The sequence below is a fragment of the Pseudomonas sp. PICF141 genome, assembly GCF_002286815.1.
In the GTDB taxonomy this organism is placed as follows: domain Bacteria; phylum Pseudomonadota; class Gammaproteobacteria; order Pseudomonadales; family Pseudomonadaceae; genus Aquipseudomonas.
In genome coordinates this window covers 1-55,049 of record NZ_MUNM01000050.1, presented here as the reverse complement: position 1 = coordinate 55,049, position 55,049 = coordinate 1, and the positions used below count along the sequence as shown (strand labels likewise).

The following is a 55,049-nucleotide window of genomic DNA, read 5'->3' as shown; positions in this document are numbered from 1 at the left end:
CAATTGGGTCGCCTCGCGCAACCTGTTTTCAGACAGATCCTGGCGGGCTTGAGTTTGTAGTGTAACGGCAGCGGCCACAAAAAAGGGCGGCCTAAGCCACCCTTTTTATGTTTGCATCGACGGATTAATCGAGTGTTAACGTTGCAAGAGGCCTGTACCTCTCACAACGCTCCATCACAGGCCTTAGTGCAAGCCTTGAATATAGCTGGAGACTGCCGCGATTTCTTCGTCGCTCAGCTTTTTAGCGATGCTCTGCATCGGTTTGGTATCGCCGTCGTTGGTGCGGCCGCCTTCTTCCTTGCGGAAATCAGTCAGTTGCTTGACGACGTACTGAGCATGCTGCCCACCCAGATGCGGGAAGCCCGCAGCCGCGTTGCCCTTGCCGTCCGGAGAATGGCAGCCGGTGCAGGCTGGCAGGCCCTTGTCCAGGTTGCCGCCTCGGAACAACGCTTCACCGCGCGCCACGAGTTTCGGATCGGCGGCACCGATGCTGCCTTTCTGGCTGGCGAAGTAGGCGGAGATATCGGCCAGGTCCTGATCGCTCAGGTTGGTCAGCAGGCCGGTCATTTCCAGCACTGTGCGCTTGCCGGACTTGATGTCGTGCAGCTGTTTGTTCAGGTAACGCTCGCCCTGGCCTGCCAGTTTCGGAAAGTTAGGCGCCATGCTATTGCCATCCGGGCCGTGGCAAGCACCGCATACGGCGGCTTTCGCCTGGCCGGCGGCAGCATCACCAGCAGCATGGGCAATGCCGGAGATCCCCACGGTCAACAGCAGACTCACGATCAGTTTGTTCATCAGCTAATCCAACTACGGCTAAGGGTTGAAGAGTTATGGGCCGGGCTTACTCGCTCATCCAGTGGATGATGGCTCGGTAATCCTCGGCACTGCAGTCCATGCACAAACCACGCGGCGGCATCGCCTTGAAACCCTGGGTCACGTGTTGCACCAGCGTCTCCATACCTTTCGCCAACCTCGGCGTCCAAGCTTCCTGATCGCCCTTGCGGGGCGCCATGGGTAGTTGGCCGGAATGACAGGCACCACAAACACGGTTGTACACAGCTTCCGGATCCTGTGTAGCCTGAGCGCTGTAAAGCGGCATCAAGACACCGGCAGCTAGCAGCCATTTCGTCATAAAACGACCTTTTCAGGGTTGAGAGCGTGCTGCGTTCTAATGCGCAATCAAGGTTAATCGCTCTCGTGAACTTCATCCTACGCTGGGACAAAGCGCACACAAAATCTGCGGCATTATATACTGGCGTCACTGAAACGGAAACGACACTGCTTGCCGCGTCCATTCCCGGCGCCGCCCACATCGGAAATCCCATGCAACTCAAGAACCCCATCCTCGGTCTGTGCCAACAGTCCACCTTCATGCTCAGCGCCGCCAAAGTCGATCAATGCCCCGACGACGAAGGCTTTGAAGTGGCCTTCGCCGGGCGTTCCAACGCCGGCAAGTCCAGCGCATTGAACACCCTGACACACGCTAGCCTGGCGCGGACCTCGAAAACGCCGGGTCGCACGCAGCTGTTGAACTTCTTCAAGCTAGACGATGAACGCCGTCTGGTCGACCTGCCGGGTTACGGTTACGCGAAAGTGCCGATCCCGTTGAAGCAGCACTGGCAGCGTCACCTGGAAGCCTATCTGGGCGGTCGCGAAAGTTTGAAAGGGTTGATTCTGATGATGGACATCCGTCATCCAATGACCGATTTCGACCTGCTGATGCTCGATTGGGCTGTCGCCAGCGGCATGCCGATGCATATTTTGCTGACCAAGGCAGACAAGCTGACCTACGGCGCGGCGAAAAATGCGCTGCTCAAGGTTCAGGCGCAAATCCGTAAGGGCTGGGGCGATACGATCACAATCCAGCTGTTTTCGGCACCCAAACGCATGGGGCTGGAAGACGCCTACACTGTACTGGCGGGCTGGATGGAATTGGCGGACAAGGGCAGCGAGGCTGCCGAGTAAGGCTGTCGAGATGAAAAGCCAGGCAAAAAAAACCCCGGACTTCATATGGGGAGGGAGAAGTTCCGGGGTTCAAGTTCCGGACCGCTAGGGCGGGGTCCAGATATCTGCCAACACTTAACACAACATAGGAGCATCGAAGGGCTTCACCAGCCATTCAGTATCTCTGAGTGGCGGTTCACGGATTTAGTTCAGACTATTTTCAAAAACCATTGGAAATAATCGAGATCATTTTCCGCACTAAAGCCCTTGGTTATTTTGTGCTGCGGCATAAGGCCGCAGCAGTGACATCGTTGCAGGCAACTCAGTGCGCCTCATCCCAGTTATTGCCTACGCCCACCTCCACCAAAAGCGGCACATCCAGTTGGGCGGCGTTGCTCATGTGCAGGCGAATGTCCTCGCGCACCTGGTCGATCAGGTCCTCACGCACCTCAAGCACCAGTTCATCGTGCACCTGCAAGATGACTTTGGCGTCCAGGCCTGACGATATCAGCCACTGGTCCACCGCTACCATGGCTTTCTTGATGATGTCCGCCGCGGTGCCTTGCATCGGGGCGTTGATTGCCGTGCGTTCGGCTGCTTTGCGCAAGGCCTGGTTTTTCGAATTGATTTCCGGCAGGTACAGACGACGACCGAAGATGGTTTCGACGAAACCTTGCTCCGCGGCCTGGGTACGAGTGCGCTCCATGTATTGCAGCACGCCGGGATAACGGGCGAAGTAACGGTCGATGTAGGCTTGGGATTGTTTGCGGTCAACGCCGATCTGCTTGGCCAGGCCAAACGCGCTCATGCCGTAGATCAGGCCGAAGTTGATGGCTTTCGCGCTACGACGTTGATCGTTGGTGACGGCGTCCAGTTCGACGCCAAACACCTCTGCGGCCGTGGCGCGGTGTACATCGAGGTTGTTGCGGAAGGCATGCAGCAAGCCTTCGTCCTTGGCCAGATGCGCCATGATCCGCAGTTCGATTTGCGAATAGTCCGCGGCCAGCAGCTTGTAGCCTTTCGGGGCGACGAACGCCTGACGAATGCGGCGACCTTCGGCGGTGCGAATCGGAATGTTCTGCAAGTTCGGATCGATCGATGACAAACGTCCGGTGGCGGCAACGGCTTGCTGGTAAGACGTATGAATGCGCCCGGTGCGAGTGTTGATCTGCTCTGGCAAACGGTCGGTGTAGGTGCTTTTGAGCTTGCTCAGCGAGCGGTACTGCATCAGCACCTTGGGCAGCGGGTAGTCCTGTTCGGCCAGCTCGGCCAGCACCGCTTCGGCAGTCGAGGCCTGGCCTTTGGCGGTTTTGCTGAGCACAGGCAAACCGAGCTTTTCGTAGAGGATCACACCCAATTGTTTGGGCGAACCGAGGTTGAATTCTTCACCGGCGATGGCGAACGCTTCACGCTCAAGGGCGACCAGTTTCTCGCCCAGCTCGACGCTCTGGACGCCCAGCAGGTTAGCATCCACGAGCGCGCCCTGGCGTTCGATTCGAGCCAGAACCGGCATCAGCGGCATTTCAATCTCATTGAGCACTTTGCCCAGGCTTGGCGTTGCCGCCAGTTTTTCCTGCAATGCCAGGTGCAAACGGAAGGTGACGTCGGCATCTTCGGCAGCATAGGGGCCTGCCAATTCAAGAGAGATCTGGTCGAAAGTCAGCTGTTTGACGCCTTTGCCCGCGATCCCTTGAATGTCGCTCTTGCTTTGGCCCAGGTACTTGAGCGCCAGGCTGTCCATGTCGTGGCGGGTGGCCGTCGAGTCGAGAACGTAAGACTCGAGCATGGTGTCGTAGGCAATGCCCTGGACAATAATCCCGTTGCTTTGATCGCCACCGATGGCGCAGTTGGCGAGAATGTTGGTTTCGAACTTGGCGTGTTGGCCGACTTTCAGCTTATTCGGGTTTTCCAGCAGCGGCTTCAACGCCAACAGTACGGTGTCGCGATCCAGTTGCTCCGGCACGCCCATGTAGGAATGGGTCAGCGGAATGTAGGCCGCTTCGTTGGCTGCGACGGAAAACGACAGGCCCACCAATTGTGCATGCTGGGCATCGCTGCCGTTGGTTTCGGTGACGAAGGCAATCAACGGCGCCTTGTCGAGCTTGTCCAGCCAGGCCTCGAAGTGCTTCTGGTCAAGGATGGTTTCGTACTTCGCTTCGGCGGCACCCGGCTGTTCCTGGGCGACCTCGACAATGTCCTGGCCTGCGCGCTTGGCGTCGCGCTGGTTCTCTTCGAACCAGCTCTTGAATTCCAGCAGGGAATACAGCTCGGCGAGTTTGTCGTGATCCGGTGGCCCCATATGCAGGTCATCGAGGCCGAAGTCCAGCGGTACGTCGATCTTGATGGTGGCCAAGCGATAAGAAAGAAAGGCCATTTCCTTATGTTCTTCAAGCTTGGCCGGCAGCGTCTTGGCGCCACGAATCGGCAGGGTCGGGACGATGTCGAGCTGCGCATAGAGCTCGGTCAGACCACCGTTCACGCCGACCAGCAGGCCGGAAGCGGTTTTCGGGCCAATACCCGGAACGCCTGGAATGTTGTCGGACGAATCGCCCATCAGCGCCAGATAATCGATGATCTGCTCGGGAGCGACGCCGAATTTCTCCTTCACGCCCTCAACGTCCAGTGTGCTACCGGTCATCGTATTGACCAAGGTAATGTGGCCGTCGACCAACTGCGCCATGTCCTTGTCGCCCGTGGAGATAATCACCGGACGGTCAGCCGCTGCACTGCTGCGGGCCAGGGTGCCGATCACATCGTCCGCTTCGACGTTGTCCACGCACAGCAATGGAAAGCCCAAGGCCTTGACGCTGGCGTGCAAGGGCTCGATCTGGACCCGCATGTCATCAGGCATGCTTGGGCGATTGGCTTTGTACTCGGCGAACATCGCGTCGCGGAACGTCCCGCCCTTGGCGTCGAACACCACGGCGAACGGGCTGTCCGGGTACTGCTTGCGCAGACTCTTGAGCATGTTCAAGACGCCTTTGACCGCACCGGTCGGCAGGCCTTTGGACGTGGTCAGCGGTGGCAGCGCATGAAAGGCGCGGTATAGATAAGAAGAACCGTCCACCAGGACGAGGGGGGCTTGGCTCATGAGCAGGATCAACCTTTTCGGCGGGTCCGGCGCTAGAATAGCGGGACCGTTGACGACAAAGGGACAAGGTTATCATGCGCACACTAAATCGCTTGTTGCTGGCTGGCTTGTTTGCAATCACTCCATTGGCTGTCATGGCGGCGGACGATGCGCCTTCGGCAGACCCGGATGTAACCATTCGCACGGAAGGCGATAAAACCATTCAGGAGTATCGGCAAAACGGTTTTTTGTATGCCATCAAGGTGACCCCGAAAGTCGGCAAACCGTATTTCCTGGTGCGCGCTGATGGCTCCGACGGTAACTTCATCCGCTCGGATCAGCCGGATATGCTGATTCCGTCGTGGAAAATATTCGAGTGGTAAACCGCTCCTAACTTCAATCGGCGCCGGCAGTCGCGGCGCCCGTACTGGCAGTTTTAACCATGTCTGTGTTCACCCCCCTGGCTCGGCCCGAGCTGGAAACTTTTCTCGCCCCTTACGGGCTCGGCCGCCTGCTTGATTTCCAGGGGATTGCCGCCGGTAGCGAAAACACCAATTTCTTTATCAGCCTGGAGCAGGGCGAGTTTGTCTTGACCCTGGTCGAGCGCGGCCCGGTGCAGGAGATGCCGTTTTTCATCGAGTTGCTCGATGTACTGCACGACGCCAACCTGCCGGTGCCTTATGCCCTGCGCACCACCGACGGCGTCGCCTTGCGCGAACTCGCCGGTAAACCCGCGCTGTTGCAGCCCCGTCTGGCGGGCAAGCACATCAAGGATGCCAACGCCCAGCATTGCGCTCAGGTCGGTGAGCTGCTGGCGCATCTGCACCTGGCGACCCAGGCCAACATGATCAAACGCAAAACCGATCGCGGCCTGGACTGGATGCTGGAAGAGGGCACGCAGTTGCTTTCGCACCTGAATGCCGAGCAAAGCGATTTGCTGCAACGGGCACTGGATGAAATCACACTGCAGAAGACGAAAATTCTGGCGCTGCCGCGGGCTAACATCCACGCGGACCTGTTCCGTGATAACGCGATGTTCGAAGGCACTCACCTGACCGGGTTGATCGACTTCTACAATGCCTGTTCCGGGCCGATGCTCTATGACGTGGCGATTGCCCTGAACGATTGGTGTTCGGACGAGCAAGGGCAGCTTGATGGCGCTCGGGCGCGGGCATTGCTGGGCGCTTATGCTGCGCTAAGACCGTTTACCGCAGCCGAAGCCGAGCTATGGCCGACCATGCTGCGCGTGGCGTGCGTACGGTTCTGGTTGTCGCGGTTGATCGCCGCGGAGTCGTTTGCCGGGCAGGACGTGTTGATTCACGATCCGATGGAATTTCAGTTGCGCCTGGCACAACGGCAGAAGGTCCACACACCGCTGCCTTTCGCCCTCTAAAAGCATCGCGGGCAAGCCACGCTCCCACAGAATTTGTGTCGTTCATAATATTGGCGAACGATACAAACTCTGTGGGAGCGTGGCTTGCCCGCGATTGGGGGCGACACAATTTTCGGAACTACAGCGACTCCAAACACCCCGCCAAATCATTCCCCAGCTTTTCCAGCAACTGCTCATACCCGTGTGCGGTCGCTGGGGTGTAGCCGCCCAGTGCATCCAGCTCCGCCAGTTTCACCGGCAGCCCGGCCACCAGGGTTTCTGCCAGACGCGGGCGCAACGGTGGTTCGCTGAACACGCAGGTCTTGCCGACTTCCTGCAACCGCGTGCGCATCGCCGCGACGTGCTGGGCACCGGGTTGTACTTCGGCTGCGACACTGAATACACCAGTATGCTTGAGGCCGTAAGCTTCTTCGAAGTAGTCGAAGGCTTCGTGAAACACGAAATAAGGCTTGCCCGCGATACCCGCCAGACGAGCCTTCAGGCGCAGGTCCAAAGCATCCAGACGCTCATTGAATGCCTTGAGGTTGCTCTGGTAGCGCGTTGCGTTGGCCGGATCGGCGGCACTCAGATCGGCAGCCATTCTGGTAGCGATCACGCGGGCGTTGATCGGTGACAACCACAAATGCGCATCCAGGTTGCCGGGGCGATGATCGTGATCATGCTCGTCGGCTTCTTCAGCATGGGAGTCGTTATCTTCGGCGAAATGTCGCAGTTTCAGACCAGGCAAGTGCTGCACTGCAACGCTGGGCAGCGTACGACCTTTCAGTACGCGAGGCAGGAAACCTTCCATGTCGGGGCCGATCCAGTACAGCAGATCCACCGATTGCACTTTCCGTACGTCGGAAGGGCGCAAGGCGTAGTTATGGGGCGAGGCGCCGGGCGGCAGCAAGACTTCCGGAACCGCTATGCCGTCCTGTACTGCCGCGGCTATCAGCTGCAGAGGCTTGACGCTGGTGAGGACTTTAACGTCGGCTTGAGCTGAGGCGATCAGCAGAAAACTGGCGACAAATGCGACAAAGATAGAAAAAAGTCGGGACACGATGACCACTCGAAGAGGCGAGAACGGGTAACATAATAACGTCTCTCACAAAACTCGTCGCCGCTCATGCCTAAAACACCGATTGCCAGCCGTCCCCACGACCACTCTCATTGTGTGCATAGCGCATTGTCTGAGGCCGATGTCTTGTGCGCACGTCAGGGACTGCGTCTGACTGCTTTGCGCCGGCGAGTGCTGGAACTGGTATGGCAAAGCCACAAACCGTTGGGTGCCTATGACATTCTGGCGGTGCTCAGCGAGCAGGACGGCCGCCGCGCGGCGCCTCCTACCGTCTACCGCGCGCTGGATTTCCTACTGGAAAACGGCTTGGTCCATCGCATCTCCTCGTTGAACGCCTTTGTCGGCTGCAATCACCCGGAACACGCCCACCAGGGGCAGTTCCTGATTTGCCGCGAATGCCACGCCGCCATCGAACTCGAACAGAAATCCATCAGCGACGCGATTATCGAAAGCGCCAAAGATGTCGGATTTATCGTCGAAGCCCAGACCGTTGAAGTGATCGGTCTCTGCTCGGGTTGCCAGGGGGCTTGATGAGCAACGCGCTGATTCGACTCGAGCAGGTAGCGGTCACCTTCGCCGGGCAAAACGTGCTGGACAACATCGAGCTGAGTGTCGAACCGGGGCAGATCGTGACCTTGATCGGCCCCAATGGTGCCGGCAAAACCACACTGGTGCGCGCGGTGCTCGGCCTGTTGAAGCCGGACAGCGGCAGCGTCTGGCGCAAGCCAAAGCTGCGCGTCGGCTACATGCCGCAAAAACTCCATGTCGACTCGACCCTGCCGCTGTCGGTGCTGCGCTTCTTGCGTCTGGTGCCGGGCGTGGACCGGGCTCGAGCGTTGGCCGCCCTCAAGGAAGTCGGTGCCGAACAGGTCATCGACAGCCCGGTGCAAAGTGTTTCCGGTGGCGAAATGCAGCGGGTGCTGCTGGCGCGGGCATTGTTGCGCGAGCCGGAATTGCTGGTGCTCGATGAACCGGTGCAAGGCGTCGATGTGGCCGGTCAAGCCGAGCTCTACAGCCTCATCACACGCTTGCGTGACCGTCATGGTTGTGGCGTTTTGATGGTTTCTCACGATTTGCATCTGGTGATGAGCACTACCGACCAAGTGGTGTGCCTGAACCGCCACGTCTGCTGTTCCGGGCATCCCGAGCAGGTCAGCGGCGATCCGGCATTCGTCGAGCTGTTCGGAAAAAACGCCCAAAGCCTGGCGATTTATCATCACCATCACGACCACGCCCACGACCTGCATGGCTCGGTGGTCAGCGCGGTCCCGTCCACTCACGTTCATGGAGATAGCTGCAAGCATGGCTGATTTTCTGCTCTTTGCCCTGCTTGCAGGTCTGGCCCTGGCGCTGGTCGCGGGGCCGTTGGGTTCGTTCGTGGTCTGGCGGCGCATGGCCTATTTCGGCGACACCCTGTCCCACGCGGCGCTACTCGGCGTGGCGCTGGGTTTTCTGCTGGATGTCAGCCCGACCGTTGCCGTCACGGTAGGTTGTTTGTTGCTGGCAGTATTGCTGGTGACGTTGCAGCAACGGCAGCCTCTGGCATCTGACACGCTTTTGGGAATTCTCGCACCCAGCACGCTTTCTCTTGGCCTGGTGGTACTAAGCTTCATGCATGAAGTGCGGATCGACCTGATGGCCTATCTGTTCGGCGACTTGTTGGCGATCAGTGCGACCGATCTGGCGTGGATTCTCGGCGGTAGCGCGGCGGTGCTGGTCTTGCTGGTCACGCTGTGGCGGCCTTTGCTGGCGATTACGGTGCACGAAGAACTGGCCAAAGTCGAAGGTTTGCCAGTAACGGGGTTGCGCCTGGCGCTGATGTTGCTGATCGCGGTGGTGATTGCGGTGGCGATGAAAATCGTCGGCGTGTTGTTGATTACTTCGTTACTGATTATTCCGGCGGCTGCGGCACAACGTCACGCCCGCTCGCCGGAGCAGATGGCACTGGGCGCGAGCCTGCTGGGCATGCTCGCGGTGTGTGGCGGGCTGGCGTTGTCCTGGTTCAAGGACACCCCGGCCGGCCCGTCGATTGTGGTGACGGCCGCCGCGCTGTTTCTGCTGAGTTTTGTCCTGCCCCGTCGAGGGGTGTAGACTTGCTCGTTTTTTGCGCAAATAGAGAGTCGCAGGAATGAAGCCGTTCGCCTCCCGTTATCTGCTCCTTGTCGCGTTTTCGCTGTTACTGGGTGCTTGCCAAAGCACGCCACCGGCGGCCACCGAGGCCCCCGATGCGCGAGCCTCGGCGATCGCACAGCTGGAACAAAGCCTGGCCAGCAGCGAACTGGCCACCGCCGAAGGACAATTGGCGGCTTTGCAGGCCGAGTCGCCCAACGATCAATCCCTCGAGCAATACCAGCGGCAACTGGCCGAAGCTTATTTGCTACGTAGCCAGATCGTGCTGCAAAAAGGTGATGTGAATGCAGCGGCCACGGCGCTGAGCCGTGCCCGGGTATTGATGCCCAAGGCCCCGGCGCTGACCGGTGGCGTCAACAGCGCCATTGTTCATGCGCGCAAGGCTGAACTGGATAAAGCCGAAGCCGCTCTCAAGGCTGCCGAAGCCAAACCTCAGGCCAAAGTCATCGACCCGACGGCTGAAAGTACTACGGTGGCGTTGAACCTCACCGATATGAGCAAGCTTCGTCGGCAACTGGATGCCATCGCCGCCGATGTGGTGAATTATCAGTGCGAGGTGAGCATTCAGGCGCCACGCACTCAGGATTACCCATGGCTGGCCACATTGCTGACCAAACGGGTGAAGAAACTGGATTCGGAGTTTGATCTGAAGTTGCAGAAGCAGATCTTGCGCCACATTCCCGCGCAGATGGTGTTGAGTCCGCGCAAGCCTTAAAAGCTTCGCAGGCAAGCCTCGCTTCTACAGGTTGGTATCGTTTCCGTAATCAACGAACGGCACTAAACCTGTAGGAGCAAGGCTTGCCCGCGAAGGCGTCCTACTATTCGATACAAATCCTTAAGCCGGAACCGCCTTGGCCTTAGGCTCCCTCTCCCAAATCCGATGCTGCCCGATCGCGGCAAAAAACGCCTCGAACAGCTTGGCATCGTTACCCGCGATGACCCCCGCATCCACTTCCAGCTTCAACACATCCAACAACTGCCTGGCCTCGCCCTGCAGCGCAATCGCTTTCAAGTGCTTATAGGCTTCCAGCAGGTAATGCAGCGCTACACCATCCGTGCTCAGTGCCTTGATCGACGCCGCGCCACCCGGCACGAACACGGCGTCAAACGCTACAGAAGGCAGCCCTTCCATCGACGCATCCACCGGCAGCGCTTTGCCATTGGCGGTTGTCACGGGAGCCGAGGTCGGACCGAGCAATTTGGCGTGTGCGCCGTTGGCCATCAGAGCCCTCTTCATCCCATCAATCGCCGCGCCATCCACCCCGTTGGCCGCCAGAATGGCCACTTTTCGGGTTTTGATATCCCCTGACAGCAGATTGGCCTGGCTCAGGGCGGGGGACTGGTCGAGTGACATCTTGCGCACCTCGACCGTTCCGGCGTTCGGTACTGGCAAGCCCAGGTTCTGCGCCACACGTTTGGCCAGTTCCAGATCGATATTGGCCAGGATCTCATTCACCTGCCGCGCGCGAATAAATTCGCGTTCGACTTTGCCCAGCTCGAAGCTGTAGGCCGCGATGATGTGTTCCTGCTCGTGCTTGCTCATGCTGTGAAAAAACAACCGCGCCTGAGAGAAGTGGTCGGCGAACGACTCGCTGCGCTGACGGATTTTCGCCGCCTCGACGCGTTCTGGATAAGTCTCGAAGCCGCCGTTCTGCGCGGCCGGTGGGGTTTCTTTGGGCCAGCCGCTGTCGATGGAGTTTGGCTCGTAGGAAGCGCGTCCCTTGTCGATGGTGGTGCGATGTTGGGCATCCCGTTGACCGTTATGGAACGGTGCCACCGGGCGGTTGATCGGGATCTCATGAAAATTCGGCCCACCCAGTCGGCTGATCTGCGTATCGGTGTAGGAAAACAACCGGCCTTGCAGCAACGGGTCATTGGAGAAATCGATCCCCGGCACGATATGCCCCGGGCAGAAGGCAACCTGCTCGGTCTCGGCGAAGAAGTTGTCCGGGTTACGGTTGAGCACCATCTTGCCCAGCGCTGTGATCGGCACGATTTCTTCGGGAATGATCTTGGTGGGGTCGAGCAGGTCGAAATCGAAGTCATGTTCGTTTTCCTCCTCGATAACCTGTACGCCCAGTTCCCATTCCGGGTAGTCCCCTATTTCGATGGACTCCCAGAGGTCGCGACGGTGGAAATCAGTGTCTTTACCGGCGAGCTTCTGCGCCTCGTCCCACACCAGCGAGCAAGTGCCGGCAGCGGGGTGCCAGTGGAATTTGACGAAGCGCATCTTGCCTTCGGCATTGATCATGCGAAACGTGTGCACGCCGAAGCCCTGCATGGTGCGCAGGCTTTTGGGAATCGCCCGGTCGGACATGGTCCACAACACCATGTGCGCGGATTCCGGCACCAGAGAAACAAAGTCCCAGAACGTATCGTGGGCCGAACCTCCGGTAGGAATATCGTTGTGGGGTTCGGGTTTTACAGCATGTACGAAGTCAGGAAACTTGACCGCATCCTGAATGAAAAACACCGGTATATTGTTGCCCACCAGATCGAAGTTGCCCTCCTCGGTAAAAAACTTCACTGCGAAACCTCGTACGTCCCGCACGGTATCGCCTGACCCACGCGGACCCTGCACCGTGGAAAATCGCACAAACACCGGCGTTTTCTGGTTGGGGTCTTGCAGGAACCCGGCCTTGGTCAGCGAGGAATGGGCTTCGTATGGCTGGAAGTAACCGTGGGCACCGGTTCCGCGGGCATGGACGATGCGCTCGGGAATGCGCTCATGGTCAAAATGCGTGATCTTTTCACGCATGATGAAGTCTTCCAGCAATGAAGGCCCGCGAGCGCCGGCCTTTAACGTGTTCTGATTGTCTGCGACCTTCACACCCTGGTTGGTGCGCAAGGCCTGTTCGGTGGCATCGGAGCGAAATTTTTCCAGGCTGTCGAGCTTGGCATTGGTGTTACTGCGGTCCAGGGTAGCGGTCCCGGCGAGTGCGCTTTTGGGGGCGGCAGGCTTTTTAGTACTCATCAGACGTAAACTCCTCGTTGCGATTCCCGTCGTGGCCAAGGCTTATGAGCCATTGCGCAGACACGGCATCCAGGCATTCTCGAGTTGCTTAATCAGTGACCGATGGCATGTTGGCGCCGTTCCTTTTTTCTGACCTTTGATCGCGTTATTGCCAAATCTTCGGTTGAATGCGAAATAAATGCTAAGAGCCTCTATACGGACAGGCTAAAATGCGCGCCCGGCTAACCGCTGATCCTTTTCTAACGCGCCCCACAAGGTTCGCTACGTGATCGAGTTTCAAAACGTCCACAAAACCTACCGCGTCGCCGGTAAGGAAATTCCCGCCCTGCATCCGACCAGTCTGACGATTGAGAATGGTCAGGTCTTTGGCCTGATCGGCCATTCCGGCGCGGGAAAAAGTACCCTGCTGCGTCTGATCAATCGCCTGGAAAACTCCAGTGGCGGCAAGATCATCGTCGATGGCGAAGAAGTCACTGCGCTGGATGCCAATAGCCTGCGGCGTTTCCGTCAGCAGGTCGGGATGATTTTCCAGCACTTCAACCTGCTGGCCTCCAAAACCGTGGCCGACAATGTCGCGCTGCCGCTGACTCTCGCCGGGGAACTGTCCCGTAGCGAAATTGACCGGCGTGTGGCGGAGCTGCTGGCGCGGGTTGGCCTGGCTGACCATGCGAAAAAGTACCCGGCGCAATTGTCCGGTGGTCAGAAGCAGCGTGTCGGCATCGCCCGCGCTCTGGCGACCAAACCGAAAATCCTGTTGTGCGATGAAGCCACCAGTGCCCTGGACCCGCAAACCACGGCGTCGGTCCTGCAACTGCTGGCCGAGATCAACCGCGAACTGAAACTGACCATCGTCCTGATCACCCACGAAATGGATGTGATCCGTCGGGTCTGCGATCAGGTGGCGGTAATGGACGCCGGCAAAATCGTCGAGCAAGGTTCGGTGGCCGAGGTGTTCCTGCATCCCAAGCACCCGACCACCAAGCGCTTCGTGCAGGAAGACGAGCAGATTGACGAAAGCGAACAGCGCGATGACTTCGCTCACGTACCAGGGCGCATCGTGCGTCTGACCTTCCAGGGCGAAGCGACCTACGCGCCGTTGCTGGGGACCGTCGCCCGGGAAACGGGCGTGGACTACAGCATCCTGGCCGGTCGTATCGATCGCATCAAGGACGTCCCTTACGGGCAATTGACCCTGGCCGTCACCGGCGGCGACATGGAAGCGGCGTTTGCCCGTTTCACCGCAGCTGATGTCCACATGGAGGTGCTGCGCTGATGGACGTCCTGATGAGTTTCTTTTCCAATATCGACTGGTACGAAATCTGGCTGGCTACCTGCGACACCCTCCTGATGCTTGGCGGTTCGCTGCTATTCACCGTGCTGTTGGGCTTGCCGCTGGGCGTGCTGTTGTTCCTGTGCAGCCCGCGCCAGTTGCTGGAAGCCAAAGGCGTCTACGCGATGTTGTCGCTGCTGGTGAACATTTTGCGTTCGCTGCCTTTCATCATTCTGTTGATCGTGATGATTCCGTTCACTGTATTGATCACGGGCACCTCTCTGGGCGTCGCCGGTGCGATTCCACCGCTGGTGGTGGGTGCCACGCCATTCTTCGCGCGACTGGTGGAAACCGCCCTGCGCGAAGTGGATCGCGGCATCATCGAGGCGACCCAGGCCATGGGCGCAACGACCCGTCAGATCATCATCAATGCCTTGCTGCCGGAAGCCCGGCCGGGCATCTTCGCGGCGATTACGGTGACAGCGATTACACTGGTGTCCTACACGGCAATGGCCGGTGTGGTCGGCGCTGGCGGCCTGGGCGACCTGGCGATCCGTTTTGGTTACCAGCGTTTCCAGACCGATGTGATGGTTGTGACGGTCGTGTTGCTGCTGATGCTGGTTCAAGTGTTGCAAACCGTTGGCGACAAATTGGTTGTCCACTTTTCTCGTAAATAAGCTTTTCTAAATAAAAGCATGAGCCGGCCATTCGCTGGCAGGCGCCAAAACGGGCGCCTCACAAGGAGTTAGCTGAATGAAAAAACTACTCGTCGCGTTCGCTGCCGTTGCAGCCTTTTCCGCACACGCTGCCGACACCTTGACCGTCGCGGCTACCCCGGTGCCTCACGCGGAAATCCTCGAGTTCGTTAAACCGGCCCTGGCCAAGGAAGGCGTGGACCTGAAGGTCAAAGTCTTCACCGACTACATCCAGCCGAACGTGCAGGTGGCCGAGAAGCGTCTGGACGCCAACTTCTTCCAGCACCAGCCGTACCTGGATGAGTTCAACAAGGCTAAGGGCACTAACCTTGTCAGCGTTGCCGGTGTGCACCTGGAACCGCTGGGCGCTTACTCCAGCAAATACAAAGCGCTGACCGAGCTGCCGGGCGGCGCCAACGTGGTGATCCCGAACGACGCCACCAACGGCGGGCGTGCGCTGTTGCTGCTGGCGAAGGCTGGCCTGATCAAGTTGAAGGATTCGAACAACATCCTGTCGACCGTGAAGGACATCACCGAGAACACCAAGGACCTGAAATTCCGTGAACTGGAAGCCGCGACCATCCCGCGCGTGCTGACCCAGGTCGACCTGGCGCTGATCAACACCAACTATGCGCTGGAAGCCAAGCTTGATCCGTCCAAGGACGCGCTGGTCATCGAAGGCAGCGACTCGCCGTACGTGAACATCCTCGTTGCCCGTGCGGACGACAAGGACAGCGCGGCGATGCAGAAACTGGTTGCTGCCCTGCGCAGCCCGGAAGTGAAAGCCTTCATTCTCGAGAAGTACAAAGGCGCGGTAGTGCCGGCGTTCTGATGTTGAAGGGGACGCAGAGCGTCCCTGGCTGCATTCCCACGCGGAGCGTGGGAACGATCAAAAACGGGGACGCATTGATTGCGTCCCCGTTTTTTTATGCCTGAAACACCAAGCCTGGCTCCTGGAGAGGGTGGTGTTGGTTATTCGCGCTTGAGCATCACCGGCAACTGCGTCACCAGTTTCTGGTTGTTCAACGGTGCACGAATGAACCCGCGTTGAGTCCCGTCCGGCCCGATCACCGCCAGGTTGCCGCTGTGGTCGACGGTGTAGTTCGGCTTACTGGTGTCCGCCGGAATGAACGGAATGCTCACCGCATTGGCCAGCTTCTGAAGGTCTTCGACCGAGGATGCGGTCAGCCCGATGAACTGTGGATCGAAGTAGCCCAGGTATTGCTTGAGTTGCTTGGGCGTATCGCGATTCGGGTCGACGCTGACCAAAACGACCTGCAACTTGTCCACAGCATCTGCCGGCAGTTCGCTCTTGATCTGCCGCAGTTGGGCGAGCGTAGTCGGGCAGATGTCCGGGCAGAAGGTGTAGCCGAAGAACAGCACACTCCACTTGCCTTTCAGCTCGTTGACCGCCACCGGCTGACCGTCCTGATCGGTCATCTTCACGTCCGGCAGGTTACGGCTTTGGGGCAACAGGATGATCCCTGCATCGATCAGTGCCGTCGGGTCGCCCTGGTTTTTTCCGGTCAGTACTTTGTTGATGGTCAGGCCCAGGATCAGCGCGATCAAGGCGACGAGAATGAAGACGGTTTTCTGGGTTCGAGTCATAGGTTCAACAGTAGGTAATGGTCTATGAGCAGCGCGATAAACAGCAGGAACAAGTAGTAAATAGAGTACTTGAACGTGTTGATCGCCGCGTGCGGCTGAGTGCCACGGTACAGCACCACGGCCCATTGCAGAAACCTCGCGCCCAACAGGAGGGCGCAAATCAGGTAGAGCACGCCGCTCATGTGGATCACGTAGGGCATCAGGCTGACGGCTAGCAGCGCAAAGGTATAAAGCAGGATGTGGACTTTGGTGTAGTGCTCGCCATGGGTCACCGGCAGCATCGGAATGTCAGCCTTGGCGTATTCCTCTTTGCGGTGAATCGCCAGCGCCCAGAAATGCGGCGGAGTCCAGGCGAAGATAATCAACACCAGCAACAACGGTTCGGCAGTGACATGACCGGTGGCGGCGGTCCAGCCGAGCAGCGGCGGGGCGGCACCAGCGAGGCCGCCAATAACGATGTTTTGCGGCGTCGCGCGTTTCAGGAAGCCGGTGTACACCACGGCATAACCGAGTAAGGAGGCGAGGGTCAGCCATGCCGTCAACGGGTTGGTGAAAGTCAGCAGCAGAGCTTGGCCGAGCACTGCCAGCACCAGCGCGAACGTCAGCGCAGCGGTTGGAGAAACCCGGCCTTCGGCCAAGGGCCGCTTGTGGGTCCGGGCCATGACGGCGTCGATGCGCCGGTCCACTACATGGTTGACCGCCGCCGCACCGCCGGCACACAAGGCAATCCCCAGATTGCCGAACACCAGCACCGTCCAAGGCACCCCGGCACGGGTTGCGAGAAACATGCCGACCAGCGAAGTGATGAGCATCAGCACCACTACTTTCGGCTTGGTCAGCTCCAGGTAATCGCGCCAGATTGCCTGACGGTGACGTTCGCCGATCAGAGTCGCCATGGCATCTCTCCTTTTATTGTTATGGGCCCGGCCGAGTGTTTACGCAGGCTGAGACGCCAGCGTACTGGGGGCTGATGCTTGACCCGAACCAGGCTGGTTCGCGCGTGATAATTGACCAGCACCATCGTCAGCAACAGCGCTGCACCGCCGGCGTTGTGGGCGACGGCCACCGGCAGCGGCAAGTGGAACACCACATTGCTGATGCCCAGGGTGATTTGTGCGGCCAGGGCGATCAGCACCATGGCGGCCAGGCGTGTCATGCCGACGACCTTCAGTTGCCAGGCCAGGCCGAGCAGCACGAGAGTGACCAGCAATGCGCCGATGCGGTGCGTCAGGTGAATCGCGGTGCGGGCATCGCTGTCCAGTTGCCCGCCCAGGTAATTGGGGCCGATGTGTTGGGTCAGGTGAAAGCCGTTGGCGAAATCTGTCGGTGGTAGCCATTGCCCGTGGCAAGTCGGAAAATCGATGCAGGCCACTGCCGCGTAATTGGAGCTGACCCAGCCGCCAAGGGCAATTTGCAGAATCACCAGCAACAAGCCGGCGGTTGCCCAGTGCTGCAAACGTCGAGGCACGGTCAGCGCCGGCAACACGCCGGACAGGCGCAAGGTCAGCAGAAACAACAGGCTCAGGGTTGCAAAGCCGCCGAGCAAATGCACGGTGACGACTTGCGGCCAGAGCTTGAGCGTCACCGTCCACATGCCGAACGCCGCTTGGGCCAAGACCACCGCCAGCACAAACAACGGTAATTTCACTGGCTGCCCCGGGTGATGACGATGGGTCCAGGCGCGGCCCGCCAGCACCGCGATCAGCAGCCCCAATGTGCCGGCGAAGTAGCGATGAAGCATCTCGTTCCAGCCTTTGTCGGCTTCCACCGGCGCGTCGGGAAAATGCAGTTCGGCATGGGCCAGTTGGGCTTCGCTGTTCGGCACGCTGATAAAGCTGTAGCAGCCGGGCCAGTCCGGACAGCCAAGGCCTGCGTGAGTCAGGCGGGTGTAGGCGCCGAGCAACACCACAATCAGTGCCAGCAAGGTGGCAAACAGCGCGAGGCGAAATCCAGGTTTGGCCATGACGATGCCCTTATCCGATGTTCGACAGTTTCAGCAAATGGCGCAGGTCGTTGAGCAGGTCCTTGCCCTTCACCGTCGGGTCGTAGCGCAGCACCAGATTGCCGTGAGGGTCGATGATCCACAGGTGCGGTGTGTCATTGCTGCGAGCGCCGTTGATATAGGTCGGCGGGTCCAGGGAATACCGTTGCAGCTGCGGGTACTCACGTTGAAGTTTAGTCTCGTAATCGCTGTTCAGCGGCTGTGCGATAGCCAGCGCATGGCTGGCGCGGGAGGCATCGCGACCGAGGCCGATCTGGATCTGGCGCGCCAGATACACCAGTTGCTGGCAGTCCACCGAACAGTCCTTGGGCGCTGTTACCAGTAATTGCCAGCGGTTTTCTTGGGCCGTTACGCCGATGTCGGCGCGGGTCTGGCCGTTGCCGATCAGTTCGCCGTGATAACTGCGGCCCTCCGGCACCCAGAACTGCAATTTGTACATGCCGGTGGCGAGGATCATCGGACCCACCACGCCCAACAGGATCAGTAACAACTGCAAGCGCCCGCGCCGCCGATTAACCGGTGCTTTCGCCTCAGACATGCCGGGTGGATTCATGGCCGCTCCCATTATTGTTCTCCTTTGCGTTGTGCCAGCCGAGATAGAGGTAAAGGCCGAGCAGGGCTATCGACAGGGCGAACCACTGCACGGCATAAGCCAAGTGTTTTTCCGGCCCCATGGCCACCACCGGCCAATCGGCCTGGTAGGTCGCGGGACCGCTTTGCGCGCGTAATTCGTAGGCGTAGCCGTCACGGTCAAGCGCCGCCCAGAGCCTGGCCGGTTCAATGGCGGTGACCAGTTGTGGCCAGGCCGTGGTGTCTGGGTCGGCGTGCAACTGGAACGTTGCGCCGGGGGGGACGTAGACCCAGGCATCGAGGCTCAATGCCTGAGTCGGAGTCGTAAATTGCGGCGGTATGCGTCGATCCGGCCACGGCAACCAGCCGCGATTGACCAGCAGCCAGAGCCCGGTTGCCCGGTCCTGAAACGGCTGCAGCAGCTCGACCCCGACCTTGCCATCGCGCTGACGGTTGTCCAGCAACAGGCTGTGTTCGGCATCGAACTGGCCGTGCAGGCGAACCCGACGGAAGGCAGGATCTTCGGTGTGTTGCAGGTCAGTGCTGGCCATCGGTTCGGCTGCCCGGCGCTCGGTGTAATTTTGCAGCAACGCACTTTTCTCCGCGCCCCGGCTCAACTGCCAGAACCCCAGTGACACCAGCAAAGGCAGCAGCATCGCGACCACCAGGGTCGGCACGAGGCCCGGCCGGAAGCGTTTCATGGCGTCGCCAGAAAGTCGGTCATCGCGATAGCTATACTCAAATGCATCGCCTGTCCCCCGGAGTGTCACCATGCTCAAAGCAGCCATCGTCCTGATGCTGATTGCCACGGTTGTCAGCCTGTTCAGCGGCCTGTTTTTTCTGGTCAAGGACGACAGCCACTCCAATCGCCTGGTCATCGCCTTGAGTATTCGTGTTGCGCTGGCCGCCACCACTATTGGCTTGATCGCCTGGGGTTTTTTCAGTGGCCAGTTGGTGTCTCACGTGCCTTGGTAAGGTGCACGAAGCGTGCAGCTTCAAGGCTTGTAGCTGCCTTAAAGCACATAGACGAAAACGAACAGACCGATCCACACCACATCCACGAAGTGCCAGTACCAGCTCGCCGCCTCGAAGGCGAATTGATGGTCGGCATCGAAGTGCCCGCGCATGATCCGCATCAGCATCACGAACAGAATGATCGTGCCGATGGTCACGTGGGCGCCGTGGAAACCGGTGAGCATGAAGAAGGTCGCGCCATAGATGCCCGAACCCAGAGTCAGGCCCAGCTCATGGTAGGCGTGCAGGTATTCTTCGGCCTGGAAGCCGAGGAACGCGCAGCCGAGCAGCACGGTCAGCGCGAGCCAGATTTTCAGTGCGCCGCGGTGGCCTTTTTTCAAGGCGTGGTGGGCAATGGTCACGGTGACGCTGGAACTCACCAGCAGCACGGTATTGAGCAGCGGCAGGCCCCAGGGGCTGATGACTTCCTTGGGGGGTGGAAAAAGTTTCGGGTCCGGGTTGTTCAGCAGCGGCCAGGTGAATTCAAACGTCGGCCACAGCATGTGAGCAAGGCCTTTGGTGCCTTCACCGCCCAGTGCCGGGCCCGTGATGTTGCGCACATAAAACAGCGCACCGAAAAAGGCGATGAAGAACATTACCTCCGAGAAAATGAACCAGCTCATGCCCCAGCGGAACGAGCGGTCCATCTGTGCGCTGTACAACCCTGCGCGACTTTCCTTGATTACCGTACCGAACCAGCCGAACAGCATGTAGGCCAGCAGCAGGCTGCCGACGAAAAAGATCAGCGGGCCGTTGGATTCCGGCCGCGCAGCCTTCAGGTCGTTGAACCAGGTGCCCAGGCCGAACACCGTAACGAACATACCGACCGTGGCGATAATCGGCCATTTGCTCTGGGCCGGAACGTAATAATGTTCATGAGTTGCCATTTATTGTTCTCCTTATCGGGCACGCTTTAACGTCTAGCCGCCGGTGCTTGCTGCAACAGCCTCGGGCGGATGACGTGCGGTGATATCGAACAGCGTGTAAGACAGCGTCAGGTGCTTCACTTCCTTGGGCATGTCGCGGTCAACAATGAACCGTACTGGCATCTCGATTCGCTGACCGGGCTGCAGCACTTGCTGGGTAAAGCAGAAACATTCGGTTTTGTGGAAGTACGCCGCTGCGTTGCTGGGCGCGATGCTCGGTACTGCCTGAGCGCTCATCGGGCGATCAGTGGGGTTATGGGCGATAAAAATCATCTCGTTCACCGCCCCGGGGTGCGCGACCAGTTCATCGCCCTTGGGGTAGAAGTCCCAGGCCATGTCGGCGGCGTTGGTCGACAGAAACTGCACGCGAACCTGCCGCGAAACGTCGACCGTTTGCTCGCCTTCATACTGCCCGGAAGTTTTGCCATTGATGCCGAACGCCTGGCACATCACGTCGTAGATCGGCACCAGGGCAAAACCGAAGACAAACATCGCTGCCACCACCAGCAACAGGCGGGTGACCAGTTTCTTCGTCGAAATCGAATCAGCCATGGCGCTCAACCTCTACCGGGATCTCTGTGGGAGCGGGCCTGTGGCGAGGGGGCTTGCCCCCGTTGGGCTGCGAAGCAGCCCCAACATCTCTGATGTTCCAGGATTTTGTGAGTGCTACGCACTCAAACGGGGGCAAGCCCCCTCGCCACGGGCAAGCTCCCACAGGGCCGAAGCGTTTCATTTCACTTCCGGCGGCGTGGTGAAGGTGTGATACGGCGCCGGCGACGGAATGCTCCACTCCAGGCCTTCGGCGCCATCCCACGGTTTGGCCGGTGCCGGCTCACCGCCACGGATGGTCTTGATCACGATGAACAGGAAGAAGATCTGCGTGGCCCCAAACATGAACGCACCGACCGACGACACCATGTTGAAGTCGGCGAATTGCAGGTTGTAGTCCGGAATCCGCCGCGGCATGCCCGCCAGGCCCACGAAGTGCATCGGGAAGAACGCCAGGTTCATGCCGATGAACGAGAGCCAGAAGTGCAGCTTGCCGAGGGTTTCGTCGTACATATGGCCGGTCCATTTTGGCAGCCAGTAGTAGGCCGAGGCGAAGATCCCGAAGATGGCCCCCGGCACCAGCACATAATGGAAGTGCGCGACCACGAAATAGGTGTCCTGGTACTGGAAGTCCGCCGGGGCGATGGCCAGCATCAACCCGGAGAACCCGCCGATGGAGAACAGGATGACGAACGCCACGGCGAACAGCATAGGCGTTTCAAAGGTCAGCGAGCCTTGCCACATAGTGCTGGCCCAGTTGAACACCTTGACCCCGGTGGGCACCGCGATCAGCAGCGTGGCGTACATGAAGAACAACTCGCCCACCAGCGGAATGCCGACCACGAACATGTGGTGCGCCCAGACGATGAACGACAGGAACGCAATACTCGCCGTGGCATAGACCATCGAGGTGTAGCCGAACAATGGCTTGCGCGAAAAGGCCGGAATGATCGAGCTGACGGCACCGAAGGCCGGCAGGATCATGATGTACACCTCGGGGTGACCGAAGAACCAGAACACATGCTGGAACAACACCGGGTCTCCGCCACCGGCGGCACTGAAGAAACTGGTGCCGAAGTGGATGTCCATCAGCATCATGGTCACGCAACCGGCCAGCACGGGCATCACTGCAATCAGCAGGAATGCGGTGATCAGCCAGGTCCAGACGAACAACGGCATTTTCATCAATGTCATGCCGGGGGCGCGCAGGTTGAGGATGGTCGCGATCACGTTGATCGCCCCCATGATCGAACTGATCCCCATCAAGTGGATGGCGAAGATGAAAAACGTCACGCTTTCCGGCGCGTAGGTCGTCGACAACGGGGCATAGAAGGTCCAGCCGAAGTTCGGCCCGCCGCCGGGGGTGAAGAGGGTCGATACCAGTAGCAGGAATGCTGCCGGCAACAACCAGAAACTGAAGTTGTTCATTCGCGGCAACGCCATGTCCGGCGCACCGACCATCAACGGGATCATCCAGTTGGCGAGGCCGACGAATGCCGGCATCACCGCACCGAATACCATCACCAGACCGTGCATGGTGGTCATCTGGTTGAAGAATTCCGGCTGGACGATTTGCAGCCCCGGCTGGAACAGTTCGGCACGGATTACCATGGCGAACGAGCCGCCCAGCAGGAACATGGAGAATGCAAACCACAGGTACAGCGTGCCGATATCCTTGTGGTTGGTGGTCAGCACCCAGCGCATCAGGCCTTTGGCGGGGCCGTGGGCGTGGGCGGTGCCGGTATGAACATGGTCATCGACTACAACTGTCATGTCCTGTCTCCTGCAAACGGATGGGCTGGGCGGAACGGGGCGTCATGCCCCGAGCGGTTCCTTACGCACGCAATAGACCGGATCATTTGCTTTCCGCCTGTTTCAGCTCCAGCACTTCTTTAGGGGTGACCATGTCGCCTTTGTTGTTGCCCCAGGCGTTACGTTCGTAGGTCACGACCGCTGCGATATCGACTTCCGACAGCTGCTTGCCGAACGCCGCCATGGAGGTGCCGGGCTTGCCGTGGAAGACAATGTTCAGGTGATCCTTGATCGGCCCGGTGGCGATTTTCGAGCCCTTGAGTGCCGGGAACATCGGCGGCAGGCCCTGGCCTTCAGCCTGGTGACAGGCTACACAGCTGGAGTGATAGACCTTGTCACCGCGCTCCTTGAGTTCGTCCAGGGTCCATTCCTTGCTGGTCAACTCTTTGAGTTGCGCAGCTTCCGCCTTGCGCTCGCCCAGCCAGGTTTCGTAATCGGCCTTTTCCTTGACCTCGACCACGATCGGCATGAAGCCGTGATCCTTGCCGCACAGTTCGGCGCATTGGCCACGGTAGATGCCGGGCTTTTCGACACGGGTCCAGGATTCATTGACGAAGCCCGGGATAGCATCGCGCTTGACCGCGAAAGCCGGCACCCACCAGGAGTGGATGACGTCGGCCGAAGTCACCAGAAAGCGCACCTTGGCGCCGATCGGCAGCACCAGTGGCTTGTCGACTTCCAGCAGGTAATGCTCGCCCTTGGTTTCCTTGTTCTGGATCTGCTCGGCGGGAGTGGTCAGGTTGCTGAAGAATTCGACGTCCTGACCCAGGTATTTGTAGTGCCACTTCCACTGATAACCGGTGACCTGGATATCGATATCCGGCTCCGTGTTGTCATACATCTGGATCAGCGTGGCGGTCGCGGGAACCGCCATGGCCACCAGAATGAGCAGGGGCACGATGGTCCATATAACTTCAACGGTAGTGTTTTCATGAAATTTGGCGGCCACCTGCCCGGTCGAGCGACGATGGACCATCATCGACCAGAACATGACGCCGAAGACGATGATGCCGATCACCACACAGATCCAGAAAATGATCATGTGCAGGTCGAATACTGCGTGACTGATTTCAGTCGCTCCAGGCGCCATATTCACAGTCCAGGCCGCTTGCGCCTGACTGAAAATCGACCACAACAGGAGGCCCATCCAGACATGTGGATGTCGCATCATTGCGGGTTCCCCTTATAGTTCTTTTTATCCCGCCGGCTTTCACCTGCGGCAAGGGAGCGGCTTTTTCAGACTACGAACTTGAATCGCCAAGCCTTGCTGCATATGCAGTCGGGCGTCATCAGCTAACTCCATTCAGATCCGAGTATAGACAGCGACTGCGACCTCGCAATGCGATGACGTAATTCGTCTGAAACAGGTTGGACTTGCGCTCCATGTCACGAATGGAGAAGGATGCAGACGAGTGGTGGCAAATCGATATAACGTAGACGTCTCAAGGATGAAATAATTATGACAAATGCGTCTTAGGCTTTTTAATAAGCCAGCTAAGTTATGTCTTCCCTATTTCATTGCCTTGTTTCCTGGAGTTTTCATGAACACCGCCGCATTGCGCGAGCAGATCCAAAAAGCCCAACAACACGAGGCCGAGACTGGCCTGTTAACTCGACAACTGGAAACCCAATTGCCGCACCTTCACTCCGCCATCCAATTGCCGGAGGTCGATGCCAAGGGCGTGATGACCCGTTTTGTAGCCGCGTATATAGAACAAGTACCGGACCTGCTGGACGCAGCCAATGAAGTCGCCAGGGAAGCGGGCATCGAATCGCAGATCAAGCCGGTGCTGAAAATCGCTGAGCAGTTCTTCGTCCAGCCACCGGCAATCATGGCCGGTCACATCGGCCTGGACAGCCTGCTGGACGAAGCCTATCTGGCGCATCGGTTGGTCGAAGAGGTCAACGATCTGTATATCAAGCATTTTGGCCAGCCTTTGATCCCGTTGGACATGACGGTTGCCAATCTGATTGCCCACCAACTGATCGGCGAAGAATTTGCCAATCAACTGGATGAGGCGGTGCATCACGCTGTGGACGAGATGCTAAACGATGAAAGTTTTGCGCTGGAGTCGGTAGAAGCCTACCGCGAGAAACTCAACAGCCCGGACACCGGCGCCGCGTGGAAGCGCTGGCCATGCCTGTCGCGCCAATTGGGCGTGGGCCTGGAACTGGATCAGCCAGCGGCGTAACTGACTGTGTAACCCTTGTACGAACGAGACTTGCCCTCTGTAGGAGCGAGGCTTGCCCGCGAAGGCGTCCTCGAGTACGCCAAAAGCTTCGCGGGCAAGCCTCGCTCCTACAGAGGTTTGCTTCAACCCGCCGTTGAGCCAATACCAGCGGTGGTACGCAAACGCCCTTCCAATCTGCGCTTCAACCCCCGCGCTTCAATCAGCAGCTTCGAGCCCTTGGCCGCATTGGCCCGGCCCCATTCCTCCAACAACTCAAGACACGAATGATCGATGTAACTCAGGTTATTGAGCGGCACATGCACCGTCGCGCCAGCCGGAATGCTTCCCAGCACTTGGGTCAGCGCCGGTACCTTGAGGAAGGTCGCTGCCCCCACCAGCCGCAGCTCCATCTCGCCGTCCGTCGGCAGATCGATCAGGCTGATTTTCAAGCGCGAAGCCTTCCAGGCCAATTTGGCCAGCGTCAGGCCGAAGCCAATCAGTACACCAGTCAGCAGGTCGGTGAAGATGATTGCCAGTGCGGTCGCCGCGTAGGTGAACATCGGCATCCGGCCATAACGACCCAGACCGCGAAAAGCCTTGAGGTCCACCAGTTTGAAGCCGGTGTAAACCAGGACGCCTGCCAGGCTTGCCACCGGAATGCTTTGCAGCACGCTCGACAGCAGCAGCACGAACGCCAGCAACCACAGGCCATGAAACACCGTCGACAGTCGGGTAGTGGCGCCGGCCTGAACGTTGGCCGAGCTGCGCACGATCACCCCGGTCATCGGCAGCGCACCGAGCAACCCGCAGAGCATGTTGCCCACACCTTGCGCCGACAATTCACGGTCGAAATCCGAGCGTTGGCCATTGTGCATACGGTCCACGGCAGCGGCCGAGAGCAGGGTTTCGGCGCTGGCGATAAAGGCCACGGCGAAGGCCGCGATCAGCACGGCCGGGTCTGCGAGATTGAGCAAGTCTGCCGGGCGTAGCCAGTCGATGGCTTGCGCCAGGTTAGCGGGGACTTCCACGCGTTTGACCTGCAATGCGAGCATCAGGCTGGCAATCGTTGCCAGACCGACCCCCAGTAATGCTCCCGGAACGAAACGCAGAGCGTGCGGGCGAAACTTTTCCCACAGCCACATCACGGCAATGGTCGACAACCCGAGCAAACCCGCTTGCCAGCCAAACGACGGCAAAGCCTGAATCACCGCAGCAGGGAAGGCTGCCAGATTATCCAGCCCCGAAGGCTTGGGCACGGCATCGAGCATCACATGCACCTGTGACAGCACGATCAACACCCCGATCCCGGCGAGCATGCCATACACCACCGCGGGGGCGGTGACCCGAAACCAGCAACCGAGCTTCAAACGCCCGGCCACCAGTTGCAGAAAACCCGCCAACAGCAGGATCGGCCCAAGCATCGCGATACCGTGCTGGCGCACCAGTTCGAACACCAATACCGCCAGACCCGCTGCCGGGCCGCTGACTTGCAGCGGCGAACCGGCCAGCCAGCCCACTACCAGCCCACCGATGATGCCCGTGATCAGGCCTTTGGCCGGCGGTAGCCCCGAGGCGATGGCGATGCCCATGCACAAGGGCAGGGCGACCAGAAATACAACCACCGAAGCCAGCAGCTCCCGTGGCAGAACAGCTTTTAATTGAGCGGCACGCATTGTGGCTCTCCCGGAGTTTTTTTCAGGCGTGGCAAAGCCGTGCCGCCAGATCGGCAGCCTCGGCTAAACCATACTTAGGAGGATTTAGAAGCGCGCTTTGGGCGTCGCCATCGGAATGGGATGGCTGCCATCGAGCGGCAGGAAACAACCCTGATCCGCATCGTAAGCCTGGATTTCGCTGGTTTCGATGTTGTAGACCCAGCCATGGATAAACAATTGACCGTTTGCCATGCGCGAAGCTACTGATGGGTGCGTGCGTAAATGTTGCAACTGAGCAATCACATTCTCTTCGGTGAGGATGTGCATGCTCTCGTTTTCATCCCTGCAATGGCAGTTGTCCTGGACCATGGTTTTCGCCACTTCGGCATGACGCAGCCAGGCTTTGACCGTCGGCATCTTTTCCAGGCTCTGCGGGTTGAGCACCGCGCGCATGGCACCGCAGTCGGAATGCCCACAGATGATGATGTGCTGAACGCCGAGGGCCAGCACCGCATATTCGATGGCCGTGGAAACACCGCCATTCATTTGCCCATAAGGTGGCACGACATTGCCGACGTTGCGGGTCACGAACAGGTCGCCGGGGGCGCTTTGGGTAATCAGTTCTGGAACGATGCGCGAGTCGGCGCAAGCGATGAACATCGCCCGGGGCCGTTGGGCCGTGGCGAGTTTTTTGAAGAGTTCTTCCTGCTGCGGAAAGATCTCGTGATGAAAGTGCAAAAAGCCGTCAACGATATGCTGCAGCGCTGCATCGGCGGTTTCCGCCTCGGGTTGGGCTGAAGCCGACACAGCCATCGGCTGTTTATCCTTGTCACTCATGATTCATCCTCTTTGGCGGATTCAGGGGAATTTTCCCGTTTTGTCCGGTGTGAAGCCAGTGGCTGTTTAAAAAACATCCAGGTCAAGAATCCCGACCCGTCAGTCACTCGATGAACAAGGTAGCCGTTGAAACTTAACTCAAACTGAATAAAGCGCTCTAGAACGAGTGTTCCAGGTCATAAAAACGTGACCGACGTGGAACGCGGTGTCGTGTTCACTACTCAACCATAGGGCCAATTATCTTTAAATCAACGACATTTGGCGGCCCGGCGGACAAAAGGCTTCGCAATCCAGATTGAAACCTTCCCGCCGATTGAGTCCCAGGCGTTTGATGGTTTTGGCAAAGCGTTGCGCGAGCAGGTCGGCAAACGGGCCTTCGCCGCGCATCCTGACACCGAACCGGCTGTCGTAGAGCTCACCCCCACGGCTTTGCCGGATCAGGCTCAACACATGGGCTGCACGCTGAGGATAGTGGGCCGCCAGCCACTCTTCGAACAGCGGCGCCACTTCCAGCGGCAGGCGCAACATCATGTAGGCCGCGCTTTGCGCGCCGGCCGCATGGGCTTCGGTCAACAGATTTTCGAGTTCGCTGTCGTTGATCATCGGAATCATGGGGGAGCACAAAACGCCTACCGGAATTCCCGCTTCGCGCATCACCCGGATCGCCCGAAGCCGTGCCTTGGGCGCTGCGGCGCGCGGTTCGAGGATACGTTTGAGTTCATCATCCAGCGTGGTCAGGCTGATCATTACCGCCACCAGCCTTTGCTCGGCAAGTTCAGCCAGCAGGTCCAGATCGCGCAGAATCAGCGAGCCTTTAGTGATGATGGTCACCGGATGGCGGTAACGCAGCAGCACTTCGAGGGTTTTACGGGTGATTTTGTGTTCGCGCTCGATCGGCTGATAAGGATCGGTATTTGAGCCAAGGTTGATCGGCGCGCATTGATAGCCGCGTTTGGACAGTTGTTCTTCCAGCACATCGGCGGCGTTGGTCTTGGCGATCAGTCTGGTTTCGAAATCCAGTCCCGGCGACATGTCCCAATAGGCGTGGCTGGGCCGGGCGTAGCAATAAATACAGCCATGCTCGCAGCCGCGGTACGGATTGATCGAGCGGTCGAAGGGCAAGTCGGGCGAGTTGTTGCGGGTGATGATGGTTTTAGCCTTCTCGATACGCACTTCAGTGCCTTGGGTGATTGGCGCTTCCTGATACCAGCCATCATCCTCGGCCACCGAGCGGTTCGGTGCAAAACGGTTGTGCGGATTGGTCGCGGTGCCGCGGCCGCGAGGTGGCAATGGCATGTGCATGAGAGAATCCTGTTGGCTGTATGCATGTACAGTATCGCGCCAACGCTCGCTCGACCAGTGCCGTTCGGCATTTTTTTGTTGGCTGTGATTCTAACTTTAGTTATGAAACTGGGAGACACATATAAGGAGTGGTTGTTACATGGGAAGTATCGGTAATATTTATCCGCTGCAAACATAAACCCAGGATATTTACTAAAAGGAATTAACTATGTCGTTTTTTAATAATCGCGGTATCTTTCTACAGAAACTTGGTCCTACTATCGTTGACCCGGATGAAGTACTCGTCTCTATGCAGTTCGCATTGAAGGAAGAGGGTTGGGATGCTAAAAATTCCAAGCTCACTCATGCATTGCTGGATTCCAAAATAATCATCGCATCCTCATATGATGGAGGTATGTCCTTTAGTCTTGAAGATGTCAATAAAGATGTTGATGGTGACGGTGATATCGATGCCGACGATAAGGAAAAGTTGCTGGCCCTGGCCAAAGCTTATGCCAGTATCGCCAATCCATAATTGCTGAGCTTCGATATTAAAATGTAAAAAGTCTGCTGCGCTTGGGGACCCCAGACGCAGCAGACTGATAAAGTGACGTTGTTATGTGGACACTACTTCTTGACTCGCATCTGCAGTAGCAAAGCCTTCCCTTGCGGCGCGCAATGGAAGGCTTTTTTGCTATTTAATGCTGCTCGTCAGGCTTTTTCTTCAGCTTCGGGTTCGGGAAGAACTGCACCGCCTGAACCTTTGCATCGGGCACTTTCAATGCCGAAGTATTGACCCGCGTGCCCAACTCCTTGGGCACCGACAGCCCTTGTTCATTCAGCGTGTCGGAATAACCGCAAGCCACACACTCGCGATGCGGAACGGCGTCTTCGCTCCACATCATCAACTTGTCCGGCTCGCTGCAGGCCGGGCAGACCGCGCCGGCGATAAAGCGTTTTTTGGTGATCACAGATTCCTCACTCATGCTGCCGCGTCCTCACTCAGGCCGCTATGGCGCAAGAGTGCGTCAATCGATGGCGCACGGCCACGGAAGTCGACGAACAGCACCATCGGCTCCTGGGAGCCGCCTCGCGCCAGAATCGCTTCACGGAAGGCGCGACCGGTCTCGGCATTGAGCACACCCTCTTCTTCAAACTTCGAGAAAGCATCAGCCGACAATACTTCTGCCCACTTATAGCTGTAGTAGCCCGCCGCATAACCACCGGCAAAGATGTGGGCGAAGCTGTTGGGGAAGCGGTTGTAGGCCGGCGGACGCATGACCGAGACTTCGTCGCGCACGCTTTCGAGCACTTGCAGCACACTACGGCCATCGCCATGGGTGGCATGGAGTTCGAAGTCGAACAACGAGAACTCCAGCTGGCGAACCATCATCAGGCCGGACTGGAAGTTTTTCGCCGCGAGCATTTTCTCCAGCAGATCCTGAGGCAACGGCTCGCCGGTTTCGTAGTGGCCGGAAATCAACGCCAGACCTTCCGGCTCCCAGCACCAGTTTTCCATGAACTGACTTGGCAGTTCGACCGCATCCCAGGCCACGCCATTGATGCCAGACACACCTGCATGCTCGACGCGGGTCAGCAAGTGATGCAGGCCATGACCGAATTCGTGGAACAGGGTGGTCACTTCATCGTGGGTCAGCAGGGCCGGCTTACCGCTGTCGGCCGGGGTGAAATTGCATACCAGATTCGCCACCGGGGTTTGCAGCACGCCATTGATCGTACGGCGATGATCGCGGGCGCCGTCCATCCAGGCCCCGCCGCGCTTGTTGGCGCGGGCATACAGGTCGAAGAAGAAACGACCGACATGCTGGCCCTTTTCCTTGATTTCGAACAGGCGGACATCCGGGTGCCAAGTGTCGAAGCCCTTCAGCTCAGCGATCTCGATGCCGTACAGGCGCTGAACGATGCTGAACAACCCACCCAGAACCTTGTCGATCGGGAAGTAAGCGCGAAGGGTTTCCTGGGCGACGCTGTAGCGTTGTTCGCGAAGTTTTTCACCGTAGAAACCGCTGTCCCAGCTTTGCAGGTCCGGGCAACCTTGTTCGGCGGCGTAGGCCTGGAGCTGTTGCAGATCCTTTGCGGCGAACGGCTTGCTGCGTTTGGCCAGGTCGCGCAGAAAACTCAGCACCTGATCGCTGGACTCGGCCATTTTGGTAGCCAGGCTCAGCTCTGAGAAGCTGGCGAAGCCCAGCAGTTTTGCCAGTTCCTGACGCAGGTCGAGAATTTCTTCCATGACCGGGCCGTTGTCGTTCTGACCGGCATTCGGGCCTTGGTCCGACGCACGGGTGCAGTAGGCGGCATAGACTTCTTCACGCAGGGCGCGGTCCTGGGCGTAGGTCATCACCGCGTAGTAACTCGGGAATTCCAGGGTGATCAGCCAGCCGTTCAGGTCCTTGGCTTGCGCGGCGGCGGCCATTTGCGCCTTGGCCGAATCGGTCAGGCCGGCGAGGGCGGCTTCGTCGGTGACGTGCTTGGTCCATGCCTGCGTAGCGTCGAGCAACTGATTGGAAAAGCGACTGCCCAGCTCCGACAGCTTGCTCTGCACATCGGCATAGCGCTTTTGTTCGGCTTCAGGCAGGTCGATACCCGACAGACGGAAGTCGCGCAAAGCGTGTTCCAGGATCGTTTTCTGCGCCACATCGAAACGGGCGGCTTCAGGGCTGTTGGCCAGCGCTTCATAGGCTTGAAACAGTTCACGGTTCTGGCCCAGCTCGGTGGCGTAGGCGCTCAGGGCCGGCAGGCAAGCCTCGTAGGCTTGGCGCAACTCGGCGCTGTTGCACACGGCATTGAGGTGGCTGACCGGGCTCCAGGCGGCGCCCAGACGATCGTTGAGCTCATCCATCGCCAGCACCAGGCCGGCCCAGGTCGGTTGTTTACCCTGGGTCTTGAGGATGTCGACAATGGCGGCGCGGTTGTCAGCCAGGATCTTTTCAATGGCCGGTTGCACGTGTTCGGCACGGATCGCCGAAAACGGCGGCAGGTCGTAGGACTGCAGAAGAGGGTTGTTCACGCTCACGGTTGGCACCTTGGCTGGAAAACATGCGGGAAGAAACATGGCCCCATCTTAATTACAATCGACGCTCACCGCAGCTATCAGCAAAAGAGAGAGAGCCTATCGTGACCCTTCGCAAGTATCAGAACCACACGCCGCTGCTGGGCAAAGGCGCCTTTGTCGACGGCTCGGCGGTGGTGATCGGCGACGTCGAAATCGGCGAAGACAGCTCCGTCTGGCCACTGACAGTGATCCGCGGCGACATGCATCGCATCCGGATCGGTGCGCGCACCAGCGTGCAGGACGGCTGCGTATTGCACATTACCCACGCCGGGCCATTCAATCCCGATGGCTTCGCGCTGCTGATCGGTGATGATGTGACCATCGCGCATAAAGTCATGCTTCATGGTTGTGCCGTGGGCAACCGGATTCTGATCGGCATGGGCAGCATTGTCATGGACGGTGCGGTGGTCGAGGACGATGTGATCATCGGCGCTGGCAGCCTGGTGCCGCCGGGCAAGCGCCTGGCAAGCGGTTTCCTCTACGTTGGCAGCCCGGTGAAACAGATCCGGCCGCTGACTGACAAGGAAAAAGCCTTTTTCACCTACAGCGCAGCGAACTACGTGAAGCTCAAGGACCTGCATCTGGCCGAAGGCTACGACCAGCTCTAGACCGCTTGATAAAGGAAAGTGCCTCTCTACTGCTCAGGAATTTTCATGCATTACCAAACCGTACTGTTCGACCTCGATGGCACGTTGACCGACCCGCGCGAAGGCATCACCCGCTCCATTCAGTTCGCCCTGAGCAAACTGGGGATCGATGAACCGGACTTGACCAGGCTCGAGCACTTCATCGGCCCGCCATTGTTGCAGGCGTTCATGAAGTTCTACGACTTTGACGAGCCCAAGGCCTGGGAAGCGGTGAATTTCTATCGCGAGCGCTTCAAAGTCACCGGTCTGTATGAAAACCGCGTGTTCGATGGCGTCACGCCGTTGCTGGAAACCCTCGGTGGGCAAGGACGACAGCTGTACATCGCAACGTCCAAGCCATGGGTTTTCGCCCGGGAAATCGCCCGGCATTTCGACTTCGCCAGGCATTTCAAAGTGATTTACGGCAGCGAGCTGGATGGTACGCGAACCGACAAGGTCGAGCTGATTGCGCACTTGATGAGCGAAGAAGGCCTGGACCCGGCCAATACCCTGATGATTGGCGACCGTAAACACGATCTGATCGGTGCACGTAGTAATGGGCTGGACGCGGCGGCGGTGGGTTATGGATTTGGCAGTCGGGAAGAACTGAGCGCTGAAGCCCCGGCTTACCACTTTGAGACGCTAGAGGAGATGCATCAGGCGTTTTTGCAGCGTTAGTTGCATTGCCTTCGCGGGCAAGCCTCGCTCCTACAGAATGTACGTCGCCTGCACCGTCGTCGCCCGACTGTAGGAGCGAGGCTTGCCCGCGAAGGCGTCCCCCCAGACACATCCAGAGCAACTGTTCTCACTCCAATCCCTACTTATCGTCCTAGCCTTAATACTCCGACTACGATCAAGGAGGGTCATCATTGTCAGAGCTCAAACATGCTCATCGATTGCGCACCGGGCGATACTCAGAGTCCGGACAAATTTATCTGCTGACTGCCGTGGTTTTGAATCGAGAACCATTGTTTAGCAACTTCAAGAATGGGCGTCTGGTGGTTGATGCTTTAAGGACGGCTGAGCGAGAAGAGTTTGCAACATCGTTAGCCTGGGTTGTGATGCCCGATCATTTTCATTGGCTGATTGAGTTACAAAATACTCAGCTACCTACATTGATGGCCCGTACCAAATCCCGGATTGCAGTGACGGTCAATCGCTCAATTCGACGTCAAGGTCCGGTTTGGCAGCATGGCTATCATGATCGCGCCATACGCAAGGAAGAAGACTTGCAGGCAGTTGCTCGATATATCGTTGCCAATCCGCTGCGAGCGGGATTGGTAGAAAAGGTCGGGGACTATCCTTTGTGGGATGCGATTTGGCTGTAGCCGACTTTTGGGGAACCTGGGCCGGCCTCTTCGCGGGCAAGCCTCGCTCCTACAGAATGTACGTCGCCTGCACCGTCGTCGCCCGACTGTAGGAGCGAGGCTTGCCCGCGAAGAGGCCCTTTCAGCCATCGCCACTTTTTGATCCTGCCAACACTTTCAACGCCGCCTTACGCTCCTCAAGCGGTAAAGCGCCCAATTTCTCCACCGCCGCATAAAACCTCAGCCAATCTCCATCGACCTGTTTGAACAACGCGGCAAACGCCGGCACCCATTGGTCATACAAACCAAACGGCAACAGCCGGGCATTGTTCATTGGGCTGTTGATCCAGGCGTCGAAGCGTTTGTTCCCGCCCCATTGAGCGTCGCGTAGCGTCCGGTAATCACGGCGCAATTGTTCGAACTCTGCTGCTTTTCGCTCACGCATTTGCTCGGCAGGAAGCGGCAAGGCGTAAAGCTGTTCCAGTCGCTTGCGGGCGTTCAAAACCAATTGGATGAACTGGTCGCGTTGCTTCACCAACGCTCGGTTATCCGGTGGCAGGCCCCGGGATGCGCGCCATTGGCGAGTGCCCTCCTGCTCGACGAAGGTCGCGAAGGACTCGTTGAACTCGGTGTCGTCCTTCACATAAAAACGTTGATGGGCGAGTTCGTGAAATATCAGCGTGGCTAACCGTTCGTCGCCCCAACCCATCATCGAGCTCATGATCGGGTCGTTGAACCAACCGAGCGTCGAATAGGCCTCGACGCCGCCAATCGACACGTCCATACCTTGCAGACGCTGCAACGCGGCCTCACCGCGGGCAGCACTCTGGCTGTAATAACCGCGATAGGCGACGCAGCCAGCGATGGGGAAGCAATGGTTCTGCGGCTTCAGCGAAAATTCCGGCGTGGCAAAGACGTTCCAGACTACAAACGGTCGGCCAATGTCGGCGTACAGGCGGTAGCTCTGATTGTCCGGCAAATGCAGGTGCTGGCTGGCAAATGTCCGGGCCTTTTGTGATTCGGCCAGATGCGCGCGCAATTGCTGATCGCGGCCTGGATCGGCGATCACACTGGAAACCGGCTCTCGGGCTCGCAGCAATTGCAACTGACCACTGGCCAGTTGGCCGTAATAGCTGATGCTGGCGCAGCCGTTAAATAACAAAAGACATAACCCCGGAAACAAAATGCGTAAAACGCGATCAAGTAACCCAAGGCTTTTACGCGGCCTGATCAAAATAAATCATCCCTGGAAAGTCTGCCCGCAAGACTATCCCGCCTATTGGAGCTCCGCTATGCGCAAGTTGATGCTGACGGGAGGCCTGCTGATGCTGGCCGGTTGTGCTGGATTGCCTACTCCTGATCCTTCACAGGCATGGATCGATCTGGATACACGACAGGAAGACACCGCGCTGCAAGCGATAGAAGTCGATGACAAGGCTTCCATCGACAAGCGCTATTTCGAGGTACAACCCGGTAGCCATAAGCTGACGGTTCGCTACTTGTTCGCAGTCCAGCCAACCAACATTGGCCCCAACGCGCAACCGCTGTGGCGCGACTGCCAGCTGAATGTGAAATTCAAGGACTTCAACGCCGGTCAGCGGTATCAGCTGCAAGCCGGGAATATCGGCTTTCGGCCATGGGCGAAGCTCTACGATCAGCAGCGAAAAGTGATTGGACAGGGCACACCGGCAGGCTGCCAACGTACCTGATCGAGGCTATGCTGAATAATCAGTCCTTGGGATATTCATCATGCGCAGGTTGTTGCTGTTGCTCGCAGCAGGCGTTTTCGTCGGTTGTACGAGCCCGTTACCGGCGGTCAATCCGCAAATGGCCTGGGTCGACTTCGCCACGCCGAGCCCCGGCGGGAAACTGCTGATGGCCGACCGGCTCGATAACCAGCGGCTGAGTGACGGGAGATACTTCCAGGTCACCCCGGGTAGCCATGAACTGAGAGTGCGTTTCGATTTTGAAGTGTTTGGTGGAGGCTCGGGCCTGATGAATGCTCCGCTGGAGCGGCTGTGCTACCTGACCATCAACTACGACCATTTCGAGGCCGGCCAGCGTTATCTGCTGGAAGCCCGTTCTATAGCGTTCACCCCCAGCGCCCGGCTCTACAATGCCAAGCGGGAAATTGTCGCCGAAGATCGGCTGGCCAACTGCGTCATATGAGGCGAATCAGCGATCATTTTTTTGATAAATGATTTTCTTGGTGCCGTATTCGCATGAACCCACGACCATGTTCTGATCGTGGACTTCGTCATTGGTGACGATTTCCAGGGTATAGGACGAGACGTTGTTGGCTTGAATCTTGGCTTCGATCTCGGCCTTGAGTTCCTCACAGGATTTCGGTGCCGCGAGGGCCGATGTGGCCAGCGTGCAACAGATAATCGCGAAGGCAAAACGTTTCATGGTTGAAGCTCCCTTGAGGCAGCGCGCACGGTAATGCGCTCAAGCTGCTGTCGTTTATTCGACCACAGTTTTGTCTGTCAGATTATGTTTCAGGGCAAAAAAAGACCGCAACCTGCGCAAGGGAGCCCGCGAAGGCCGCGATCTTTTACCCCGTATCAACCCATGATCAGCTGACCAAGGTCGCATCCAGGCTGATTTTTGCATTCAGTACTTTGGATACCGGGCAGCCTTCTTTGGCTTTGTTGCTCAGCTCCTCGAATTGCGCCTGATTCGCCCCGGGGATTTTCGCCTTGAGAATCAGTTTTACCGCCGTGATCGCAAAGCCGCCTTCTACCTGGTCCAGGGTGACCTCGGCATTGGTGTCGATGCTGTCAGCCTTGAGGCCCGCCTCGCCGAGAATCATTGAAAACGCCATGGAAAAACAGCCCGCGTGAGCCGCGCCGATCAGTTCTTCCGGATTGGTGCCTTTACCGCCCTCGAAACGAGCCTTGAAACCGTAGGGCGCATCCCTGAGAACGCCGGTTTCAGTGGAAATCGAGCCAATACCGGTTTTCAGATCACCTTCCCAATGAGCCGATGCTTTCTTCGTGATAGCCATATCTGCCTCCTCAAGATTCGGCGCGCAACGTCGCGCCTTCGTGGTTTTCGGTTGCCAGGGTTCTGAGGATAGACCGTCAGGCAAAGTTCATCTCATCTGATCAGTCTTCTAATGGCGCAGGAATTTTGTCCCTCCTATTGAAACTCGGGTATATGCCCTCATTGCATGGAACACGCTTATAGACTCGGCAGGTTTTCGTTCGTGACAAAACCTGCTTACCCCATTTGGAGAAGCAGGTTTATGAAACGACTATCCGATATCAAGTTCTCGGCCCTTGATCTGGTGCCCGTGCGGGAAAACGGCAGTGCGGCCCAGTCCCTGCACAATTCCCTGGACCTGGCGCAGCATGTGGAAAAATTCGGCTACAACCGCTTTTGGGTCGCCGAGCACCACAACATGGACGGGATCGCCAGTTCGGCGACCTCGGTCCTGCTGGGTTATCTGGCTGGCGGCACTTCGACCATTCGTGTCGGTTCAGGTGGCGTGATGCTGCCCAACCACGCGCCACTGGTGATCGCCGAACAGTTCGGCACCCTTGAAAGCCTGTATCCGGGGCGGATCGATCTGGGCCTGGGACGCGCGCCTGGCTCCGATCAAATGACCGCCCGTGCCCTGCGCCGTGAACGCTCCGGCAGCGCCGATGATTTTCCGCAGGATGTGACCGAACTGATGAGCTACCTCGGCCCACGTACGCCAGGCCAGCGGATAATTGCCATGCCGGGTACCGGCACGAATGTCCCGATCTGGTTGTTGGGTTCGAGCCTGTTCAGTGCGCAGTTGGCGGGTGAGCGCGGTTTGCCCTACGCGTTCGCCTCACATTTCGCACCGCGCTTCATGCATGAGGCGATTCGCGTCTACCGCAACCACTTCAAACCTTCAGCGGTATTGGATCAGCCTTACGTGATGCTCGGCGTGCCACTGGTGGCCGCGGACACCGATGAGCAAGCCGATTATCTGGCCACTTCGGTCTACCAGCGGATTCTCGCGTTGATGCGTGGCCAGAGCCTGGTGCAACGCCCGCCCGTGAAGACCATGGACGGTCTGTGGCTGCCTCATGAGAAAGAAGCAGTCGGTGATTTCCTGGGTCTTGCCATGGTCGGCAGCCCGCAGAAAATTCGCGCCAAACTGGAAGTGCTGATCGAACAGACACAGGCCGATGAGCTGATTTTTACCTGTGACCTGTACGAACATGCCGATCGCCTGCATTCCTACGAGTTGCTGGCCCAGGTCATGAAGGGCTGAGACGCAAACAGCGCCTACAAAAAAGCCGACGCCATTGCGTCGGCTTTTTCATTTTCGAAGGCGTCAGCCCTGTTTGTAGACGATTTGCCTGGCGCCTTTTTCGCAGGTGCCAACAACTTTTCCGTCAGCAGCAGCACCTTTGTCGACGATCTCCAGTGTGTAATCGGAAACCCCCTTGGCATCCAGTTTCGCCGAGATCTCGGCTTTCAGCTCGTCGCACGATTTGCCCTGGGCAAAGGCTGTTCCCGCAAGGCTCAACAAACCTATCGCCAGAATAAACTTCTTCATGGGTTGCACCCCCTGGTCGGATCAATAGAGGGAGCGCATCCAGCGATCGGCCGGAGGCACTCACCACGTAGCTTTGCCATTCCCTATGGCATTCGGCCGGCGCGCAAGTTCAGAAGGCGGACTTCAAACTCAGCTACTGGCAATCCGGAATCCGACCTTGAGCGTCACTTGAAAGTGTGCCGCTTTGCCGTCTTTTATGTGCCCCCGGGTTTCGGTCACTTCGAACCATTCCATGTATTTCAGACTTTTGTTGGCTTCGGCCAGTGCATTATTGATGGCATCTTCAATGCTGGTGGTGGATGAGCCGACCAGCTCGACTTTCTTGTAGGTGTGATGGTCAGTCATGGCGTTCTCCTAAGGATGTGAAATACAGCCTAGCAGTGATTTTTCTTATTTCTTCCGTCGACCAATCCGAGGCGAAATTCAGATTTACTGCACTTTCTGGAACCCCTGAAGTCCCAACCAACACACGCAACTCAACAATGCAGGAGATTCACCATGGCCAACACCTCGTTACGTAAAGCCTCATTGCAAAGCATGGAAGCCGAGATCGAGAGTCTGCTGAAATCGTTGGAAAGCCTGAAGGACGACGCCTCGGACGAATCGCGTAAAACCCTTAAAACGCTGAAAATCAACGCCGAGAACGCGCTGAAGCATTCGCGCCATCTGCTCTCCGATGCCTATGAAGAGGTCAAGGTCAAAACCCGTGAAACCGGGATCGCGACACGTGACTACGCCCAGCAACACCCTTGGACTACAGCCGGTGTCGCAGTCGGTGCGCTAGGTCTTTTGGCCGCCTATCTGCTGTGCAAGCGCGGTAACTAAGGTGCCTGACGCAGTTCGTTTTTAAGCCACTGCGCCAATTGCCGAGCGCGTCCGTCTGCGGCGCGCTTGGGTAGCCACAATGCCAGTTGCGCCGGGGTTTCACAGAAACCCCATGGCGCAACCAGGCGGCCGGCCTTCAAATCTTCTGCCACCAGCGGCTCGGGCGCGATGGCCACGCCCAGTCCGGCCACTGCGGCCTCCAGCAAATAATACAAATGCTCGAAACCCTGTCCGTACTTCAACGCCTTGGCGTCGAGGCCACTTTGCTGCGCCCAACTCGGCCAGGCTTGCGGCCGTGAGGTGGTGTGCAGCAAAGGCTCGGTCAGCAGGACGTTGGCCGGTGCGCTGCGCAGTCTTTCGTAACCGACGAATCGTGGGCTCATGACCGGACCAATGCGTTCACTGGCCAATTCATAAACTTGCATGTCCGCCGGCCATGGTGGCTCGGCAAACACCAGCAAAGCATCCAGGCCAGGCCGCCGTGGATCGAGATCGCCTTCGCCGGCCGACAGGTGCAAACGCAGATCCGGCAGGTCCGCATTGAGCCGCCCCAAACGCGGAATGAACCAGCGCGCCAGCAGGCTGCCCGAGCAGCCGAGCACGAACGGCGCATCGGCGGTGTTTTGGGTCAGTTCGGCGCAAACGCTGCGCAAACGCTCGAAGGCATCGCTGCTGACATCGCGTAAACGAACGCCCGCATCTGTGAGTTTAAGGCCACGTCCATCCTTGATGAACAGGCTCACGCCGAGGTGTTCTTCCAGCACCTTGAGTTGTCGGCTGACCGCGCCATGAGTCACGTGCAGCTGTTCGGCGGCGTGACTGACGCTGTTCAGTCGGGCAGTGGCTTCGAAGGCGCGAAGAGCGTTCAGCGGAGGAAGGTCGTGGCTCATGGTATCTGTGAGTTTTCCTGACAGGTTGTGGCGATCTTATCGGTTTTCAGTGCGGGATGTCAGAGGTAGAGTGAACCCCATCGTCACCTCTCAAATACCACTGGAGCGACCCATGACCCAGACTAATCTGCGCAATGGCCCCGACGCCAACGGCCTGTTCGGCGCGTTCGGTGGCCGTTACGTTGCCGAAACCCTGATGCCGTTGATCCTCGATCTGGCCCGCGAATACGAAGCGGCCAAGGAAGATCCGGCGTTCAAAGAAGAATTGGCTTACTTTCAGCGTGATTACGTCGGACGTCCAAGCCCACTGTATTTCGCCGAGCGTCTGACAGAGTTCTGCGGCGGTGCGAAGATTTACCTCAAGCGCGAAGAGCTGAACCACACCGGCGCGCACAAGATCAACAACTGCATCGGCCAGATCCTGCTGGCGCGGCGCATGGGCAAGAAGCGCATCATCGCCGAGACCGGCGCTGGCATGCACGGCGTGGCGACCGCCACCGTGGCTGCGCGTTTCGGCCTCGATTGTGTGATCTACATGGGCACCACCGACATCGAGCGTCAGCAAGCCAACGTGTTTCGCATGAAGCTGCTGGGCGCTGAAGTGATCCCGGTGGTCGCCGGCACCGGCACCCTTAAAGATGCGATGAACGAAGCCCTGCGTGACTGGGTGACCAACGTCGACAGCACCTTCTACCTGATCGGCACCGTCGCGGGCCCGCATCCATATCCCGCCATGGTTCGTGATTTCCAGGCTGTGATCGGCAAGGAAACCCGTGAGCAGTTGCAAGCCCAGGAAGGTCGTCTGCCCGACAGCCTGGTGGCGTGCATCGGTGGAGGTTCCAATGCCATGGGCCTGTTCCACCCGTTCCTCGATGACAAGAGCGTCGAGATCATCGGCGTTGAAGCCGCCGGTTATGGCATCGAAACCGGCAAGCATGCGGCCAGCCTGAACGGCGGCGTACCGGGCGTGCTACACGGCAATCGTACTTTCCTGTTGCAGGACGATGACGGCCAAATCATCGACGCTCATTCGATCTCCGCTGGCCTCGATTATCCGGGCATCGGCCCGGAACACGCCTGGTTGCATGACATCGGCCGCGTCCAGTACACCTCGGTGACCGACGACGAAGCCCTCGATGCGTTCCACAAATGCTGCCGCCTGGAAGGGATTATTCCTGCACTGGAAAGCGCCCATGCCCTGGCCGAAGTGTTCAAACGCGCACCGACCCTGCCGAAAGATCACCTGATGGTGGTCAACCTGTCCGGTCGTGGCGACAAAGACATGCAGACCGTGATGCATCACATGGAACAGTCTCAACAAGAGCAATCCAAGCAGGAGAAACACTGATGAGCCGCCTGCAAACGCGTTTTGCCGAACTCAAGGAACAGAACCGCGCCGCCCTGGTGACCTTCGTGACCGCCGGCGATCCGGGCTACGACACGTCTCTGGCGATCCTCAAAGGCTTGCCGGGAGCGGGTGCCGACGTGATCGAGTTGGGCATGCCTTTCACCGATCCGATGGCCGATGGCCCGGCGATTCAACTGGCCAACATTCGTGCCTTGGGCGCCAAACAGAACCTGGCCAAAACCCTGCAAATGGTGCGCGAGTTCCGCGAAGGCAATAGCGACACGCCGCTGGTGCTGATGGGTTACTTCAACCCGATTCACATGTACGGCGTGCCACGTTTCATCGCTGAAGCCAAAGAGGCGGGTGTCGATGGCCTGATCGTGGTCGACTTGCCGCCCGAGCATAACGCCGAGCTGTGCGAGCCGGCACAGGCAGCGGGCCTGGACTTCATTCGCCTGACCACGCCGACGACGGATGACGTGCGCTTGCCGACTGTATTGAACGGCAGCTCCGGCTTTGTTTATTACGTGTCAGTAGCAGGTGTGACCGGTGCGGGCGCAGCGACTCTGGAACATGTCGAAGAAGCCGTCACCCGTCTGCGTCGGCATACCGATCTGCCGATCAGCATCGGTTTTGGTATCCGCACACCGGAGCAAGCGGCGTCCATCGCGCGTCTGGCCGACGGTGTGGTGGTGGGCTCGGCGCTGATCGATCACATCGCCAATGCCTCGACACCGGATCAGGCTGTGGAGGGCGTACTCAGCTTGTGCGCAGCCTTGTCCGACGGCGTGCGTAAAGCGCGGGTCAGCTGAAAGCAAAGTTCTGATACAGAGCCTCGCGGCACAGACTGACAGCAAGACCGAGGGCTTCAGGACTACGTTCTGAAGCCCTTTTTGTTTTCAGGGCAACTCCAACCCACCTGCAGCCTTGTGCAGCTTGCGCAAATGCTCGCCAACCTGCTTCAGATTGGCTTCGTTGGCGGCCATTTCGGCGGCGCGACCTGGATCGAGCAGTGCTCTGACTTCTTTGTCCAGATCCCCGGTCAGCGCTTGTAGCTGCTTCTGGCGCAGACTGCTTTGCGACTCAAGGCGCGTCCACTCATTCGGTTGCGGCAAACCATAGCCACCGCTGCCGAGCAGTTCGGCCGGACGGCTAAGGAAACCGCTGCTGGCGAGAATCTGCTGCAAGGTCGCATTGGCCTTGTCCATGCTGCCATTCTTCAATTCTCGAGCACCCAGATAACGTTGCTTCACTTCGTCCTGGGCCAGCACCATCTGCTGACGGAAACTGGCCTGCTCCAGCAGCAGCAATGCCGCGCTGGTGCGTAAGTCAGCCTGATCAATCCATTTGCGGCGTTCCTCAGCTTTCAAGGACAGCCAGTCCTCGACCTTGTCCTGCTTGATCGGCAAATGCTTTTTCAGCACTTCGAACATCGCTTGATAACGATCGCGGAAGGAGTCGAAACGATAGCCCAGACGCAACGCTTCGCGGGGATCATCCAATACGCTGGTATCTGCCAGCCCGCGGCCCTTGAGCACTTCCAGCAAACCGTTGGGCATGATGCTGTCGAGGCCGACCAATTGCGCATTGTTGGTGCTGCTGCGCAGCAATTTCAGGCCCTCTACCGCGCAGTTGTTGGACAGGAAAAAATAGTTGCCGTCGTAACTCCAGTGCATTTCCGCAGCGTGTTCCACCACGTCTTCGACCTCACTGGGCGACAGGTTCAGCGGCACGGAAGCCAGGCTGCGCAGTTCGGTCTTGGTGTATTCGTCGATCACCTGGGCCAGCGGCAAGACAAACAGGCGCGAGGGGTATTTACCCACCAGCCCGTCCCAGCTCGACAGCTGTACGTCCCCGACGAAGGCGCGGTAGGACAACACCAGATGTTGATCCAGATCCAGTCGACAATCCGGCCCACGAGGCCGACCCGGCGCACAGATCACCAGTCGCAACATGCTGTGGCCCCAGCGGCTGACCCAGTTCTGGTTGGCTTCGGCCAAAAGATAGTCAACGGCATAAACCCGTTTCGGATCGACCTGGCCCAAGGGCAGCTTGGCAAAGTCGTTACCCGCATTAAGGAAGGCGAATGATTGGGCGCATGTGTCTTTGGCGGCTGGCGCCCAGCCGAAATGTTCCTTGTAGTAGCGATACAGCGCAGGACGACGGCAGGCATAGCTTGGGTCGAGAAGGAAATACTCCATGTTGACCGCGACGAACTCTTTGGGGCTGCTCGTCTCGTAGATGTCCGGGCTGCGCGCAATCTGCCGGTTGTGCTGTTCACGCTCGCCGCGCCGACCGACGTATTGCGGCCAGCCGGCCAAATCCAGCAGGCGAGGGTCATCGCTGAGGGTCCAGCGTCGCTCTGTCTGCCCACGGCATTGGTCGGGGATGCCGATCAGCCCGGAGCTGTTGTTACGTTGTTTGCAGCGCTGGATCAGCGTGCGCTCGGCGTCTGGCCACAGACGCGCACGGTCATAAATATGGGTGAGTTCGTGTAGCACCGTGGCGAGCATTTCCCGGCGGACGGTGCCGTGGGGGCGATACGTCTTTTGGGTTGCGGCGCTGCCGTTGGTGAGGCTGGCGAGCAGATTGCGATTCAGGTCGAGCTCAGACACCAGTGACGCCTGGCCGTAAGCATCACTTGGCATGTTGTCGGTCCAGCCAACGTCAATGCGCCGGTCCAGTTGCTCGATGAAACGCGGTGGTAACGCCTGCATGGCTTCATCAATCAGCGCCTGAGTGGCCTGCTGTTGCGCTGGGCTCAGACCGTCGGTCTTGAGTCGTAGTTGCAGGCCGGCCTGAGCTGTGTTGCCAAGCAGCAACACAACCCCGGCCAGCAGCCAGGCGCCTAGGGACTTCACAGTGCGAGGATGGCTTCGGCGAGAACCTGATCACTGGCGTCGCGGGCTTGCGGTACGCGAGTGCGCAAGGTGTCGAAGGCCGCTTCCAGGTGCGCACCACGTATTTCACCGTCGCTGGCGACGAAACTGGCCGCATCGTCGTGGGCTTCACGAACGATCTTCGAATCGCGAATGGAAGTGGTGGTGTCGGAAGTGAAATCAAGCGTGCGTTCGGAAGCACGAATGATGATGTTACTGGTGGCTACCAGGGTTTGCGCCTGGGCCACATTGGCCAACAACAGCAGGCCAAGGGTGGCAGCAATCAGCGGGCTACGCATGGAACGACTCCGGAGGAACAATGGATAACTATTGGACGAGAATTGCTTGCGCCAGTTCAAGGTCGCTGGCATGAAGTTTTGGCTGGGTCCGGCGCAGGTAAATCAACGCGGCCTCCAGGTGTGATCCTCGCAGCTGACCGTCACTGGCAATGAACGCGGCAGCGTCATCCCGGGCGGCGATCAGCAGTTTATGGTCGAAGGGCGCGGAGGTCACCATGCTGGAGGCGTAACCACTGGCCACAGTGCCTTGTGTAGACAGATTGAAAGCATCGAAGGCGTGGGCCGAACCCGACCAGCAAGCCGCAAGAAAAACCGCAGTGATCGAAAGGCTTGGAAGAAAACGCATGAGACTCGATGGCTGAAAGCGAGTCCCAAGGCTAGCGCAATGCCCGGGCTAGAGCCAGCGCCGAAACATGGGGACACGACGGGCGTGCCCCGCTTCTGAGCTGTCGCTTAGATCGTCAGGATGGCCTGGGCCAGCTGTGCGTCAGTTGCATTCAGTTGTGGAGCTTGTTGGCGGATATGGTCGAGAGCGCTTTCCAGTTTCACGCCACGAATGGCGCCTTCACTGGCGACGAAGCTAGCGGCATCGTCACGGGCTGCACGGACGATTTTGTCGTCGCGAAAAGAAGACGATACATCCGACGTTGCGTCAGAGGACGCCTTCAGTCCACCAACAATGGAATCGGTGGTCACGATAAAGCTTGTGGCGTGGGAATTGGCAGCAACGGCAAGCAGAGCGGCAGCACTGAGCAGGCGAAGACGGGACATGGGGTAGCTCCTTTGGATAGACCGATTTAGAAGTGGCTCGGGATCAGATGCCTGTTTTAAAGCGATCGCCACGTTCTATCTGGATATTAGGCCTGTGCCTATCGGTTAGAACAGCCCCTGTCTGCCAAGAGAGGATGTTAATGCCGAAACTGTACTGGTTTAACTCATCTGAACTATAAACTGTACCTGTTGGTGGCTTTTGTTCTGTCGGTCAAATATAAGCTCCAAAACGACAAAACCCGTCGTGGTTTCCCACGACGGGTTTTGTTTGTTCGATTCGGGTTGCTGGCGGTGGATCCGGAGGATCAGAGCCAGCGACGCTAACTTAGCGCCAGAACGGCTTGCTCAGCTCTTCGTAGCGTTGTGCTTCGCTAATCCCTGCGTCAGCCAGCAGACGCGAATCCAGGCGAGCCAGTTGATGGCGGCTGGAGATGCGGCGCTGCCACAGCATCAGGTTGGCGATAACGCGCAGAGGCAGGGAAGCCTGGGTTTTTGCAGCAGTATCTTCGAAAAACAGCTCGGAACTGAGTGTACGTTCCATGGTTGACATCCTTCCGCTTATGGCGGGATTAGGTAGTGGTTTAACTGATGCCAATGATCCTCTCGTTTGGCCAGTCTCTGTAGATACAGTTCACCTGTATTGTGAGAGACCAGTTAACTGTTAAAGGGTGGTGTACTGGTCAAAATTGAGGCAACTGTACCTATCTGCACCGTTGTGGTGCATTTTTGATCGTTTGGTTTGAAAAGGTAGGCAATTACGGTAGGAAAAGACCCATACAGCAGTACAGTTTTTGACGGTATCGAGGGTTTTCACAGGGAGCTGACGAAACTGTGTTTGCGCCAGCTCCAATCTGTATCAATTACATCGCCAGCATACGCCCGGTTTCCTCCAGGTTTATGTGCCAACTCAGGGCGTCGCGAAGAATGTGGGGGGTATGCCCGCCGACTGCGCAGGCGGCAGTGAAGTAGTCATTCAAGGCTTGGCGATAATCCGGATGAACGCAGTTGTCGATGATGACCCGGGCGCGTTCACGCGGTGCCAGGCCACGGAGGTCGGCCAGGCCCATCTCGGTCACGAGAATGTCGACATCATGTTCTGTGTGGTCGACGTGGCTGACCATGGGGACCACGCTGGAAATCGCGCCGCCCTTGGCAATCGACTTGGTGACAAAGATCGCCAGGTGCGCATTGCGCGCAAAATCGCCGGAGCCGCCGATCCCATTCATCATCCGGGTGCCGCAGACGTGGGTGGAATTGACGTTGCCGTACAAGTCGAACTCCAGCGCCGTGTTGATACCAATGATGCCCAGGCGCCGTACCACTTCGGGATGGTTCGAGATTTCCTGGGGGCGCAGCACCAGCTTGTCCTTATAGTGCTCCAGATTCCCGAATACATCGGCATTGCGCCGGCTCGACAAGGTGATCGAACTGCCCGAAGCAAAGCTCAGCTTGCCAGCGTCGATCAGATCGAAAGTCGAGTCCTGCAGCACTTCGGAGTACATGGTCAAGCCTTCGAACGGCGAGTCGATCAAGCCGCACATCACCGAGTTGGCGATTGTGCCGATACCGGCTTGCAGCGGGCCGAGCTGGTTGGTCATGCGCCCGGCAGCCACTTCTTGTTTGAAGAAATCGATCAGATGGTCAGCGATGGCCTGGGTGTCGCTGTCTGGCGGAAGGACAGTGGATGGCGAGTCGGACTGGTTAGTGATCACGATCGCGACAATTTTCTCTGGCGGTATCGGGATGGCGGTGCTGCCGATGCGGTCGTCGACTTTCACCAATGGAATCGGGGTGCGGGTCGGCCGGTAGGTCGGGATATAAATGTCGTGCAGACCTTCCAGATTCGGGTTGTGAGCCAGGTTGATCTCAACGATCACGTGTTTGGCGAAAATCGCGAAGCTGGCCGAATTGCCTACCGAGGTGGTTGGCACGATATGACCCTGCTCGGTGATTGCCACGGCTTCGATCACCGCGATGTCCGGTAGCTTGAGTTGTTGGTTACGCAGTTGCTCTACGGTTTCCGATAGATGCTGGTCAATAAACATGACTTCGCCGGCATTGATCGCTTTACGCAAAGTGCTGTCCACCTGGAACGGCATGCGTCGCGACAGTACGCCGGCTTCAGTCAGTTGTTTGTCGAGGTCGTTGCCCAGGCTGGCACCGGTCATCAGGGTGATTTTCAGCGGCGCTACCTTGGCGCGCTCGGCCAGGGCATGAGGCACGGCCTTGGCTTCGCCGGCTCGGGTAAAGCCGCTCATGCCGACGGTCATGCCATCCTGAATCAGAGCGGCAGCGTCGGCGGCGCTCATCACCTTGTCCAACAATGAAGGCAAGCGAATACGGTTACGGTACATAATTGTTTTCTCGGGGCAACGGAAGCAGGTGCGCAGTCTAGTGAATTTGATCAGCGTCCGTCCCGCTACCAAGGTCGCATTCGAGGCTTCTATTCTGGGCCTTTCAGACAAAACACCGTTACAGGATCGGTAACAGCCACAAACAAAAACGCCCCGACGAGTCGGGGCGTTCAGGTTATCGAAGGGTTACTCGACGGCTTTGACCATGTCTTCGATGACTTTCTTGGCGTCGCCGAAAACCATCATGGTCTTGTCCAGGTAGAACAGTTCGTTGTCCAGACCGGCGTAGCCGCTGGCCATCGAGCGCTTGTTGACGATGATGGTCTTGGCTTTGAACGCTTCGAGAATCGGCATGCCGGCAATTGGCGATTTCGGATCGTTCTTGGCCGCCGGGTTAACCACGTCGTTGGCGCCGAGCACCAGCACCACGTCAGCCTGACCGAACTCGGAGTTGATGTCTTCCATCTCGAACACCTGGTCGTAAGGCACTTCGGCCTCGGCCAGCAATACGTTCATGTGGCCAGGCATCCGACCCGCCACCGGGTGAATTGCATACTTCACGGTCACGCCGCGGTGGGTCAGCTTCTCGGTCAGCTCTTTCAAGGCATGCTGCGCCCGAGCCACTGCCAGGCCGTAACCTGGAACGATGATAATGGTGTCGGCGTTAGTCAGCAGGAAGGTGGCATCGTCAGCCGAACCGGATTTCACCGGGCGGGCTTCCTGGGCGCCTGCCGGACCTGCGTCAGCGGTATTGCCGAAACCGCCGAGCAGCACGTTGAAAAACGAACGGTTCATCGCCTTGCACATGATGTACGAGAGGATCGCACCGCTTGAGCCCACCAGCGAGCCGGCAATGATCAGCATCGAGTTGTTCAGCGAGAAGCCGATACCCGCTGCTGCCCAGCCGGAGTAGCTGTTGAGCATCGACACCACGACGGGCATGTCTGCGCCACCGATCGGGATGATGATCAACACACCCATCACGAAGGCCAGGGCCAGCATCAGTGCGAAAGCGCTTAGACTGCCGGTCAGCATGAAGGTGATGCCCAGTGCCAGTGTCGCCAGGCCCAGCAGCAGGTTCAACTTGTGCTGACCGCTGAACTGTACGGGTGCGCCCTGGAACAGGCGGAACTTGTACTTGCCCGACAACTTGCCAAACGCGATTACCGAACCAGAGAAGGTGATTGCACCGATGGCGGCACCGAGGAACAGTTCCAGGCGGTTACCGGCAGGAATCGAATCCCCCAGTTCCTTGACGATGCCCAGTGATTGCGGCTCAACAACAGCAGCGATGGCGATGAATACTGCAGCCATACCGATCATGCTGTGCATGAAGGCGACCAGTTCCGGCATTTTGGTCATTTCAACGCGCTTGGCCATGATCGAGCCAGCGGTGCCGCCGACCAGCAGGCCGACGATGACGTAACCGATGCCGGCAGTAGCAAGTTCAGCGCCCAGCTTATAAATAAGGCCGACCGTGGTGACGATTGCCAACGCCATGCCAAGCATGCCGTAGACATTGCCGCGCCGCGATGTGGTTGGGTGCGACAGGCCTTTGAGGGCCTGGATGAAGCAGATCGACGCGATCAGGTAGAGCGTCGTTACCAGATTCATGCTCATTACTGGGGCGCCTCTTCTTTTACGGCTTTCGGGGCTTTTTTCTTGAACATCTCAAGCATTCTGCGCGTTACGAGGAAGCCGCCGAACACGTTCACTGCCGCCAAAGCCACCGCCAGGGTGCCCATGGTCTTGCCCAGTGGGGTTACGGTCAAAGCGGCGGCCAACATGGCGCCGACGATCACAATCGCGGAAATGGCATTGGTCACCGCCATTAACGGCGTGTGCAATGCAGGTGTAACGTTCCAGACCACGTGATAACCGACATAAATCGCCAACACGAAGATGATCAGGTTGTAGATACCGGGGGAGATAAGCTCTTCCATCGTCTGAATCCCTGCTTAGGCGTTTTTGCGGATGACTTGGCCATCGCGGCACATCAGGCACGCGGCGACGATGTCGTCTTCGAGGTTCACTTCAAACTGGCCTTCTTTGTTGAAGACCAGCTTCAGGAAGTCCAGCAGGTTGCGCGCGTACAGGGCCGAAGCATCGGCCGCGACGGCACCGGCCAGGTTGGTCGGGCCGCAAATGGTCACGCCATTCTCGACGACCACCTGATCGGCCACGGTCAGCGGGCAGTTGCCGCCCTGGGCTGCCGCGAGGTCGATGACCACGGAGCCTGGCTTCATCTGCGCCACGGTTTCCGCGCTCAATAGCGTCGGTGCCTTGCGGCCCGGGATCAGCGCCGTAGTAATGACAATGTCAGCCTGCTTGGCGCGTTCATGCACGGCCAAGGCCTGGCGCTGCATCCAGCTGGCAGGCATGGGGCGCGCGTAACCACCGACACCGACGGCGCATTCGCGCTCTTCATCGGTTTCGTAAGGCACGTCGACGAACTTGGCGCCGAGGGATTCGATCTGCTCTTTTACCGCAGGACGTACGTCAGACGCTTCGATCACGGCACCCAGACGTTTTGCTGTAGCAATCGCCTGTAAACCGGCCACGCCAGCACCGAGAATCAGCACGCGTGCCGCTTTCACGGTACCCGCAGCAGTCATCAGCATCGGCATGAAGCGAGGATAGTAGTGAGCGGCCAACAACACGGCTTTATAGCCGGCAATGTTCGCCTGAGAAGACAGCACATCCAGGCTCTGAGCGCGTGAGGTACGCGGCGCAGCCTCTAGCGCAAATGCGGTAATACCGCATTCAGCCAGCTTGGCAATGGTTTCATTGCTGAACGGGTTGAGCATGCCCACCACAACGGTGCCGCTCTTTATCAGCGTCAGCTCGCTGTCGCTGGGGGCGACCACCTTGAGAATCAGCTCGGCACCAAACGCATCGTTGGCGCTGCCAATGGTTGCGCCTGCCGCTGCATAAGCACTGTCGACAACGCTGGCATTAATGCCGGCGCCGCTTTGCACAGTGACCTTATGACCTTGGCCGATCAGCTTTTTGATGGTTTCCGGGGTTGCAGCAACCCGTGTTTCACCCGTCTGGGTTTCGAGAGGAACACCAATGTGCACGTCAAATCTCCTGCGTGATCTTATTGAGTAAACCCAGGCACTTCGGGTGGTGCGGCTGGGGCGGCCGATCAGCACGATCCCGCCAAATCAGGGCGGGGCGCGGCATTTTGCAGGCGAACTTTGTGCCCTTCAAGGGATTATGACGGGTGACGGAAAATTAACTACAAGTCACCCTGTGACCGAATGTCGCAACCTACCGGTTCAGTCCCTTGCAGGCCGTGCCTTGTAAGGGTTTCGTTAAAATTTTAATAATTTGTTATATCTGCATGATGAATGAGGAGTCATCGCTGGCCGATAGAGGCTCAAAGCCACGTATTCAGGCCTTTGTGGGACGTTTGTACTGCTCCTCAGTACAGTCTGCAGAAATGCGACAAATACTTATATCTGTAGTGCTTCCGTATTTCTGACTACGTAATCAACTAACAGGTGTAAGCCTTTATCCTTCTAGGTTGTAGCTTTGTGCCTGATTCACCAGCCAATCGCGAAAGGCCCTTAAAGATGCTGATTCGACCTTTCGCTCCGGAATCATCAGGTAGTAAGCCTTGATGCTCGAAAGTGCCTGAGCGTTGGCAATCACTAAACGTTTCTCAGCCAATTCGCGTTGAATCAGAAACGGTGGAATCAGCGCGATCCCCATATCGTGCATCGCGGCTTGAGCAAGCATGGAGAATAGCTCGTAACGCGGTCCTGTCATGTCACGCGGGATATTCAGGTTTTGAGAGTTGAACCATTGGCGCCAGGCATACGGGCGAGTGGTCTGCTGAAGCAAGGGCAATTCGGCTATTTCACCGGCGCTCAGATTGTTTTTTTTGCCCAGTAACGTGGGGCTGCACACCGGCATCGGATTTTCGCCCATCAGCCTGTGGGATTCGGTACCCGACCAGTCGGCATCGCCGAAATAGATCGCGGCATCGAAATCGGTATCGGCGAACAGGAAGGGGCGGGTGCGGTTGGTGAGGTTGACCGTCACTTCGGGGTGTTTGTGCTGAAAGTCCTTGAGTCGCGGCAACAGCCATTGAGTGCCGAAAGTAGGGACCACCGCCAGCTCGATCACGTTGGTGCCCTGCTGGCCCATCACTGACAAGGTGTCTCGTTCAACTGCATCGAGTTGGGTCGCCACTCGGCGACTGTAGGAAAGCCCGGCCTCCGTCAGCTTCACTCCGCGCCGCGAGCGGCGGAACAGTTCGACGCTGAGGAACTCCTCAAGGCTGGCGATCTGTCGGCAAATCGCTCCCTGCGTGAGGGAAAGTTCCTGGGCGGCCTTGGTAAAGCTCTCGTGGCGCGCTGCAGCTTCAAAGCTGATCAGGGCGGTTGTGCTGGGGATCTTCCTGCGCATGTACGTCAACCTCACTAATACATCGCCAATAAGCTATTTTGCGATGTTTCGAAGTGAGAAATTAGCACAACAGTATGCAAAATCCTCGTTTGTCGTGAAGCCGAACCGGGCCTAGGATCACTCCACGTTATTTGACCCGATTCGAGAGGACTCACTCATGGGCGGTAAAGCTAGCTTCAACTGGATCGATCCCCTGCTGCTGGATCAACAGCTCACTGAAGAAGAGCGCATGATTCGCGACACGGCTCAGCAATTCGCTCAGCAGAAGCTCGCGCCCCGCGTTCTCGAGGCTTTCCGTCATGAGAAGACCGACCCGGCGATTTTCCGCGAGATGGGTGAAGTGGGTCTGTTGGGTGCGACCATTCCTGAGCAATACGGTGGCAGCGGCCTTAACTACGTCAGCTACGGTCTGATTGCCCGTGAGGTCGAACGTGTCGACTCCGGCTATCGCTCGATGATGAGCGTGCAATCCTCGCTGGTCATGGTGCCAATCAACGAATTCGGTACCGAAGCACAGAAGCAGAAATACCTGCCGAAACTGGCTTCGGGTGAATGGATCGGTTGCTTCGGTCTGACCGAGCCTGACCATGGTTCCGACCCGGGCGCGATGATTACTCGTGCACGTAAAGTGGAAGGCGGCTACAGCCTCACCGGCAGCAAAATGTGGATCACCAACAGCCCGATCGCCGATGTGTTCGTGGTTTGGGGTAAGGATGACGCGGGCGACATTCGTGGGTTCGTTCTGGAGAAGGGCTGGAAAGGCCTTAGCGCTCCGGCGATTCACGGCAAGGTTGGCCTGCGCGCATCCATCACCGGTGAGATCGTCATGGACAACGTATTTGTCCCTGAAGAGAACATCTTCCCGGATGTCCGTGGTTTGAAAGGTCCGTTCACCTGCCTCAACTCCGCACGCTATGGCATCTCCTGGGGAGCATTGGGTGCGGCTGAGTTCTGCTGGCATACCGCGCGCCAGTACACCCTGGATCGCAAGCAGTTTGGTCGTCCATTGGCAGCTACACAGTTGATCCAGAAAAAACTGGCCGACATGCAGACCGAAATCACCATGGCGCTGCAAGGCTGCCTGCGACTGGGGCGTATGAAGGATGAAGGTATTGCTGCGGTCGAAATTACTTCGATGATGAAGCGCAACTCCTGCGGCAAGTCCCTGGACATCGCTCGCATGGCGCGCGACATGCTCGGCGGCAACGGTATCTCCGATGAGTTCGGTGTCGCTCGGCACCTGGTCAATCTGGAGGTGGTGAATACCTATGAAGGTACGCATGACGTCCACGCGCTGATCCTGGGTCGCGCGCAGACCGGCATTCAGGCGTTCTATTAATAGGAGAACGGTCATGGGCGCGCTTTCGCATCTACGGGTACTGGATTTATCGCGGGTGCTTGCCGGGCCTTGGGCCGGGCAGATCCTGGCGGACCTTGGCGCCGAAGTCATCAAGGTCGAGCGCCCGGGCAATGGCGATGACACGCGCGCCTGGGGCCCTCCGTTCCTTAAAGACGCCTATGGCGAGAACACCAGCGAGGCGGCCTATTACTTGTCCGCCAACCGCAACAAGCAATCAGTGACCATCGACTTCACGCGGCCAGAGGGTCAACAGTTGGTGCGTGAGCTGGCGGCGAAGTCAGACATTCTCATTGAAAACTTCAAGGTCGGTGGTCTGGCGGCTTATGGGCTGGACTATGAGTCGCTCAAGGCGATTAATCCGAAGCTGATCTATTGCTCGATCACTGGATTCGGGCAGACAGGTCCGTATGCCAAGCGTGCGGGTTACGATTTCATGATCCAGGGCTTGGGCGGTCTGATGAGTTTGACCGGTCGTCCCGAAGGAGATGAAGGCGCGGGTCCGGTGAAAGTCGGTGTAGCGCTGACAGATATCTTGACCGGTCTCTATTCCACGGTAGCGATCCTGGCGGCCTTGGCTCATCGGGATCAAGGCGGTGGCGGTCAGCATGTAGACATGGCGTTGCTGGATGTTCAGGTGGCTTGTCTGGCCAATCAGGCGATGAATTACCTGACTACCGGCGTTGCGCCTAAACGCCTGGGCAATGCTCATCCGAATATCGTGCCTTATCAGGACTTTCCTACGGCCGATGGCGATTTCATCCTCACCGTGGGTAACGATGGGCAGTTCCGCAAGTTTGCGCAGGTGGCTGGTCAGCCACAGTGGGCAGATGACCCGCGTTTTGCGACTAACAAATTGCGGGTAGCTAACCGAGCAGTGTTAATTCCGCTGATACGCCAGGCGACCGTGTTCAAGACTACTGCCGAATGGGTGGCGCAGCTGGAGCAGGCTGGCGTGCCATGCGGGCCGATCAATGATCTGGCGCAGATGTTTGCCGATCCTCAGGTTAAAGCGCGGGGCCTGGCCATTGAGCTGCCTCATGCTTTGGCTGGGAAGGTCCCGCAGGTTGCAAGCCCGATTCGTCTGTCCGAGACTCCGGTGGAGTATCGTCATGCGCCTCCCTTGTTGGGGGAGCACACGCTGGAAATTCTGCAGCGGGTATTGGGTCTGGATGCTGATGTCGTTGCAGGGTTAAAAGCGTCTGGGGTGCTATGAGCATTCCTTCTATATATAGCGGGGCTAATGTGATCTCTCTATATAGAGGGGAATGTATGGTTTTCAGGCTTTCTGCAAGTTATTGATAGAAAAGCGCAATCAGGGGTTGACGGCAGATTTTGAAGGCCTATAATTCGCCCCACTTCCGGCGCAGTCGAAACGGAAAACTCCTTGGTAAACAATGAGTTACGCGGTT

59 protein-coding genes are annotated in these 55,049 nt (G+C 58.1%); 24 read left to right on the top strand and 35 right to left on the bottom strand.

The genetic code is table 11. The features are described from left to right. Positions 1–183: 183 nt before the first annotated feature. Both BZL43_RS13215 and BZL43_RS13210 read right to left on the bottom strand, forming a co-directional pair. Positions 184–795, bottom strand: coding sequence for a cytochrome c (locus tag BZL43_RS13215; protein ID WP_095632719.1), 612 nt, complete (start codon positions 793–795; stop codon positions 184–186). Positions 796–841: 46 nt separating this feature from the next. Next, positions 842–1,132, bottom strand: a complete 291-nt coding sequence (locus tag BZL43_RS13210) for a cytochrome c5 family protein (RefSeq protein ID WP_038980343.1) — start codon at positions 1,130–1,132, stop codon at positions 842–844. A gap of 191 nt (positions 1,133–1,323) precedes the next feature. Between BZL43_RS13210 and yihA the strand changes: the two genes are divergently transcribed. After that, positions 1,324–1,965, top strand: coding sequence for a ribosome biogenesis GTP-binding protein YihA/YsxC (yihA, locus tag BZL43_RS13205; RefSeq protein ID WP_095632718.1), 642 nt, complete (start codon positions 1,324–1,326; stop codon positions 1,963–1,965). 301 nt (positions 1,966–2,266) lie between these two features. Here yihA and polA read toward each other — a convergent pair whose 3' ends face one another. Continuing rightward, entirely contained in the window at positions 2,267–5,035 is a 2,769-nt protein-coding gene (gene polA, locus BZL43_RS13200) for a DNA polymerase I (RefSeq protein WP_095632717.1), read from the bottom strand. A gap of 74 nt (positions 5,036–5,109) precedes the next feature. Between polA and BZL43_RS13195 the strand changes: the two genes are divergently transcribed. Both BZL43_RS13195 and BZL43_RS13190 read left to right on the top strand, forming a co-directional pair. After that, positions 5,110–5,397 (top strand): DUF2782 domain-containing protein, encoded by a 288-nt coding sequence (locus tag BZL43_RS13195; RefSeq protein WP_008076254.1) that lies wholly within the window; start codon positions 5,110–5,112, stop codon positions 5,395–5,397. A 59-nt stretch (positions 5,398–5,456) separates the two neighbouring features. Next, the gene (locus BZL43_RS13190; RefSeq protein ID WP_095632716.1) at positions 5,457–6,407 is read left to right on the top strand and encodes a homoserine kinase; all 951 of its coding nucleotides are present in this window, start codon (positions 5,457–5,459) and stop codon (positions 6,405–6,407) included. A gap of 118 nt (positions 6,408–6,525) precedes the next feature. On the opposite strand, the gene BZL43_RS13185 is transcribed toward BZL43_RS13190, so the two are convergent. Continuing rightward, positions 6,526–7,446 carry a zinc ABC transporter substrate-binding protein ZnuA gene (locus BZL43_RS13185; protein ID WP_095632867.1) on the bottom strand — a complete coding sequence of 307 codons (921 nt, stop codon included), beginning with the start codon at positions 7,444–7,446 and terminating at the stop codon, positions 6,526–6,528. 66 nt (positions 7,447–7,512) lie between these two features. Here BZL43_RS13185 and zur point away from each other — a divergent pair, with 66 nt between their 5' ends. From zur to BZL43_RS13165, 4 genes are read left to right on the top strand one after another with little or no spacing between them, the layout of a single operon-like run. After that, positions 7,513–7,995: a zinc uptake transcriptional repressor Zur gene (gene zur, locus BZL43_RS13180; RefSeq protein ID WP_095632715.1), complete on the top strand. Its 483-nt coding sequence runs from the start codon at positions 7,513–7,515 to the stop codon at positions 7,993–7,995. Continuing rightward, positions 7,995–8,774 (top strand): zinc ABC transporter ATP-binding protein ZnuC, encoded by a 780-nt coding sequence (znuC, locus tag BZL43_RS13175; protein ID WP_095632714.1) that lies wholly within the window; start codon positions 7,995–7,997, stop codon positions 8,772–8,774. Before zur ends, znuC begins: the two co-directional genes overlap by 1 nt. Further along, positions 8,767–9,555: a zinc ABC transporter permease subunit ZnuB gene (gene znuB, locus BZL43_RS13170; RefSeq protein WP_095632713.1), complete on the top strand. Its 789-nt coding sequence runs from the start codon at positions 8,767–8,769 to the stop codon at positions 9,553–9,555. The genes znuC and znuB overlap by 8 nt, the downstream gene beginning before the upstream one ends. A gap of 37 nt (positions 9,556–9,592) precedes the next feature. Next, positions 9,593–10,309, top strand: coding sequence for a PA5502 family lipoprotein (locus BZL43_RS13165; protein WP_095632712.1), 717 nt, complete (start codon positions 9,593–9,595; stop codon positions 10,307–10,309). 120 nt (positions 10,310–10,429) lie between these two features. On the opposite strand, the gene katE is transcribed toward BZL43_RS13165, so the two are convergent. Then, positions 10,430–12,568 carry a catalase HPII gene (gene katE, locus BZL43_RS13160; protein ID WP_095632711.1) on the bottom strand — a complete coding sequence of 713 codons (2,139 nt, stop codon included), beginning with the start codon at positions 12,566–12,568 and terminating at the stop codon, positions 10,430–10,432. Positions 12,569–12,833: 265 nt separating this feature from the next. Between katE and BZL43_RS13155 the strand changes: the two genes are divergently transcribed. The 3 genes from BZL43_RS13155 to BZL43_RS13145 all read left to right on the top strand — a co-directional run bounded on the left by BZL43_RS13155 (position 12,834) and on the right by BZL43_RS13145 (position 15,365). After that, entirely contained in the window at positions 12,834–13,841 is a 1,008-nt protein-coding gene (locus BZL43_RS13155) for a methionine ABC transporter ATP-binding protein (RefSeq protein ID WP_095632710.1), read from the top strand. Further along, the gene (locus tag BZL43_RS13150; protein ID WP_095632709.1) at positions 13,841–14,515 is read left to right on the top strand and encodes a methionine ABC transporter permease; all 675 of its coding nucleotides are present in this window, start codon (positions 13,841–13,843) and stop codon (positions 14,513–14,515) included. The genes BZL43_RS13155 and BZL43_RS13150 overlap by 1 nt, the downstream gene beginning before the upstream one ends. A gap of 76 nt (positions 14,516–14,591) precedes the next feature. Further along, a complete protein-coding gene (locus BZL43_RS13145; RefSeq protein WP_095632708.1) occupies positions 14,592–15,365 on the top strand; it encodes a MetQ/NlpA family ABC transporter substrate-binding protein in 774 nt (257 codons plus the stop codon). A 140-nt stretch (positions 15,366–15,505) separates the two neighbouring features. On the opposite strand, the gene BZL43_RS13140 is transcribed toward BZL43_RS13145, so the two are convergent. From BZL43_RS13140 to BZL43_RS13120, 5 genes are read right to left on the bottom strand one after another with little or no spacing between them, the layout of a single operon-like run. Beyond that, entirely contained in the window at positions 15,506–16,141 is a 636-nt protein-coding gene (locus tag BZL43_RS13140) for an SCO family protein (RefSeq protein ID WP_095632707.1), read from the bottom strand. Further along, positions 16,138–17,037, bottom strand: coding sequence for a heme o synthase (cyoE, locus tag BZL43_RS13135; protein ID WP_095632706.1), 900 nt, complete (start codon positions 17,035–17,037; stop codon positions 16,138–16,140). Before cyoE ends, BZL43_RS13140 begins: the two co-directional genes overlap by 4 nt. Further along, positions 17,025–18,104 (bottom strand): heme A synthase, encoded by a 1,080-nt coding sequence (locus BZL43_RS13130; RefSeq protein WP_095632705.1) that lies wholly within the window; start codon positions 18,102–18,104, stop codon positions 17,025–17,027. The genes cyoE and BZL43_RS13130 overlap by 13 nt, the downstream gene beginning before the upstream one ends. Positions 18,105–18,114: 10 nt before the next feature. Continuing rightward, positions 18,115–18,708, bottom strand: coding sequence for a hypothetical protein (locus BZL43_RS13125; RefSeq protein ID WP_095632704.1), 594 nt, complete (start codon positions 18,706–18,708; stop codon positions 18,115–18,117). Next, positions 18,674–19,414 (bottom strand): SURF1 family protein, encoded by a 741-nt coding sequence (locus tag BZL43_RS13120; RefSeq protein WP_095632703.1) that lies wholly within the window; start codon positions 19,412–19,414, stop codon positions 18,674–18,676. Before BZL43_RS13120 ends, BZL43_RS13125 begins: the two co-directional genes overlap by 35 nt. 70 nt (positions 19,415–19,484) lie before the next feature. Between BZL43_RS13120 and BZL43_RS13115 the strand changes: the two genes are divergently transcribed. Continuing rightward, on the top strand, positions 19,485–19,688 hold the full coding sequence (locus tag BZL43_RS13115; RefSeq protein ID WP_095632702.1) for a twin transmembrane helix small protein: 204 nt from the start codon (positions 19,485–19,487) through the stop codon (positions 19,686–19,688). Between the two features lie 38 nt (positions 19,689–19,726). On the opposite strand, the gene BZL43_RS13110 is transcribed toward BZL43_RS13115, so the two are convergent. From BZL43_RS13110 to coxB, 4 genes are all read right to left on the bottom strand, one after another. Next, positions 19,727–20,614 carry a cytochrome c oxidase subunit 3 gene (locus BZL43_RS13110; protein ID WP_095632701.1) on the bottom strand — a complete coding sequence of 296 codons (888 nt, stop codon included), beginning with the start codon at positions 20,612–20,614 and terminating at the stop codon, positions 19,727–19,729. A 33-nt stretch (positions 20,615–20,647) separates the two neighbouring features. Next, positions 20,648–21,205 carry a cytochrome c oxidase assembly protein gene (locus BZL43_RS13105; RefSeq protein ID WP_095632700.1) on the bottom strand — a complete coding sequence of 186 codons (558 nt, stop codon included), beginning with the start codon at positions 21,203–21,205 and terminating at the stop codon, positions 20,648–20,650. A gap of 177 nt (positions 21,206–21,382) precedes the next feature. Continuing rightward, positions 21,383–22,975, bottom strand: coding sequence for a cytochrome c oxidase subunit I (gene ctaD / locus BZL43_RS13095; RefSeq protein ID WP_095632698.1), 1,593 nt, complete (start codon positions 22,973–22,975; stop codon positions 21,383–21,385). An 82-nt stretch (positions 22,976–23,057) separates the two neighbouring features. Then, positions 23,058–24,185, bottom strand: coding sequence for a cytochrome c oxidase subunit II (gene coxB, locus BZL43_RS13090; protein WP_095632697.1), 1,128 nt, complete (start codon positions 24,183–24,185; stop codon positions 23,058–23,060). A gap of 370 nt (positions 24,186–24,555) precedes the next feature. Here coxB and BZL43_RS13085 point away from each other — a divergent pair, with 370 nt between their 5' ends. Further along, a complete protein-coding gene (locus BZL43_RS13085) occupies positions 24,556–25,206 on the top strand; it encodes a hypothetical protein (RefSeq protein ID WP_095632696.1) in 651 nt (216 codons plus the stop codon). 122 nt (positions 25,207–25,328) lie between these two features. On the opposite strand, the gene BZL43_RS13080 is transcribed toward BZL43_RS13085, so the two are convergent. From BZL43_RS13080 to BZL43_RS13070, 3 genes are all read right to left on the bottom strand, one after another. Then, positions 25,329–26,858, bottom strand: coding sequence for a SulP family inorganic anion transporter (locus tag BZL43_RS13080; protein ID WP_095632695.1), 1,530 nt, complete (start codon positions 26,856–26,858; stop codon positions 25,329–25,331). A gap of 84 nt (positions 26,859–26,942) precedes the next feature. Beyond that, the gene (locus BZL43_RS13075; RefSeq protein ID WP_095632694.1) at positions 26,943–27,674 is read right to left on the bottom strand and encodes a carbonic anhydrase; all 732 of its coding nucleotides are present in this window, start codon (positions 27,672–27,674) and stop codon (positions 26,943–26,945) included. Positions 27,675–27,917: 243 nt separating this feature from the next. Beyond that, positions 27,918–28,976, bottom strand: coding sequence for a PA0069 family radical SAM protein (locus tag BZL43_RS13070; protein WP_095632693.1), 1,059 nt, complete (start codon positions 28,974–28,976; stop codon positions 27,918–27,920). A 208-nt stretch (positions 28,977–29,184) separates the two neighbouring features. Between BZL43_RS13070 and BZL43_RS13065 the strand changes: the two genes are divergently transcribed. Beyond that, the gene (locus BZL43_RS13065; protein WP_095632692.1) at positions 29,185–29,490 is read left to right on the top strand and encodes a hypothetical protein; all 306 of its coding nucleotides are present in this window, start codon (positions 29,185–29,187) and stop codon (positions 29,488–29,490) included. A 163-nt stretch (positions 29,491–29,653) separates the two neighbouring features. Here BZL43_RS13065 and BZL43_RS13060 read toward each other — a convergent pair whose 3' ends face one another. After that, positions 29,654–29,941: a YheV family putative zinc ribbon protein gene (locus tag BZL43_RS13060; protein ID WP_095632691.1), complete on the bottom strand. Its 288-nt coding sequence runs from the start codon at positions 29,939–29,941 to the stop codon at positions 29,654–29,656. Further along, positions 29,938–32,028 (bottom strand): oligopeptidase A, encoded by a 2,091-nt coding sequence (gene prlC / locus BZL43_RS13055; RefSeq protein WP_168185090.1) that lies wholly within the window; start codon positions 32,026–32,028, stop codon positions 29,938–29,940. Before prlC ends, BZL43_RS13060 begins: the two co-directional genes overlap by 4 nt. Positions 32,029–32,090: 62 nt before the next feature. Here prlC and BZL43_RS13050 point away from each other — a divergent pair, with 62 nt between their 5' ends. The 3 genes from BZL43_RS13050 (at position 32,091) to BZL43_RS13040 (ending at position 33,982) form a co-directional block, all read left to right on the top strand. Further along, positions 32,091–32,636, top strand: coding sequence for a gamma carbonic anhydrase family protein (locus BZL43_RS13050; protein ID WP_095632689.1), 546 nt, complete (start codon positions 32,091–32,093; stop codon positions 32,634–32,636). Between the two features lie 45 nt (positions 32,637–32,681). Next, complete coding sequence (locus BZL43_RS13045; protein ID WP_095632688.1) at positions 32,682–33,332, top strand: HAD family hydrolase; 651 nt, start codon at positions 32,682–32,684, stop codon at positions 33,330–33,332. 191 nt (positions 33,333–33,523) lie between these two features. Continuing rightward, on the top strand, positions 33,524–33,982 hold the full coding sequence (locus BZL43_RS13040; protein ID WP_095632687.1) for a transposase: 459 nt from the start codon (positions 33,524–33,526) through the stop codon (positions 33,980–33,982). A 121-nt stretch (positions 33,983–34,103) separates the two neighbouring features. Here the strand turns inward: BZL43_RS13040 and BZL43_RS13035 are convergent, their stop codons facing one another. Beyond that, positions 34,104–35,195 carry an aminopeptidase gene (locus tag BZL43_RS13035; protein ID WP_095632686.1) on the bottom strand — a complete coding sequence of 364 codons (1,092 nt, stop codon included), beginning with the start codon at positions 35,193–35,195 and terminating at the stop codon, positions 34,104–34,106. A 58-nt stretch (positions 35,196–35,253) separates the two neighbouring features. On the opposite strand from BZL43_RS13035, the gene BZL43_RS13030 reads away from it, so the two are divergent. Together BZL43_RS13030 and BZL43_RS13025 are read left to right on the top strand one after the other, a co-directional pair. Then, a complete protein-coding gene (locus BZL43_RS13030; protein ID WP_095632685.1) occupies positions 35,254–35,670 on the top strand; it encodes a hypothetical protein in 417 nt (138 codons plus the stop codon). Positions 35,671–35,710: 40 nt separating this feature from the next. Next, positions 35,711–36,130: a hypothetical protein gene (locus tag BZL43_RS13025; protein ID WP_095632684.1), complete on the top strand. Its 420-nt coding sequence runs from the start codon at positions 35,711–35,713 to the stop codon at positions 36,128–36,130. Positions 36,131–36,136: 6 nt separating this feature from the next. Here the strand turns inward: BZL43_RS13025 and BZL43_RS13020 are convergent, their stop codons facing one another. Beyond that, positions 36,137–36,370 carry a DUF1161 domain-containing protein gene (locus BZL43_RS13020; protein WP_095632683.1) on the bottom strand — a complete coding sequence of 78 codons (234 nt, stop codon included), beginning with the start codon at positions 36,368–36,370 and terminating at the stop codon, positions 36,137–36,139. A gap of 166 nt (positions 36,371–36,536) precedes the next feature. After that, complete coding sequence (locus BZL43_RS13015) at positions 36,537–36,968, bottom strand: OsmC family protein (protein WP_095632682.1); 432 nt, start codon at positions 36,966–36,968, stop codon at positions 36,537–36,539. Between the two features lie 240 nt (positions 36,969–37,208). Between BZL43_RS13015 and BZL43_RS13010 the strand changes: the two genes are divergently transcribed. Then, a complete protein-coding gene (locus BZL43_RS13010) occupies positions 37,209–38,210 on the top strand; it encodes an LLM class flavin-dependent oxidoreductase (protein WP_095632681.1) in 1,002 nt (333 codons plus the stop codon). Between the two features lie 63 nt (positions 38,211–38,273). Here BZL43_RS13010 and BZL43_RS13005 read toward each other — a convergent pair whose 3' ends face one another. Both BZL43_RS13005 and BZL43_RS13000 read right to left on the bottom strand, forming a co-directional pair. After that, positions 38,274–38,498 carry a DUF1161 domain-containing protein gene (locus BZL43_RS13005; RefSeq protein ID WP_095632680.1) on the bottom strand — a complete coding sequence of 75 codons (225 nt, stop codon included), beginning with the start codon at positions 38,496–38,498 and terminating at the stop codon, positions 38,274–38,276. 129 nt (positions 38,499–38,627) lie between these two features. After that, positions 38,628–38,843, bottom strand: a complete 216-nt coding sequence (locus tag BZL43_RS13000; RefSeq protein ID WP_007902773.1) for a dodecin — start codon at positions 38,841–38,843, stop codon at positions 38,628–38,630. Positions 38,844–38,996: 153 nt separating this feature from the next. Between BZL43_RS13000 and BZL43_RS12995 the strand changes: the two genes are divergently transcribed. After that, positions 38,997–39,323: a YqjD family protein gene (locus BZL43_RS12995; RefSeq protein WP_095632679.1), complete on the top strand. Its 327-nt coding sequence runs from the start codon at positions 38,997–38,999 to the stop codon at positions 39,321–39,323. Here the strand turns inward: BZL43_RS12995 and BZL43_RS12990 are convergent. Then, entirely contained in the window at positions 39,320–40,213 is an 894-nt protein-coding gene (locus BZL43_RS12990; RefSeq protein ID WP_095632678.1) for a LysR family transcriptional regulator, read from the bottom strand. The two genes, BZL43_RS12995 and BZL43_RS12990, sit on opposite strands and share 4 nt — an antisense overlap. A 112-nt stretch (positions 40,214–40,325) precedes the next feature. Here BZL43_RS12990 and trpB point away from each other — a divergent pair, with 112 nt between their 5' ends. Beyond that, a complete protein-coding gene (gene trpB, locus BZL43_RS12985) occupies positions 40,326–41,561 on the top strand; it encodes a tryptophan synthase subunit beta (RefSeq protein ID WP_095632677.1) in 1,236 nt (411 codons plus the stop codon). Continuing rightward, positions 41,561–42,373 (top strand): tryptophan synthase subunit alpha, encoded by an 813-nt coding sequence (gene trpA, locus BZL43_RS12980; RefSeq protein WP_095632676.1) that lies wholly within the window; start codon positions 41,561–41,563, stop codon positions 42,371–42,373. The genes trpB and trpA overlap by 1 nt, the downstream gene beginning before the upstream one ends. A gap of 87 nt (positions 42,374–42,460) precedes the next feature. Here trpA and BZL43_RS12975 read toward each other — a convergent pair whose 3' ends face one another. The 10 genes from BZL43_RS12975 to BZL43_RS12930 form a co-directional block, all read right to left on the bottom strand. Next, positions 42,461–44,422 (bottom strand): DUF4105 domain-containing protein, encoded by a 1,962-nt coding sequence (locus BZL43_RS12975; protein WP_095632675.1) that lies wholly within the window; start codon positions 44,420–44,422, stop codon positions 42,461–42,463. Further along, positions 44,419–44,739, bottom strand: a complete 321-nt coding sequence (locus tag BZL43_RS12970; RefSeq protein WP_095632674.1) for a DUF2388 domain-containing protein — start codon at positions 44,737–44,739, stop codon at positions 44,419–44,421. The genes BZL43_RS12975 and BZL43_RS12970 overlap by 4 nt, the downstream gene beginning before the upstream one ends. A gap of 28 nt (positions 44,740–44,767) precedes the next feature. Next, positions 44,768–45,085 carry a DUF2388 domain-containing protein gene (locus BZL43_RS12965; protein WP_095632673.1) on the bottom strand — a complete coding sequence of 106 codons (318 nt, stop codon included), beginning with the start codon at positions 45,083–45,085 and terminating at the stop codon, positions 44,768–44,770. A gap of 107 nt (positions 45,086–45,192) precedes the next feature. Beyond that, positions 45,193–45,510 carry a DUF2388 domain-containing protein gene (locus tag BZL43_RS12960; protein ID WP_008067730.1) on the bottom strand — a complete coding sequence of 106 codons (318 nt, stop codon included), beginning with the start codon at positions 45,508–45,510 and terminating at the stop codon, positions 45,193–45,195. Positions 45,511–45,835: 325 nt separating this feature from the next. Further along, positions 45,836–46,051 carry a DUF1127 domain-containing protein gene (locus BZL43_RS12955; protein WP_018927231.1) on the bottom strand — a complete coding sequence of 72 codons (216 nt, stop codon included), beginning with the start codon at positions 46,049–46,051 and terminating at the stop codon, positions 45,836–45,838. Between the two features lie 319 nt (positions 46,052–46,370). Further along, positions 46,371–47,864, bottom strand: coding sequence for an acetyl-CoA hydrolase/transferase family protein (locus BZL43_RS12950; RefSeq protein ID WP_095632672.1), 1,494 nt, complete (start codon positions 47,862–47,864; stop codon positions 46,371–46,373). Between the two features lie 186 nt (positions 47,865–48,050). After that, positions 48,051–49,484, bottom strand: coding sequence for an NAD(P)(+) transhydrogenase (Re/Si-specific) subunit beta (locus tag BZL43_RS12945; RefSeq protein WP_095632671.1), 1,434 nt, complete (start codon positions 49,482–49,484; stop codon positions 48,051–48,053). Next, positions 49,484–49,807, bottom strand: a complete 324-nt coding sequence (locus tag BZL43_RS12940; protein WP_007902743.1) for an NAD(P) transhydrogenase subunit alpha — start codon at positions 49,805–49,807, stop codon at positions 49,484–49,486. Before BZL43_RS12940 ends, BZL43_RS12945 begins: the two co-directional genes overlap by 1 nt. A 15-nt stretch (positions 49,808–49,822) precedes the next feature. Beyond that, the gene (locus BZL43_RS12935) at positions 49,823–50,944 is read right to left on the bottom strand and encodes a Re/Si-specific NAD(P)(+) transhydrogenase subunit alpha (protein WP_095632670.1); all 1,122 of its coding nucleotides are present in this window, start codon (positions 50,942–50,944) and stop codon (positions 49,823–49,825) included. Positions 50,945–51,380: 436 nt separating this feature from the next. Then, positions 51,381–52,280 (bottom strand): LysR family transcriptional regulator, encoded by a 900-nt coding sequence (locus BZL43_RS12930; RefSeq protein WP_095632669.1) that lies wholly within the window; start codon positions 52,278–52,280, stop codon positions 51,381–51,383. Positions 52,281–52,437: 157 nt separating this feature from the next. On the opposite strand from BZL43_RS12930, the gene BZL43_RS12925 reads away from it, so the two are divergent. Further along, the gene (locus BZL43_RS12925; protein ID WP_095632668.1) at positions 52,438–53,619 is read left to right on the top strand and encodes an acyl-CoA dehydrogenase; all 1,182 of its coding nucleotides are present in this window, start codon (positions 52,438–52,440) and stop codon (positions 53,617–53,619) included. Positions 53,620–53,632: 13 nt separating this feature from the next. After that, positions 53,633–54,853, top strand: coding sequence for a CaiB/BaiF CoA-transferase family protein (locus BZL43_RS12920; protein WP_095632667.1), 1,221 nt, complete (start codon positions 53,633–53,635; stop codon positions 54,851–54,853). The last annotated feature ends 196 nt before the right edge of the window (positions 54,854–55,049 follow it).

Excerpts from the sequence above, each read along its gene's own strand:
- BZL43_RS13215 (WP_095632719.1), bottom strand. The coding sequence starts at position 795 with ATGAACAAACTGATCGTGAGTCTGCTGTTGACCGTGGGGATCTCCGGC.
- BZL43_RS13210 (WP_038980343.1), bottom strand. The coding sequence starts at position 1,132 with ATGACGAAATGGCTGCTAGCTGCCGGTGTCTTGATGCCGCTTTACAGC.
- yihA (WP_095632718.1), top strand. The coding sequence starts at position 1,324 with ATGCAACTCAAGAACCCCATCCTCGGTCTGTGCCAACAGTCCACCTTC.
- polA (WP_095632717.1), bottom strand. The coding sequence starts at position 5,035 with ATGAGCCAAGCCCCCCTCGTCCTGGTGGACGGTTCTTCTTATCTATAC.
- BZL43_RS13195 (WP_008076254.1), top strand. The coding sequence starts at position 5,110 with ATGCGCACACTAAATCGCTTGTTGCTGGCTGGCTTGTTTGCAATCACT.
- BZL43_RS13190 (WP_095632716.1), top strand. The coding sequence starts at position 5,457 with ATGTCTGTGTTCACCCCCCTGGCTCGGCCCGAGCTGGAAACTTTTCTC.
- zur (WP_095632715.1), top strand. The coding sequence starts at position 7,513 with ATGCCTAAAACACCGATTGCCAGCCGTCCCCACGACCACTCTCATTGT.
- znuC (WP_095632714.1), top strand. The coding sequence starts at position 7,995 with ATGAGCAACGCGCTGATTCGACTCGAGCAGGTAGCGGTCACCTTCGCC.
- znuB (WP_095632713.1), top strand. The coding sequence starts at position 8,767 with ATGGCTGATTTTCTGCTCTTTGCCCTGCTTGCAGGTCTGGCCCTGGCG.
- BZL43_RS13165 (WP_095632712.1), top strand. The coding sequence starts at position 9,593 with ATGAAGCCGTTCGCCTCCCGTTATCTGCTCCTTGTCGCGTTTTCGCTG.
- katE (WP_095632711.1), bottom strand. The coding sequence starts at position 12,568 with ATGAGTACTAAAAAGCCTGCCGCCCCCAAAAGCGCACTCGCCGGGACC.
- BZL43_RS13150 (WP_095632709.1), top strand. The coding sequence starts at position 13,841 with ATGGACGTCCTGATGAGTTTCTTTTCCAATATCGACTGGTACGAAATC.
- BZL43_RS13145 (WP_095632708.1), top strand. The coding sequence starts at position 14,592 with ATGAAAAAACTACTCGTCGCGTTCGCTGCCGTTGCAGCCTTTTCCGCA.
- BZL43_RS13140 (WP_095632707.1), bottom strand. The coding sequence starts at position 16,141 with ATGACTCGAACCCAGAAAACCGTCTTCATTCTCGTCGCCTTGATCGCG.
- cyoE (WP_095632706.1), bottom strand. The coding sequence starts at position 17,037 with ATGGCGACTCTGATCGGCGAACGTCACCGTCAGGCAATCTGGCGCGAT.
- BZL43_RS13130 (WP_095632705.1), bottom strand. The coding sequence starts at position 18,104 with ATGGCCAAACCTGGATTTCGCCTCGCGCTGTTTGCCACCTTGCTGGCA.
- BZL43_RS13125 (WP_095632704.1), bottom strand. The coding sequence starts at position 18,708 with ATGGGAGCGGCCATGAATCCACCCGGCATGTCTGAGGCGAAAGCACCG.
- BZL43_RS13120 (WP_095632703.1), bottom strand. The coding sequence starts at position 19,414 with ATGAAACGCTTCCGGCCGGGCCTCGTGCCGACCCTGGTGGTCGCGATG.
- BZL43_RS13115 (WP_095632702.1), top strand. The coding sequence starts at position 19,485 with ATGCTCAAAGCAGCCATCGTCCTGATGCTGATTGCCACGGTTGTCAGC.
- BZL43_RS13110 (WP_095632701.1), bottom strand. The coding sequence starts at position 20,614 with ATGGCAACTCATGAACATTATTACGTTCCGGCCCAGAGCAAATGGCCG.
- BZL43_RS13105 (WP_095632700.1), bottom strand. The coding sequence starts at position 21,205 with ATGGCTGATTCGATTTCGACGAAGAAACTGGTCACCCGCCTGTTGCTG.
- ctaD (WP_095632698.1), bottom strand. The coding sequence starts at position 22,975 with ATGACAGTTGTAGTCGATGACCATGTTCATACCGGCACCGCCCACGCC.
- coxB (WP_095632697.1), bottom strand. The coding sequence starts at position 24,185 with ATGATGCGACATCCACATGTCTGGATGGGCCTCCTGTTGTGGTCGATT.
- BZL43_RS13085 (WP_095632696.1), top strand. The coding sequence starts at position 24,556 with ATGAACACCGCCGCATTGCGCGAGCAGATCCAAAAAGCCCAACAACAC.
- BZL43_RS13080 (WP_095632695.1), bottom strand. The coding sequence starts at position 26,858 with ATGCGTGCCGCTCAATTAAAAGCTGTTCTGCCACGGGAGCTGCTGGCT.
- BZL43_RS13075 (WP_095632694.1), bottom strand. The coding sequence starts at position 27,674 with ATGAGTGACAAGGATAAACAGCCGATGGCTGTGTCGGCTTCAGCCCAA.
- BZL43_RS13070 (WP_095632693.1), bottom strand. The coding sequence starts at position 28,976 with ATGCACATGCCATTGCCACCTCGCGGCCGCGGCACCGCGACCAATCCG.
- BZL43_RS13065 (WP_095632692.1), top strand. The coding sequence starts at position 29,185 with ATGTCGTTTTTTAATAATCGCGGTATCTTTCTACAGAAACTTGGTCCT.
- BZL43_RS13060 (WP_095632691.1), bottom strand. The coding sequence starts at position 29,941 with ATGAGTGAGGAATCTGTGATCACCAAAAAACGCTTTATCGCCGGCGCG.
- prlC (WP_168185090.1), bottom strand. The coding sequence starts at position 32,028 with ATGTTTCTTCCCGCATGTTTTCCAGCCAAGGTGCCAACCGTGAGCGTG.
- BZL43_RS13045 (WP_095632688.1), top strand. The coding sequence starts at position 32,682 with ATGCATTACCAAACCGTACTGTTCGACCTCGATGGCACGTTGACCGAC.
- BZL43_RS13030 (WP_095632685.1), top strand. The coding sequence starts at position 35,254 with ATGCGCAAGTTGATGCTGACGGGAGGCCTGCTGATGCTGGCCGGTTGT.
- BZL43_RS13025 (WP_095632684.1), top strand. The coding sequence starts at position 35,711 with ATGCGCAGGTTGTTGCTGTTGCTCGCAGCAGGCGTTTTCGTCGGTTGT.
- BZL43_RS13020 (WP_095632683.1), bottom strand. The coding sequence starts at position 36,370 with ATGAAACGTTTTGCCTTCGCGATTATCTGTTGCACGCTGGCCACATCG.
- BZL43_RS13015 (WP_095632682.1), bottom strand. The coding sequence starts at position 36,968 with ATGGCTATCACGAAGAAAGCATCGGCTCATTGGGAAGGTGATCTGAAA.
- BZL43_RS13010 (WP_095632681.1), top strand. The coding sequence starts at position 37,209 with ATGAAACGACTATCCGATATCAAGTTCTCGGCCCTTGATCTGGTGCCC.
- BZL43_RS13005 (WP_095632680.1), bottom strand. The coding sequence starts at position 38,498 with ATGAAGAAGTTTATTCTGGCGATAGGTTTGTTGAGCCTTGCGGGAACA.
- BZL43_RS13000 (WP_007902773.1), bottom strand. The coding sequence starts at position 38,843 with ATGACTGACCATCACACCTACAAGAAAGTCGAGCTGGTCGGCTCATCC.
- BZL43_RS12995 (WP_095632679.1), top strand. The coding sequence starts at position 38,997 with ATGGCCAACACCTCGTTACGTAAAGCCTCATTGCAAAGCATGGAAGCC.
- BZL43_RS12990 (WP_095632678.1), bottom strand. The coding sequence starts at position 40,213 with ATGAGCCACGACCTTCCTCCGCTGAACGCTCTTCGCGCCTTCGAAGCC.
- trpB (WP_095632677.1), top strand. The coding sequence starts at position 40,326 with ATGACCCAGACTAATCTGCGCAATGGCCCCGACGCCAACGGCCTGTTC.
- trpA (WP_095632676.1), top strand. The coding sequence starts at position 41,561 with ATGAGCCGCCTGCAAACGCGTTTTGCCGAACTCAAGGAACAGAACCGC.
- BZL43_RS12970 (WP_095632674.1), bottom strand. The coding sequence starts at position 44,739 with ATGCGTAGCCCGCTGATTGCTGCCACCCTTGGCCTGCTGTTGTTGGCC.
- BZL43_RS12965 (WP_095632673.1), bottom strand. The coding sequence starts at position 45,085 with ATGCGTTTTCTTCCAAGCCTTTCGATCACTGCGGTTTTTCTTGCGGCT.
- BZL43_RS12960 (WP_008067730.1), bottom strand. The coding sequence starts at position 45,510 with ATGTCCCGTCTTCGCCTGCTCAGTGCTGCCGCTCTGCTTGCCGTTGCT.
- BZL43_RS12955 (WP_018927231.1), bottom strand. The coding sequence starts at position 46,051 with ATGGAACGTACACTCAGTTCCGAGCTGTTTTTCGAAGATACTGCTGCA.
- BZL43_RS12950 (WP_095632672.1), bottom strand. The coding sequence starts at position 47,864 with ATGTACCGTAACCGTATTCGCTTGCCTTCATTGTTGGACAAGGTGATG.
- BZL43_RS12945 (WP_095632671.1), bottom strand. The coding sequence starts at position 49,484 with ATGAGCATGAATCTGGTAACGACGCTCTACCTGATCGCGTCGATCTGC.
- BZL43_RS12940 (WP_007902743.1), bottom strand. The coding sequence starts at position 49,807 with ATGGAAGAGCTTATCTCCCCCGGTATCTACAACCTGATCATCTTCGTG.
- BZL43_RS12930 (WP_095632669.1), bottom strand. The coding sequence starts at position 52,280 with ATGCGCAGGAAGATCCCCAGCACAACCGCCCTGATCAGCTTTGAAGCT.
- BZL43_RS12925 (WP_095632668.1), top strand. The coding sequence starts at position 52,438 with ATGGGCGGTAAAGCTAGCTTCAACTGGATCGATCCCCTGCTGCTGGAT.
- BZL43_RS12920 (WP_095632667.1), top strand. The coding sequence starts at position 53,633 with ATGGGCGCGCTTTCGCATCTACGGGTACTGGATTTATCGCGGGTGCTT.